This is a genomic window from Anoxybacillus sp. P3H1B, from assembly GCF_001560855.1.
Taxonomy (GTDB): Bacteria; Bacillota; Bacilli; order Bacillales; family Anoxybacillaceae; genus Anoxybacteroides; species Anoxybacteroides rupiense.
Window position 1 is genome coordinate 1 of record NZ_LPUG01000028.1, and the last position, 57,671, is coordinate 57,671.

The 57,671-nt window shown below is 44.6% G+C and carries 54 protein-coding genes; 13 read left to right on the forward strand and 41 right to left on the reverse strand.

What is annotated here, in order from left to right:
- From AT864_RS15305 to wecB, 7 genes are all read right to left on the reverse strand, one after another.
- Positions 1-106: transposase (locus tag AT864_RS15305; protein WP_156450490.1), on the reverse strand; the 106-nt coding region annotated here is incomplete at its 3' end.
- A 61-nt stretch (positions 107-167) separates the two neighbouring features.
- Positions 168-362, reverse strand: coding sequence for a hypothetical protein (locus AT864_RS15310; RefSeq protein WP_066150440.1), 195 nt, complete (start codon positions 360-362; stop codon positions 168-170).
- Between the two features lie 201 nt (positions 363-563).
- Positions 564-740, reverse strand: a complete 177-nt coding sequence (locus AT864_RS18020) for a hypothetical protein (protein ID WP_156450554.1) — start codon at positions 738-740, stop codon at positions 564-566.
- Between the two features lie 122 nt (positions 741-862).
- Positions 863-3,178: a hypothetical protein gene (locus AT864_RS15315; protein ID WP_066150443.1), complete on the reverse strand. Its 2,316-nt coding sequence runs from the start codon at positions 3,176-3,178 to the stop codon at positions 863-865.
- Positions 3,179-3,703: 525 nt separating this feature from the next.
- Positions 3,704-4,486: an SLAP domain-containing protein gene (locus AT864_RS15320; RefSeq protein WP_066150446.1), complete on the reverse strand. Its 783-nt coding sequence runs from the start codon at positions 4,484-4,486 to the stop codon at positions 3,704-3,706.
- A 475-nt stretch (positions 4,487-4,961) separates the two neighbouring features.
- Positions 4,962-6,290, reverse strand: a complete 1,329-nt coding sequence (locus AT864_RS15325; RefSeq protein WP_066150449.1) for a UDP-glucose/GDP-mannose dehydrogenase family protein — start codon at positions 6,288-6,290, stop codon at positions 4,962-4,964.
- A gap of 219 nt (positions 6,291-6,509) precedes the next feature.
- Positions 6,510-7,655 (reverse strand): non-hydrolyzing UDP-N-acetylglucosamine 2-epimerase, encoded by a 1,146-nt coding sequence (wecB, locus tag AT864_RS15330; protein ID WP_066150452.1) that lies wholly within the window; start codon positions 7,653-7,655, stop codon positions 6,510-6,512.
- 166 nt (positions 7,656-7,821) lie between these two features.
- Here wecB and AT864_RS15335 point away from each other — a divergent pair, with 166 nt between their 5' ends.
- Positions 7,822-8,754 (forward strand): LytR family transcriptional regulator, encoded by a 933-nt coding sequence (locus tag AT864_RS15335; protein ID WP_066150456.1) that lies wholly within the window; start codon positions 7,822-7,824, stop codon positions 8,752-8,754.
- 111 nt (positions 8,755-8,865) lie between these two features.
- Here the strand turns inward: AT864_RS15335 and AT864_RS15340 are convergent, their stop codons facing one another.
- Positions 8,866-10,467, reverse strand: a complete 1,602-nt coding sequence (locus AT864_RS15340) for a peptidoglycan-binding protein (RefSeq protein ID WP_369815667.1) — start codon at positions 10,465-10,467, stop codon at positions 8,866-8,868.
- Positions 10,468-10,695: 228 nt separating this feature from the next.
- On the opposite strand from AT864_RS15340, the gene AT864_RS15345 reads away from it, so the two are divergent.
- From AT864_RS15345 to AT864_RS18560, 3 genes are read left to right on the forward strand one after another with little or no spacing between them, the layout of a single operon-like run.
- A complete protein-coding gene (locus AT864_RS15345) occupies positions 10,696-12,276 on the forward strand; it encodes a hypothetical protein (protein WP_066150462.1) in 1,581 nt (526 codons plus the stop codon).
- Positions 12,269-15,037, forward strand: coding sequence for a DEAD/DEAH box helicase (locus AT864_RS15350; RefSeq protein WP_066150465.1), 2,769 nt, complete (start codon positions 12,269-12,271; stop codon positions 15,035-15,037). The genes AT864_RS15345 and AT864_RS15350 overlap by 8 nt, the downstream gene beginning before the upstream one ends.
- Entirely contained in the window at positions 15,034-15,168 is a 135-nt protein-coding gene (locus AT864_RS18560) for a hypothetical protein (RefSeq protein ID WP_255357517.1), read from the forward strand. Before AT864_RS15350 ends, AT864_RS18560 begins: the two co-directional genes overlap by 4 nt.
- 159 nt (positions 15,169-15,327) lie before the next feature.
- Here AT864_RS18560 and AT864_RS15355 read toward each other — a convergent pair whose 3' ends face one another.
- Together AT864_RS15355 and ssb are read right to left on the reverse strand one after the other, a co-directional pair.
- Positions 15,328-15,822 (reverse strand): hypothetical protein, encoded by a 495-nt coding sequence (locus AT864_RS15355; RefSeq protein ID WP_066150468.1) that lies wholly within the window; start codon positions 15,820-15,822, stop codon positions 15,328-15,330.
- A gap of 348 nt (positions 15,823-16,170) precedes the next feature.
- Positions 16,171-16,515: a single-stranded DNA-binding protein gene (gene ssb / locus AT864_RS15360; protein ID WP_044742425.1), complete on the reverse strand. Its 345-nt coding sequence runs from the start codon at positions 16,513-16,515 to the stop codon at positions 16,171-16,173.
- Between the two features lie 283 nt (positions 16,516-16,798).
- On the opposite strand from ssb, the gene AT864_RS15365 reads away from it, so the two are divergent.
- Positions 16,799-17,260 carry a YwpF-like family protein gene (locus AT864_RS15365; protein ID WP_044742424.1) on the forward strand — a complete coding sequence of 154 codons (462 nt, stop codon included), beginning with the start codon at positions 16,799-16,801 and terminating at the stop codon, positions 17,258-17,260.
- A 6-nt stretch (positions 17,261-17,266) separates the two neighbouring features.
- Here the strand turns inward: AT864_RS15365 and AT864_RS15370 are convergent, their stop codons facing one another.
- From AT864_RS15370 to AT864_RS18430, 5 genes are all read right to left on the reverse strand, one after another.
- Positions 17,267-17,887, reverse strand: a complete 621-nt coding sequence (locus tag AT864_RS15370; protein ID WP_156450555.1) for a class D sortase — start codon at positions 17,885-17,887, stop codon at positions 17,267-17,269.
- Between the two features lies 1 nt (position 17,888).
- A complete protein-coding gene (locus AT864_RS15375; protein WP_066150471.1) occupies positions 17,889-18,851 on the reverse strand; it encodes a processed acidic surface protein in 963 nt (320 codons plus the stop codon).
- Between the two features lie 380 nt (positions 18,852-19,231).
- On the reverse strand, positions 19,232-20,605 hold the full coding sequence (locus AT864_RS15380; RefSeq protein ID WP_066150474.1) for an aspartate kinase: 1,374 nt from the start codon (positions 20,603-20,605) through the stop codon (positions 19,232-19,234).
- 92 nt (positions 20,606-20,697) lie between these two features.
- Complete coding sequence (locus AT864_RS15385; RefSeq protein ID WP_066150477.1) at positions 20,698-21,132, reverse strand: DUF1284 domain-containing protein; 435 nt, start codon at positions 21,130-21,132, stop codon at positions 20,698-20,700.
- Positions 21,014-21,772 carry a competence protein ComK gene (locus tag AT864_RS18430; protein WP_231734677.1) on the reverse strand — a complete coding sequence of 253 codons (759 nt, stop codon included), beginning with the start codon at positions 21,770-21,772 and terminating at the stop codon, positions 21,014-21,016. The genes AT864_RS15385 and AT864_RS18430 overlap by 119 nt, the downstream gene beginning before the upstream one ends.
- A gap of 245 nt (positions 21,773-22,017) precedes the next feature.
- On the opposite strand from AT864_RS18430, the gene AT864_RS15395 reads away from it, so the two are divergent.
- The 5 genes from AT864_RS15395 (at position 22,018) to AT864_RS15415 (ending at position 27,568) form a co-directional block, all read left to right on the forward strand.
- Positions 22,018-22,584, forward strand: coding sequence for a hypothetical protein (locus tag AT864_RS15395; protein WP_066150481.1), 567 nt, complete (start codon positions 22,018-22,020; stop codon positions 22,582-22,584).
- 134 nt (positions 22,585-22,718) lie between these two features.
- The gene (locus AT864_RS15400) at positions 22,719-23,318 is read left to right on the forward strand and encodes a VanZ family protein (protein ID WP_066150484.1); all 600 of its coding nucleotides are present in this window, start codon (positions 22,719-22,721) and stop codon (positions 23,316-23,318) included.
- Between the two features lie 197 nt (positions 23,319-23,515).
- Positions 23,516-25,036, forward strand: a complete 1,521-nt coding sequence (adh, locus tag AT864_RS15405; RefSeq protein WP_044742419.1) for an aldehyde dehydrogenase — start codon at positions 23,516-23,518, stop codon at positions 25,034-25,036.
- Positions 25,037-25,129: 93 nt separating this feature from the next.
- Positions 25,130-25,465, forward strand: a complete 336-nt coding sequence (locus tag AT864_RS15410) for a DUF779 domain-containing protein (RefSeq protein WP_044742418.1) — start codon at positions 25,130-25,132, stop codon at positions 25,463-25,465.
- A 447-nt stretch (positions 25,466-25,912) separates the two neighbouring features.
- Positions 25,913-27,568: a hypothetical protein gene (locus AT864_RS15415; protein WP_066150487.1), complete on the forward strand. Its 1,656-nt coding sequence runs from the start codon at positions 25,913-25,915 to the stop codon at positions 27,566-27,568.
- A gap of 322 nt (positions 27,569-27,890) precedes the next feature.
- Here the strand turns inward: AT864_RS15415 and AT864_RS15425 are convergent, their stop codons facing one another.
- The 5 genes from AT864_RS15425 to AT864_RS15440 form a co-directional block, all read right to left on the reverse strand.
- Positions 27,891-28,487: a TetR/AcrR family transcriptional regulator gene (locus AT864_RS15425; protein WP_066150493.1), complete on the reverse strand. Its 597-nt coding sequence runs from the start codon at positions 28,485-28,487 to the stop codon at positions 27,891-27,893.
- Positions 28,488-28,614: 127 nt separating this feature from the next.
- On the reverse strand, positions 28,615-30,216 hold the full coding sequence (locus tag AT864_RS15430) for an MDR family MFS transporter (RefSeq protein ID WP_066150496.1): 1,602 nt from the start codon (positions 30,214-30,216) through the stop codon (positions 28,615-28,617).
- Between the two features lie 87 nt (positions 30,217-30,303).
- Positions 30,304-31,218, reverse strand: a complete 915-nt coding sequence (locus tag AT864_RS15435; RefSeq protein ID WP_066150499.1) for a TetR/AcrR family transcriptional regulator — start codon at positions 31,216-31,218, stop codon at positions 30,304-30,306.
- Positions 31,219-31,233: 15 nt separating this feature from the next.
- Positions 31,234-31,395: a hypothetical protein gene (locus AT864_RS18025; protein WP_156450556.1), complete on the reverse strand. Its 162-nt coding sequence runs from the start codon at positions 31,393-31,395 to the stop codon at positions 31,234-31,236.
- 219 nt (positions 31,396-31,614) lie between these two features.
- Entirely contained in the window at positions 31,615-32,490 is an 876-nt protein-coding gene (locus tag AT864_RS15440) for an ROK family protein (protein ID WP_066150501.1), read from the reverse strand.
- Positions 32,491-32,885: 395 nt separating this feature from the next.
- On the opposite strand from AT864_RS15440, the gene AT864_RS15445 reads away from it, so the two are divergent.
- A complete protein-coding gene (locus tag AT864_RS15445; protein ID WP_066150504.1) occupies positions 32,886-33,884 on the forward strand; it encodes a Gfo/Idh/MocA family protein in 999 nt (332 codons plus the stop codon).
- A gap of 16 nt (positions 33,885-33,900) precedes the next feature.
- Here the strand turns inward: AT864_RS15445 and AT864_RS15450 are convergent, their stop codons facing one another.
- From AT864_RS15450 to manA (AT864_RS15480), 7 genes are all read right to left on the reverse strand, one after another.
- The gene (locus AT864_RS15450; RefSeq protein WP_066150508.1) at positions 33,901-34,347 is read right to left on the reverse strand and encodes a VanZ family protein; all 447 of its coding nucleotides are present in this window, start codon (positions 34,345-34,347) and stop codon (positions 33,901-33,903) included.
- 210 nt (positions 34,348-34,557) lie between these two features.
- Positions 34,558-35,277 (reverse strand): GntR family transcriptional regulator, encoded by a 720-nt coding sequence (locus AT864_RS15455; RefSeq protein WP_044742410.1) that lies wholly within the window; start codon positions 35,275-35,277, stop codon positions 34,558-34,560.
- A 489-nt stretch (positions 35,278-35,766) separates the two neighbouring features.
- Positions 35,767-37,185: a glycoside hydrolase family 1 protein gene (locus AT864_RS15460; protein ID WP_066150840.1), complete on the reverse strand. Its 1,419-nt coding sequence runs from the start codon at positions 37,183-37,185 to the stop codon at positions 35,767-35,769.
- 22 nt (positions 37,186-37,207) lie between these two features.
- On the reverse strand, positions 37,208-38,530 hold the full coding sequence (celB, locus tag AT864_RS15465; protein WP_044742409.1) for a PTS cellobiose transporter subunit IIC: 1,323 nt from the start codon (positions 38,528-38,530) through the stop codon (positions 37,208-37,210).
- A gap of 20 nt (positions 38,531-38,550) precedes the next feature.
- Positions 38,551-38,883: a PTS lactose/cellobiose transporter subunit IIA gene (locus AT864_RS15470; protein WP_066150511.1), complete on the reverse strand. Its 333-nt coding sequence runs from the start codon at positions 38,881-38,883 to the stop codon at positions 38,551-38,553.
- The gene (locus AT864_RS15475) at positions 38,883-39,197 is read right to left on the reverse strand and encodes a PTS sugar transporter subunit IIB (RefSeq protein WP_066150514.1); all 315 of its coding nucleotides are present in this window, start codon (positions 39,195-39,197) and stop codon (positions 38,883-38,885) included. Before AT864_RS15475 ends, AT864_RS15470 begins: the two co-directional genes overlap by 1 nt.
- A gap of 168 nt (positions 39,198-39,365) precedes the next feature.
- Positions 39,366-40,334, reverse strand: coding sequence for a mannose-6-phosphate isomerase, class I (gene manA, locus AT864_RS15480; protein WP_066150516.1), 969 nt, complete (start codon positions 40,332-40,334; stop codon positions 39,366-39,368).
- Between the two features lie 180 nt (positions 40,335-40,514).
- Here manA (AT864_RS15480) and AT864_RS15485 point away from each other — a divergent pair, with 180 nt between their 5' ends.
- Together AT864_RS15485 and AT864_RS15490 are read left to right on the forward strand one after the other, a co-directional pair.
- The gene (locus AT864_RS15485; protein WP_066150519.1) at positions 40,515-40,742 is read left to right on the forward strand and encodes a hypothetical protein; all 228 of its coding nucleotides are present in this window, start codon (positions 40,515-40,517) and stop codon (positions 40,740-40,742) included.
- Positions 40,743-40,868: 126 nt separating this feature from the next.
- A complete protein-coding gene (locus AT864_RS15490; RefSeq protein WP_066150523.1) occupies positions 40,869-41,549 on the forward strand; it encodes a DNA alkylation repair protein in 681 nt (226 codons plus the stop codon).
- Between the two features lie 50 nt (positions 41,550-41,599).
- On the opposite strand, the gene AT864_RS15495 is transcribed toward AT864_RS15490, so the two are convergent.
- The 14 genes from AT864_RS15495 to AT864_RS15560 form a co-directional block, all read right to left on the reverse strand.
- Positions 41,600-42,907: an EAL domain-containing protein gene (locus AT864_RS15495; RefSeq protein WP_082741717.1), complete on the reverse strand. Its 1,308-nt coding sequence runs from the start codon at positions 42,905-42,907 to the stop codon at positions 41,600-41,602.
- Between the two features lie 353 nt (positions 42,908-43,260).
- Entirely contained in the window at positions 43,261-44,193 is a 933-nt protein-coding gene (gene rbsB, locus AT864_RS15500; protein ID WP_066150843.1) for a ribose ABC transporter substrate-binding protein RbsB, read from the reverse strand.
- Positions 44,194-44,234: 41 nt separating this feature from the next.
- Positions 44,235-45,200, reverse strand: coding sequence for a ribose ABC transporter permease (gene rbsC, locus AT864_RS15505; RefSeq protein WP_044741590.1), 966 nt, complete (start codon positions 45,198-45,200; stop codon positions 44,235-44,237).
- A complete protein-coding gene (locus tag AT864_RS15510; protein ID WP_066150845.1) occupies positions 45,200-46,675 on the reverse strand; it encodes a sugar ABC transporter ATP-binding protein in 1,476 nt (491 codons plus the stop codon). The genes rbsC and AT864_RS15510 overlap by 1 nt, the downstream gene beginning before the upstream one ends.
- A gap of 50 nt (positions 46,676-46,725) precedes the next feature.
- On the reverse strand, positions 46,726-47,121 hold the full coding sequence (gene rbsD, locus AT864_RS15515) for a D-ribose pyranase (protein WP_044741589.1): 396 nt from the start codon (positions 47,119-47,121) through the stop codon (positions 46,726-46,728).
- Positions 47,118-48,014: a ribokinase gene (gene rbsK / locus AT864_RS15520; protein ID WP_066150526.1), complete on the reverse strand. Its 897-nt coding sequence runs from the start codon at positions 48,012-48,014 to the stop codon at positions 47,118-47,120. The genes rbsD and rbsK overlap by 4 nt, the downstream gene beginning before the upstream one ends.
- Positions 48,011-49,000, reverse strand: coding sequence for a LacI family DNA-binding transcriptional regulator (locus AT864_RS15525; RefSeq protein WP_066150528.1), 990 nt, complete (start codon positions 48,998-49,000; stop codon positions 48,011-48,013). Before AT864_RS15525 ends, rbsK begins: the two co-directional genes overlap by 4 nt.
- A 256-nt stretch (positions 49,001-49,256) precedes the next feature.
- A complete protein-coding gene (manA, locus tag AT864_RS15530; RefSeq protein WP_044741586.1) occupies positions 49,257-50,204 on the reverse strand; it encodes a mannose-6-phosphate isomerase, class I in 948 nt (315 codons plus the stop codon).
- Positions 50,205-50,315: 111 nt separating this feature from the next.
- Complete coding sequence (locus tag AT864_RS15535; protein ID WP_066150534.1) at positions 50,316-51,449, reverse strand: MFS transporter; 1,134 nt, start codon at positions 51,447-51,449, stop codon at positions 50,316-50,318.
- Between the two features lie 72 nt (positions 51,450-51,521).
- A complete protein-coding gene (locus tag AT864_RS15540) occupies positions 51,522-52,469 on the reverse strand; it encodes a DUF1861 family protein (protein ID WP_066150541.1) in 948 nt (315 codons plus the stop codon).
- Positions 52,470-52,724: 255 nt separating this feature from the next.
- Positions 52,725-53,555 (reverse strand): carbohydrate ABC transporter permease, encoded by an 831-nt coding sequence (locus AT864_RS15545; protein WP_044741583.1) that lies wholly within the window; start codon positions 53,553-53,555, stop codon positions 52,725-52,727.
- The gene (locus tag AT864_RS15550) at positions 53,542-54,420 is read right to left on the reverse strand and encodes a carbohydrate ABC transporter permease (RefSeq protein WP_066150544.1); all 879 of its coding nucleotides are present in this window, start codon (positions 54,418-54,420) and stop codon (positions 53,542-53,544) included. The genes AT864_RS15545 and AT864_RS15550 overlap by 14 nt, the downstream gene beginning before the upstream one ends.
- Positions 54,421-55,749 (reverse strand): ABC transporter substrate-binding protein, encoded by a 1,329-nt coding sequence (locus AT864_RS15555; RefSeq protein WP_066150547.1) that lies wholly within the window; start codon positions 55,747-55,749, stop codon positions 54,421-54,423.
- Between the two features lie 99 nt (positions 55,750-55,848).
- Positions 55,849-56,916, reverse strand: a complete 1,068-nt coding sequence (locus tag AT864_RS15560) for a glycoside hydrolase family 130 protein (RefSeq protein ID WP_066150551.1) — start codon at positions 56,914-56,916, stop codon at positions 55,849-55,851.
- Positions 56,917-57,671 lie beyond the last annotated feature (755 nt).

The following is a 57,671-nucleotide window of genomic DNA, read 5'->3' on the forward strand; positions in this document are numbered from 1 at the left end:
TGTCGGATACGCCCAATTCTCGGGCGACCTGCGCCACCGGCTTCCCCTGTTCCTGAATCATTTTTACGGTTTGGATTTTGAACTCTTTGTCATATTTCTGACTCATCTTCGGACACCTCGATTTTGCCAGGTTTATTGTCGCATTCTCGATTCTCGGTGTCCACTATTTAGTCTAGCATCATCGACGATTTTTCCTTTTCTTCCACTGTCACAATTTTTTTCTTGTCATCCTTATCTTCGTCATCTCCGCCACCATCGCTGTCTCCAAATAAAGCTGTACAACTACCCAAGAGAATAATTAATATAAAAATCAAACAACCACAACCAAAACAACCGATTTTTTTCTCTTTTTCTTCAGACATCGTTCTACCTCCCTCTATATTTCTAACAAATAATCAATTTCATTTCCAGTCCGAAATCACGAGCGCTGCATTCATTTAATTTAAAAACTGTAGGTATCACATATACCAAAAACACACAAAAAAGCCCCGCAGAGATTTCTCTCCGCGAGACCTTTCGACAAGCTTTGGACGATGACAGGCACCTATCCCAATATATTCTAATTACTTAACAGCAACACCGTTAGCATCTTTTAATACTGTTTGACCAGCTTTAACTTTTACAACTGGAGTAGCAGCAGGAGCAGTAGCTAAACTAAATTTAACTTGCTTAGCATTTCCAGATACAGTTACAAGGTCACTAACATCATCAGCAGTTAATGCAGTACCATTTACAGTCACATCAAATGCATCAAGAGCATCAGTTGTAGCTGGAACTGTTAAATCTTCATTGAAAGTTACATATACATCAGTACCTAATACCTGTACATTTGTAATAGTTGCAGCAGTATTGTCCTTAACAACTACAACGTAGTTAGCTGGATTGATAACGTTTCCTGCTTTGTAGCAACACCAGAAACTGTTAGGATTGCATTTGCACCATTTGTTTGGTCACCGATGTTAATTGAGTTAGCTGGAAGTACAATATTTACTGTATTTTTAGAAGCACTTGTGAAGTAAATATCTGTACCTTCTGGTAAAGATTTACCATCTAATTTATAGTTTGCAAGATTCAATGCAGATGAAGTAACCTCTTCGCTATATGCTACTTCAAACACATTATTAGTACCAACGTTTCTTACTGTTGCAGTTGGTTTTGTAGTATCAGCATTTGATGGTGCACCAACTGTGAATGTTGAAGTTACAGCAGCTGATTGATTACCATATTTATCAGTGAAGAAACCAGCTGGGATAGTAACTGTATAAGTTCCTGCATCAAGAGCAACATCACCAGATTTTAAATCCACTTCATAAGTTTTAGCATCATCTGATTTCAATGTTGTTTCAGCGTCTACTACATCAACTTTTACTCCATCAGCATTCTTAACAACAATATTTGCATCAGAACCAACAACAGTTAGGTCTTCATCAAATTTAAATTGTAATTTTTTGTTATCAGAAGAAACTTGAGAAGAAACAAATGCAGGTGCTTTTACATCCTTATTAAATGTTAAGCTAGTGCTGAACAAATCATTAGAATTTGCAGGAGTTGCAGTATCAGTCATAGCACCAGCTGCAATATATAATGTAAATGTTTCACTTGTTGAAGTACCAGAGAAGATTCCATCTCCCGCTGTTGCACCATTTAAGTCAACTGTTAAAGTATATGTTTTTTCAGTTGTATCAGTTGTATCTTTTTCTAAAGTTACATCATATTGAGTAGCACCTTTTTGTAACTTAGCAGCTACTGATGATTGAGTAATTGCTTCGCTTAGTGTTACTTTTGCAGTGTTTTGTCCAGTTACTTGTACACCAACAACTTGTGGTTTACCAGTATCAGCAGCAGGAGCAATAACAGTGCCATTAAATAATGACATTTCATTTGCAGCAGTAGATGCATCTTTTGCACCTGCAACATATAAGTTAGCTGTTGAACCAGCAGCTAAAGTATAAGTTACATCCACTTTATTTGGAGCATCGCCAGCAGCAATAGCAGTTACAGGAACAGGAGTTCCGTTTACGCGAACAACTGTTGGCAATTGACCAATTGGTTCTGAAAATTCAAGAGTGATTTTACCATTTGCATAAGAAGTTCCTACAACTTCAGGTTTTACTTCATCAGTATAAGAGAATACTTGGCTGTATTTTTCAGTCTTAACTACATTTCCGTCCTTATCTTTCTTTGTAGTTACAACTGGGTTTACAACTAGAACTTGGTCTGTACCTTCAACATCTCCAGCAAATGTTAAAGTTACAGACTTTTTATCTTGAGAAAGAACAGCACTTGTAGGGTTAACACCATCTAAAGCATATAAAGTAGTTTCAGAAGCGTCGCCAGCTACAGTAGTATCAGATGATAATTCAGAATTGAATTTAACAACAATTTGTTTAGCGTTAATCGCACTTACACTCTCAACTTTAGGAGTTAGTTTTGCTTCATAAGCAGCTTTTACAGTTGCTTCTTTTGCAGTTAACTCAGCTTTGAATGCAGTTGCTTTTTCTAATGCTGCTTCAGCTGCTTTTAACGCTGTTTCAGCTGTAGCTAAGTCACCGCTGTTTGTTGCCTCCTCAGCTGCTTTTAATTTCATAGAAGCTGTCACATCGTATACTAAGCTGTCACGAAGCTGTTGAGCAGCTGCTTTGAATTGAGAACGAAGTAAATCGCGAGTTGTTTGTCCGTACACACGATCCAAGATTACTGTACGTTTGTTTAATTCATAAGAAATTTTGTGATAAAGCTCTTCTGCTTTCGAAAGGTCTTTTGCATCCACAGCAGCTTTTAATTCTAGACGCATTGCATCTAATTTCACTGCATAGTTGTATGCATCGATGTAAGTAACCACGCGTTTTGCCACGAACTCATTGTAAGTAGCATCCAAATCAGCAAGCAACGCGTCTTTGTTCGCACCGCCAGATTTCTTCACTAATGCTACCGCATCTGCATACAATTTTTTCGCTTTGTTGTACTCGTTGTACACTACTTTAATGTCTGGGAATTTACCAGTGTTTGTAACGGTGTGGCTGTAAGTATAGTAGGCATTTTTGAACTGAGCTTTCGCTTGGCTTACAACCGTTGGCACATTACTAGCCGCTTCAGAAGCATTCGGATTTGCAGCTACAAACGCACTCGCAGCAATTGCGCTTGCAGTTACAAGTTTAACAGCTTTCTTTTTATCCATAGAGTAGTACGTCTCCCTTCTTTCGTTTCATATATAAAACTTTAGAGCAATGAGTACTAAAAGATATTTAGCAGGGTCATTGCCTAAAAGATTTAACGGGTAAAACATTCCTATTTCTCTATTACTAGGCAATAGTAGGAAATAGCTTTTATATTGCTATTTCCTGATGTTTCTTCCCCATCGCTCCACGTTTACTATAATAATACATTTTTCTCTAAAATTCTAGTATTAAATACAAATTTTTTAATCAATTCTATGTTAAATATAACAAAAAAACAAATTATATAAAACACTCTTTTTCTTTATTATTTTCTGAAAAAAACAAGCAAAAAAATTACTTCTCAACCAGTATGATGCTCATATCACTATCATCCTATTAGGTGTGTTCTATAAAGTAATTATACAACAATATTTGCCATATGAAAGCATTTTTATGAAAAATTATGAAATCACTAGTTTGAAAATTTTTGTCGATTCATATGAAGCTGCAAATTTTCTAATTCAAAGCCAAAATTCCTGCCCCCTCTAATCCATTTTTTTCACTTTAATTGGAAATGGATCACCCAATTCTGTGTCAACCACGTCATATCGACCATTCAATAACAAGTTCACAAAACGAAACTGCCCATTAAAACTGTTGGGATCATTAGCAATTGTAAATTGCAGTTGCATATAGTAATCATCATTATTGACAAGTTGCAGTCCAATGTCCTCTAATTCATCTTTAGGAACTTTGTACTGCTCCAAGTACGAAATAGAATCCAGAATCTGATCATAGCGATCATCAAAATACGCACGCAATGTCACAACATTTCCTTCTATCGTCCCGTCCAACGGCAACGGATCATCTTCTGCGTAAAAATACCATCCGAAAAGATGATTTCCCTTTTGTGTTTCAATAAAAAACGTCACTTGCTGATTGCCGCTGACCAATTTATACTCTCCTTTTAGCGACTGCTTTACCAAAAGAGCGAATTGTTCGGCAGAAAGAGATACATACTGAATGTGATCGCTCTTTCGGACATAGGCATTGCCGCCCAAACTGTAAAAAAGCGTTCCTTGAATCTTTTTACTGCTATAAACACGGTATTGCTGCCCTTTTTTTAAAGTGCGGAGCATGGTCAGCCTGTCTTGTTTGTACTCATATAACGGTGTTTCTTTGACAACAATCACTTTTCCGATTGTTCCCTTTTTCAGTTCCAAACCGCCCCATAGTACCTTTGCTTCAGTATGCTGACCACTTAAGCTAAAAAAACAAATAATGACTGTGATCGCAGTCATCACGCATGTTAGCCCTTTTTTTACCATCACGGACGACCCCTTTTTTACATTTTATTCAATTTAATTCCGACAGATGCTTCCATCGATCAAGCTCAGAACAAACCTCAATGGATCAGGTGAAGATGAATACAGGTTATCGCAAGCCAAATGAATGATCTTTCGGAACCATTATACTACTGTAAGAGAGGTTCTTTGATCACCAAAAACTAAGTGATTCAGTCTCCTTGTAAAATCTCTTACCAAAACCTCCAAATGAAAAAATTCGTCGTGGAACTGAGAAATTCCTACTTCTATAACTGGTAAGTAGTTCTCACTAACTATATAAAAAATGCTTTTTACCGTTACCTGAATCTTTTCATTGTATTGATGGCTCTGTTTACCAATGGGATGTAATAAAACATATGCCTAGAACCCACCATACTTTGATATTTTTTAGACTTTTGCTGATAAGAGGATAATAAAAAAACAGCAGAAATTTAAATAGTAATCCCTCCTTTCTTTACTATTTTGTCTGTTGACACACATGCCCAAATATCGGCGCACGTCCAATTGAAATGTAGGTCACACCCGAATATCTAGCATTTTCGAGTGAGTAACAATTCCGTCCGTCGAAAATGAAAGGGGTGAGCATTTGTTCCTGGAACACATAAAGCGGTGTTTGCTTAATTTCCTCCCATTCTGTTACAATGAAAGCTACTTCTGCAGCATCAATCGCTTCGACAACTGTGGCGGCATACTGAACCGACTCTGGCAGTTGCTTTTTAGCATTCTCGACTGCAACAGGATCATAAGCAACGACATAGGCACCTTCATCCACTAGCTTTTTAGCCATGATAATTGCTGCCGATTCACGAACATCATCTGTATGAGGTTTAAATGAGAGTCCTAACAATGCTACTTTTTTCCCCTGCAAACTTCCTACATACTGTTTGGCTTTATCAAGCAATCCAAGCTGCTGCCTGTTGTTAACTCGAATGACTGACTCTAATAATTCAAATTGATGTTGTACGTTTCCCGCCAGCTGCACAAGCGCTTTTGTATCTTTTGGAAAACATGAGCCTCCGTAGCCGATGCCGGCTTTTAGAAAATGCGGCCCGATCCGGTGATCCTGCCCAATTCCATAAGCAACATCATCAATATTGGCGCCAACCTTTTCACAAATATTGGCAATTTCATTAATAAAGCTGATTTTCGTCGCCAAAAATGCGTTGGCGGCATATTTAATCATTTCCGCACTGCGAATATCGGTATGAATAATCGGGATGCCGAACGGTTTGTTAATATCCGCGATCACGGTTGCAGCTTCGGGATCATTGGCACCGATGACAATGCGGTCGCCGTGAAACATGTCGTAAATGGCGGAGCCTTCCCGCAAAAATTCCGGGTTGGAAACAACGGTAATATCCGCTTCCGCCGCTTTATGTTCATGAATCATCCTTTGAATACGATCATTTGTACCGACCGGAACGGTGCTTTTGATGACGACGATCACTCGTTTGCGAACATAACGACTAATGGCCAGCGCCGCTTCTTCCACATATGTTAAATCAGCCGATCCATCTTCTTTTTCCGGCGTCCCAACAGCAATATAAATGATATCGGCTTGTCCATACGCAACTTGTTCATCAGCTGTAAAAAAGAGCCGTCCTTGCTCCATGTTTTTTCGCATTAATTCGTCTAAACCTGGTTCATATATCGGCGAGATTCCTTGTTTCATCATTTGTACTTTTGGTTCATCTATATCATAGCAAATCACATTATGTCCAATTTCTGCAAGACAAACCCCCGTAACAAGACCTACGTACCCTGTACCTGTAATAGTGATTTGCACACTATGTTCCTCCTACGATGACATCATCTCATATCTCTCATTCTATAATAACCGTTATGGAAAAGAAAGCAAATATATTCCACAATAGAACCAAACGACAACGGTCTCGTTCAATCGTTTCCTTACAACAGATGACAAATTTTTTATTACCCTGTACATCAACAACAAAAATATCCCCGCACCATGGTCTCGCTCGACATGGATGCGGGAATGGCTGGCTTAACAGCTGAACGGCTGTGGAGGCTGATTCGTTCTTCCGAAATGATAAAGAATCGCTTGGACAATCCGTTCGGACGCTTTTCCATCTCCATAAGGATTGGCCGCTTTGGCCATCCGTTCATAGGCCGCTGGATCGTTCAGCAGCTCAAACGCCATTTGATAAATCGTTTCCTCGCTTGTGCCGGCCAGCTTTAACGTTCCAGCTGCGATTCCTTCCGGGCGCTCGGTCGTATCGCGAAGCACAAGCACAGGCACTCCAAGAGACGGCGCTTCCTCCTGCACCCCTCCGGAGTCTGTTAAAATCAAGAACGAGCGTGCCGCAAAATTATGAAAATCGACGACGCCTAAAGGTTCAATCAAATGAATGCGGTCATCTTGGCCGAGAATCTCGTTCGCCACTTCCCGGACGGCAGGATTTAAATGAACAGGATAGACGACTTGAATATCATCATGCTCTTGCACTAACCGTTTAATCGCGCGGAACATATTTCGCATCGGCTCTCCTAAGTTTTCCCGGCGGTGGGCCGTCAGCAAAATCATCCGGCTTCCATTCATCCGCTTCAGCACAGGGTGGTCGTAATCGTTGCTCACCGTTGTTTTCAGCGCATCAATGGCAGTGTTGCCTGTAATAAAAATGGAATCGCGTTTTTTATTTTCGCTCACTAAATTGTCATGCGCCTGTTGGGTCGGGGCAAAATGAAGATCAGCCATGACTCCTGTCAGCTGGCGGTTCATTTCTTCTGGAAACGGTGAATATTTGTTCCATGTCCGCAGTCCCGCCTCCACATGCCCTACGGCAATTTGATTATAAAACGCCGCAAGGCTTGCGACAAACGTAGTGGTTGTATCGCCATGCACAAGCACTAAATCCGGCCTCACTTCCTTCATAATTTGATCCAATCCAGAAAGAGCCCGGACGGTAATATCGGCGAGCGTCTGGCGATTCTTCATAATATTCAAATCGTGGTCTGGCGTAATTCGGAACACGTCCAGTACTTGATCAAGCATTTGACGATGTTGTGCCGTTACGGTCACAATTGATTGTATATGTTGGTCATGTTTTTCTAATTCTAATACAAGAGGCGCCATTTTGATCGCTTCTGGCCGCGTCCCAAAAATGGTCATTACTTTTAATTTTTGCTTCATATTTTCACCTACAATATTGATGGCTATAAAAAACCTATTTCTAATTCTAACAGGGGTATTCGGCAATGAAAAGCTGATTTTTACTCAATCTTTTCCAAGGGAAATCCGTCCATAAAAACTGTTTATTTCCAAAATAGAGACATGACGTCGAACAAAGGAGATACACATGAAAACGAAACAGCGAAAATGGCTATGGGTGATCGGAATAACAATGGTTCTCGCCCTCGCTGGTATTGGCGCATATGCTTATTCTATTTATTCCAACGTCAAACATACGGCACAACAAATTTATGAGCCCGTTACACCAATCGCGCCCAAAAAACGCACAAAGCCTGTGTCATTAAAAAGGCAAACCCCGATTTCTTTTTTATTGATTGGCGTAGATGAGCGCAAGGGCGACCGTGGTCGAGCGGATTCGCTTATCGTTTTGACCGTCAATCCAAATGAAAAATCCATTAAGCTGCTCAGCATCCCGCGCGATACGAGAGTCGAAATGGTCGGAAAAGGGAAAATGGATAAAATAAACCATTCTTACGCATTCGGCAGCGTCAATATGACCATCGCTACCGTTGAAAAGTTTCTTGATATTCCTATTGATTATTATATGAAAGTCAACATGGAAAGTTTTAAAGATATCGTGGATGCCGTCGGCGGAGTCACTGTAGATAATCCCTTTGCCTTTACATATGACGGCGTGACATTTCCAAAGGGAGAAGTGACTCTTAATGGAGATAAAGCGTTGAAGTATGCCCGCATGCGCTATGATGATCCTCGCGGCGATTTTGGTCGTGAGGATCGACAAAAACAAATCATTGAAGCAGTGATTCAAAAAGGAGCCACCCTTTCTTCCTTCGTCTATTACGACGATATGCTGGCGGCTATTGCCAAGCATGTCAAAACGAATTTAACACTCACACAAATGAGAGATATTCAAGAGAGGTACAAAGAGGCACGCCAGCATATGGAGCAGCTCCATTTACAAGGAACCGGAACAAAAATAAATGGCATTTTTTATGTGCTTATTTCTGAAAAAGAGCGGTTGGCCGTGTCGAATGCATTAAAAACCCATTTGGAAGTGAAGCAGCAAAGGAGCGGCTGATGTAATCAGCCGCTCTAAACGGTTGACAAAAGCTCTCGTCCCTCGCTCCACTGCCTTCCTTGTCTGCCAACCATTTTCAAGCCCGTCCATTACCAGCTTAAAATCGTCGGATTACCAATACCGCTTCGCTCCCACATAGCGAGAACTCCAATAAGAATTGCTAAATGAGCTGATCGTTACTCCGGTAGAGCTGCCGCTATGAAGAAATTGATTGTTGCCGATATAGATCCCCACATGGGAAACCGTATTACCTTCCGTTTTGAAAAAAACCATGTCGCCAACAGAAGGAGAGGAAACACTAGTGCCCGCGTTCCACATCGTAGCGACCGTTCGCGGCACCTTGACGCCTTGCTGCTGGAATAAGTAATAAATAAGCCCGCTGCAATCAAAGCCTTGCTCCGGGGTTTGTCCTCCCCATACATATGGCTTGCCCAACAATAAAGCGGCATCCGCTACCAGCTCAATCGGATCGACCTTCTGTACCGAATTTTGGGCCTTGAGCCTTTGATAAGTCGTATCATCAACAATCCCTGTCACTTTTAAGCCGGCATTTTGCTGAAATTGCCTCACTGCATCAGCTGTAATCGTTCCGTAATAGCCGGTAATTTGCGCAGAGGTGACAAGACCAAGCTGGTTTAGCTTCGTCTGCACCTCCTTCACCAAATCGCCGCTGGACCCAATCGTTATGTAGATGGTCGCCTGATTGCCGCCCGATGGCGCGGTCTCCTTCGGCTGCACCGCTTCCCTCAGCTTGGTGAGCGTCGCATTGTCCACCGTCCCTGTCGCAGAAAGGCCCGATTGCTTTTGGAATTTTTTCACCGCGCCAGCCGTGATCGTTCCATAATAGCTTGTAATTTCCGGATAAGTGAAGTGACCGAGCTGTTTCAGCTTCGTCTGCACCTCCTTCACCAAATCGCCGCTGGACCCAATTGTTAAGTAGGCAGTCGCCTGATTGCCGCCCGATGGCGCGGTCTCCTTCGGCTGCACCGCTTCCCTCAGCTTGGTAAGCGTCGTATTGTCCACCGTCCCTGTCGCAGAAAGGCCCGATTGCTTTTGGAATTTTTTCACCGCATCGGCTGTGATCGTTCCATAATAGCTTGTAATTTCCGGATAAGTGAAATGACCGAGCTGCTTCAGCTTCGTCTGCACTTCCTTCACCAAATCGCCTCTTGATCCAATCATTAAGTAGATCGTCGCCTTATTAACAGAGGACGTCGACATCTTTGTCTTTGCATTTGCCGCGTCCTTCAGCTTGGTAAGCGTCGCATTGTCCGCCGCTCCTGTCGCGGGAAGCCCTGCTTGCTTTTGGAATTTTTTCACCGCGTCGGCCGTGATCGTTCCGTAATATCCTGTAATTTCTGAGTAGGTAAACAAGCCGAGCGTTTTTAATTGCTGTTGCAGCGTTTTAACTGCTTCACCAGAAGCCCCTTGCTTTAATGCAGGCTGCGGGCTGGATGCGGTCTTTAATTTTGCATACGTTTGATCGTCGACCACCCCTGTGACTGGAAGCTTAACAGAGGATTGGAAATTTTTTACCGCCGTCTCCGTGATCGTTCCATAATAGCCAGTTGCCGTTGGATACGTGAAAAAACCCGCCGCTTTTAACAGCTGCTGCACTTCTTTGACTTTCGCGTCGCTCATGCCGATTTTCAACTGCGCCGCTTTACCTTCTGTAGGCAGCATAAACAGCGCTGAAGCAAATGCCGATGTCATGATAACGTGCCGCGCCTTCCATTGCATTCTGCTCTCCCTCCTTTAACCGTTCGCCATGTCGAAAAAAGGAATTCAGCACTTGAATTCTTTTTTTCGACTGGCGCTAGTTCTAGTATAACGAAACTTTCTTTTTTATTGAAGGAGACTTTTGTTATAATTCTTGTATAAATGACGAGAAAAGCAATTAGAATGAAAGAATAGAAACGATTCGGGAAAGGATGAGAACAGTTGCTGCAAACAAGTCTGTCGAAAGCGGCGCTGGAGGAAACGGCCCGCCAGCTCCAACGAGAAATAGCCTTTCCTTTGCACGAAGCCGATTTAAAAAAAGGATTGAAGCTTTATCGAGAAGGCTTCGTCTATAACGCTCATTTACTCGATTCTCAAACGGTGCACGCTCACGTATTAGACGAAAAGGTACACCAATTAACGCTTCATTTTACTGATCTTTCACAAGGCCGCTGCGAATGCGGAGCAGCTCCTATATGCTCGCACAGATTGGCGCTCTTTTTTTATTTATACGCAAATGTCGGCCCCGTCGGAGAACTGGTCCGAACGTGGACTCAAAGACAACCATCGATTAAGCTGGCCAAAGCCAGCCAAAGCGGAAAGCCGTCAGGTTCATCGAGCAGTTGGCGGGAACAATTTGAACAGGCTTATCACCGCTTTTTAACTCATTATCGCATGATTGACTATTGGTTCGCCCATCATTTATGCGACCGTTTTTTTCCATCACTGCTCGATAAAGCTCCTGATTTGTCCGTTGAAAAACAGCTTTATCATCTTCACGCTGCACTGTTTACCTTTGAGCAGCTGATCGAATATAGCGAACGGTTTCAGCGATATTCCTACCATCGCTCCTATTGGGAAGCAGCCACTTCTGACTTCGTAAGCGTCATTCACAATAAATGCGCATCTCTTGCCAGCATGTCCATACCAGCAGCCTATTCCACACTGCTGAAAGAAACTCAAGAATATGTGCATTCTCTCTTATTTACCGGTCCAAATTTGCCGGACTTGCGCATTCGCGTGTATCAAACCGTATGGAACATGCTCGTTCAAGGCGGATTATCTACGGAGCATGAGCAAGAGAAGCTGCAGCCGAAGCTAGAGCATCCCTCTTCAAAGAAGGAAAGCCTGATCGCTTTAGCCCATCTCGCCTTTTTGCGCCGTCATGATGGAGAAGCATTCGCGTTTCTCAAACAGTCTGATATGCCGGTTGTTTCGTATTTGCTGTTTTGGCTTCGGGAGCTTTCCCATACTCGACAGTGGACGCGGATGAAGGCGTGGTGGCCGCTGTGCCTAGATGCTGTCGCTTCGCTCGAGACCATCTCTCATCATAATAGAACGCAAATTATCAGAGAAGTGCTCCATCTATTGGAACACTATACAGAGACTACTGGAGATGGAACCTACTACGAGAGGATGCTGCAAAAGCTGCTTCCATATAGCGCCTATGATTACAGCCATTTTCTCATGGCAAGCGGCCAATATAAAAAATGGGTCGATTTGCATCTCATCGCCAATATGGAAATTGAAGATATCCACCGCTCGTTTTTGGCCGAGATCGAAAAGAGCGATCGTTCATTATTGCTGCCGCTTTACCATCACGGCGTACAAAAAATGATTCAAATGAAAAATCGCCAAGCTTATAAACGCGCCGTTAAATATTTAAAAAAGCTGCGCTCCTATTACCGGTCATTGGGCAAATATCATATATGGCTCGAATACCGTGAGCGATTGTTGGCCGAAACGAAGCGGATGCGAGCGTTTTATGAAGAAATGCAGAAAGGAAAGTTGCTGAATGATTAAGACCATTACACTTATGGGACGATGGCTTGATGAGGAAGAAGCTTTTTTCCTCTACAGCAACGTCCCTTTGAATCTTTGGCAAACGATCGCTTTTTCTTGGCATGAGGAAAGCTTTTACGGCACGCTTTTGTCGAGTGCCAAAATAGGCCATGAGGAAGGAGTTTTGCTTTCTCCATGGGAAGCGGCTACTTTTTTTGCACTTTCCCCTGAAAATGAGCTGGCTCCGCTTGAGTGGAGCGAAAGCTTGTCTACTTGGCGACAGTGGGCGCAAGAAATGATGGACGATATTTGCGAAATGCGCCTCATGCCCGATTTTTCCGCATGGAAAAAAGGCGGATTCGGTTGGAAACGGAAGGATGGAGCTGATGAAGATCGCTTTTTAATAAAATGGCGGGCGCTTGCGATCAATGAGTGGATCAGACGCGACCGCGAGCTAAACGAAACATGGGAGGAAATTGTTCGCACCTATCCGCTCACTACCAGCCATATCCCCTATTGGCTCACCAATGAAGACGACTGGCTGTATGAAATTGGCTGGAATGGCCAGCGTCCTCCTTTTATGGTAGCGCTGCGCCTTACCGAGCCGATGGAGGATTTCTCCCATTGGTCTCTAGAAACGGTGCTCGTTGCTCATGATGAAACGGAAGCGCTCGTCTGGCACAAGTCCATGGAGTGGCCAGATGGATGGCGGGAGCACGAACAAGCCATTCAGCGCGCCTATCGCCTCTGGATGAAAGTCGTACCTTGGCTTGCCGATGAAAACGGCGGGTTTTTGGTTGATTTGGATGATGAACAAGCATGGCGCTTTTTATCGGAGGCAAGCGAACAGCTCGTAGAAGCCGGCGTGCGCATTTTATTGCCTTCTTGGTGGGAAGCGGTCAAACAGACACGCCTCACGCTAAAAGCAAAAGTGAAGTCTTCTCCATCATCCAATCCGTCACTATTAGGACTGGATGCACTTGTCGATTTTGATTGGAAAATTGCCACAAACGGTGTGGAGCTTAGTGAAGAGGAGTTCGACCAGCTTGTCGCGCAAAAGCGTCGCCTCATGCAAGTGCACGGACGTTGGATTCAGCTTGATCCTAAGCTGATTCAGCACGTACAGTCTTTAATGAAAAAAGCGCGAGAAGAAGGAGTGGCCATTCGCGACATTCTACAGGAAGCCTTCGTACAACAAACACAAAGCGAAACATCCGAAGAGACCGGCGAGCTCCGTCGGTTTGCCATTGAGCTAAATCGCAGTTTTCAAACGCTTGTAAGCAAGCTGACAAACATTGACCGTATTCCATCGGTTTCCATTCCTCATTCATTTAAAGGAACACTGCGGCCATACCAGCAGCGTGGTGTCGACTGGCTGCTCTTTTTGCGTCGCTTTCGTCTTGGCGCTTGTCTGGCAGACGATATGGGGCTTGGTAAAACGGTGCAAATGCTCGCTTACTGGACATACGTGCAGAAGCATGAGGCCAATCAACAGCCGTCTCTGCTCATTTGCCCAACGAGCGTGATCGGTAATTGGCAAAAAGAATGCGAGCGGTTTGCCCCGTCTTTAAACATCTATATTCATCATGGCTCAAACCGCGCAAAGAAAGAAGCGTTCGTTGCCGCGGTCAAGCGGGCCGATCTCGTCCTCACCTCGTACAGCTTGGCTCATCTTGACAGCGACGAGCTAAAATCCATTGAATGGGACACCATCTGTTTAGATGAGGCCCAAAACATTAAGAACGCCGATACGAAACAAGCATGCGCAATTCGAACATTCATCGGCCGTCATAAAATCGCCCTTTCCGGCACGCCGATGGAAAACAGGCTAAGCGAGCTGTGGAGCGTTTTTCATTTTATCAATCCCGGTTATTTAGGCAGCCAAAGGCAATTTCAACGCCGCTTTGCCATCCCTATTGAAAAGGAACGGGATGCCCAAAAAGTGGCGGTGCTGCAAAATTTGATCCGCCCGTTTTTATTGCGGCGTACGAAAACCGATGAAGCGATCGCTCTTGACCTTCCTGATAAGCTTGAACAAAAAGAATATTGCCCGTTGACGGCCGAACAGGCGTCTCTTTATGAAGAGCTTGTTCAGCAGACGCTGGCCGACATCGAAAAAGCAGACCGATTTGAACGGCGCGGCCTTATTTTGCAAATGCTAAACCGTCTGAAACAGCTATGCAACCACCCGGCCCTGTATTTAAAAGAAGCCAATCCGGCCAACCTTTTAGCACGCTCCCGCAAATTGGAAAAATTACTGGAGCTTATCGAGCAAATCCGTGAGCGCGGAGAAAGCTGCTTAATTTTTACGCAATATATCGAAATGGGGCGGATGATTCAACAGTTGATCTCTTCCCATTTTCACGAACAAGCGCTCTTTTTAAACGGCAGCGTCCCGAAAGCGGAACGCGACCGCATGATTGAGCAATTTCAACAAGGTGCCTTTCATATGTTCATTTTATCCTTAAAGGCTGGAGGCATCGGATTAAACTTAACCGCGGCCAACCACGTGATCCACTTCGACCGTTGGTGGAATCCCGCTGTCGAAAATCAAGCGACAGACCGCGCTTACCGCATTGGCCAAAAGCGGTTTGTTCATGTTCACAAACTGATTACGGTTGGCACGCTAGAAGAAAAAATCGATGAAATGATTGAGCGCAAGCAAGCGCTGAATAACGAAATTATCCAAAGCGAAGCATGGATCACCGAGCTTTCTAATGAAGAACTACGGGAGCTATTGATTTTGCCAGCCATGGTTCATAAAGGAGCGGAACGATCATGAAAAACACACGGAGAAAGAAAACAAAGGAAGCAAGCAAGCAAACGGCTTGGGAAAAACTGCGTGAGCAAATGGCGAAAAAAATAGCCAGCCGCCAGCAACACAGCCAGCAAACAAACAGCAGCCTCAGATGATCGATTTCATTTTTGCGCCGCATGGATATCGTTCATTCATCCACACGAACAACGGGGGCATGAAATATGATATAGTATATGGATAAGATATGCAGCAAAAGAAAATAGAGAAGCAGCCAGCATGCCGGGCTCGTCTGATAGGATCAAAGGATAGCTCCATCATCCCGACGGCTGCCTCGGCTCCGGCCGGAACATCGCCAAATACGATATCTGCTGCTTTCGGTAAATATAAAAGGTTTGTAGAATCTGAAAAATTAGCTGGCGTTCGATCGCAAGAAGCTCATGAGCACAGAGACGGACATGCTTTCGCTGCACGTCGCTCCATTCGTAGGACACAACGGAAACCGTTCTTGTTTTTAAATGAAGGGCAACGGCGAACATATAGCGATGATCGACCGATTTGAACAGAAGATGCACACGCGCATTTTCTTGGCACTGAATCACGCGCAGCCATTGTCCGTGGCAAAGCTCCGCGGTCGTGTTCGTCTCCCTCTTTAACAGCGAGAGCGAATAAGAAAAACGATGGGCCGGCCTTGAATGAAACGGCAAAGACCAGGCGCTATTGATTTCTCGAATAAACACGCGGCACGAGGGCTCACAGCGCTTGCTTTGCTTTTTTTCATGCACGGCAATATCAGCTAGATAAAGATTCACAAACATCCTCCTTTCCTTAAAAATCTTTCAGTCAGCAGGTTTTTTTCGAAATCCCTTGTACAGCTTCATTCATAAAACGTAAACGGACCAAATATAATGGGACTATCTATCCTTCAGCTGAGTTTGATTGACAGGCCTCCATTTGCTTGCTGAAAGTTGAGATGGCCTCTATCGAACAAATTTTGTTTGAACGACAATCTCCTAATAAGAGGCAGCTCTCATGATGGAAAAAGGGCCAACCATATGCGGCTGGCCAATATGTGAGGGGACGAATCGAGGAAAACCGTTAGATGAGGACATCATCTTTCTGTTTATGGGGAAAATAAGAGGATCCATTTTTAGACGGGATTACTCTTGCGTGTTCCATACGGCGGCCTTGCCGCCCATAAAACGAACAGACTCGGCAATAATCTCGGTCACATATACACGTTTTCCCGCTTGATTTTCGTAATTTCGTGTTTGAATGCGGCCCATGACGCCAATAATCGAGCCTTTGCGGCAATAATGAGCCGTGTTCTCCGCTATTTTTCGCCATAGCTTGCAATGAATAAAATCTGTATCAATTTCACCGTCCGTATTGCGGAAGCTGCGGCTTACGGCCAGCGTCACATTCGCCATCGCTGCCCCATCTGCCGTATAGCGAAGTTCTGGATCTTTCGTCAAACGGCCGACTAACACGACCTGGTTAATCATTCCATTCCTCCCTTCTATCATTATATATTGGCCGCATTTCTAGCATAAATCATGGCAGTTTGATCCGTAAAATAGCGACTTTTGAATTTTTTTATTTACTTTTTCACAAAATATCGATAAGACTATTTTCTAATGATGCAAAAAACGACAAAAAAATTCAATTTTTTTCATTTTTTTATCTTTTTTCGTGTGAAGCTTGTTGATCAATCCCGTTTGTTCATTTTCTTTTTCCAATATGATTGTGTTATAATCTTGTTTGAGACAACATTGACGAGGTGATAAAATGAAAACCTTCAAGCTTGTGGGGGTTCAGGTCATTGACGATCATCTACATCGCCAGCAAATTCCACTCATTGACGGGCTCATCATCAATAAGGAAGATGGCAGAAACCGATGGCTCGTTGAAACATATATAGATAAACAATATGAACCACTATTCGCAAAACTCCAACGTTCTCAAGATGAAGTTCGCCTCGAAGTGACCATTTCCCACACCGGCAATGATCCAGCTTATATGCTTGCAACCATTCATTCTGTTACATCGATGAAGGAGCATATTAGTGTGCTCATGGAAGGACTTATGATCCGTAATCGAACAGATTTGGCAGAGATTGTGCTTGCCGGGCTTGTTGAAAAAGGATTGCAGGGTGAAGCGCTGCTGAAGGAATTTAAGCATGAGCTTCATGAGCGCCGCGGCATGAAGTGGCGCGAACCTGTAAAAGTGGATCAAGCAACAAAGGGCTAGATGATTCTAGCCCTTTTTTTGTTGCTCTTTTCGGCTGGCTGATGGCGAAATGAAATCCGCCACAAGAACATACCGCTGTTTGGCATTTCCGATAAAATCAAAGGGATAGCAAGTCGTTACCGTTAGCGTCGGCCGCGGCTTCTCCACAAGCACCGTACGGTCGTTTTCCGAAACAATGCGCACCTTTTTCACCCGATAAATAAACTCGCCAGCTTTCGTTTGGACAATCAGCTCGTCATTCTTTCCCACGCTTCCTAAGCGGCGAAATACCGTGTCGCGGTGGCCGGATAGCACGACATTGCCTTCTTCGCCAGGTAAAGCGCTTTTTGGATAATGCCCGACCCCTTTGCGAAGCTGCTGTTCTGTCGCTCCATGATAAATGGGGATCGAAATATGAAGCTTAGGAATAAACAAGGTCCCCATGTGCTCATCCAGCTTCGGCTCCGGCTGACCTGTCTTTGTCTCGACAGATGAGATGACGGGCTTAGAGATGGGTTTAGACTCTGTAGCGATGGGCTGAACGGCACGGTATCCTTCCCAATACGCATACCCATTCCATGCGGCCACCATGCTTCCCGCTATCATCCAGCCAATGGCTACATATTTCCTATACCTCGCTTTTCTCATCTTATTTCACCGTTCTCTCCCGCTTCCGCCAATACATCACGGCTCCAAGCAGAATCATCATCAGACCAAGCAGCATATTCTCCATATATGGCGAGGCCGTATTCGGCATTTTTTCGCCCTGCATTTTCGCTTTCATTTCACCGCCGATTTCCCCAGCGTGAATCAGATTTTCCCCGGCATGAAGGATATACCCTGATTTGAGCATTTCTTCAGACAGCTGCATATCCGCCAAGATCTCTCCTTGAGAGTTGCGAAGTTCAACAAGCAAATCGCGGCCTCCCAGCGTGTTCATATCCAGCAGTTTCTGATAGGATATTTCTTCCTTTTGACCATTCACTAAATAAAATACAGGATGGATTTCTAACGTTGCCAGCATGTCCTCCCAAATAGAGAGCAGCTCCTCTTTTTGTTGCTTCTTCAGCTTCGTCGGATCCTCTATATTGAGAAACCGCTCCATTCTCGCGTCCAGCTTTTTCATTTTCTCGGCCAGAGCTTTTTCATCAAGCGCCATGATATGGTCAAACAAGCGGTTCGCCTCTTGTTCAGTAAATCCGATCGCAGAGAGCATATCATTGATTTGCTGCATCGCCGCATCATGATGCAAATAAAAATGAACCGCCGCATCCAAATCCTCAATAAACGTATAATCCTGCAACGTCTCCCCGAATTGACCGAGCAATGCTTCTAGCTCCTCTTTTGTTAGTTTATGGCGCACAAGCAATTCATTTAATTGCTCCTCCGTAATCGGCGTTCCGAGCCATTGCTTCAGTTCATCCACCGTCGCAAAATCCGCCAGCGTCTTGTCATAATCACTTAAATACTGTTGTAAATCATTCATCGTCCATCCAAAGCTGCTTATGTACGGTTGTACTTCTTTCTCGTTCACTTGCGCTGCAGCTGGCTGTCCAAATCCGTCTATACCAATAAAAAAGCAGAAAACGATGACCCAAAGAAACTTTTTCAACGCTTGTTCCTCCCTTAAAAAAATTCATACGATAGTATTATTTTCCATTATGCATACTCTTATGTATTTACTATCTTTTATTTTTTCAAACATGAAAAAGCTTCTTTGTTTGTGAGAAGTGGATTTAGAAAAGGGGGGGCATTTACCAGCAGCACGTCTTCGCCGCTCCCTTATATGAACTCCTGATTGAATGGACATGTCAGCTACATAAGTCACAAGCGCAACAGCTAGAGGAAAGAGGAAGGCCATTTTGAAAATGCCCGGACAAAGCGGATGCCATGCTGGTTATGATTCTCGGCAGGGCTCTCGCATTCGTGAACCATAATAAAAACCATCCATCTTCAAAAAACTAGAAAGAGATGGATGGTTTTGTCTTTCGTCTATTCTTTTTGTGCATATACGGGCGCAAAATATGCGTCGTACAGGGCACGGACAGCTTTATTTACCGCTTCTTCCTTCACGCCAAACATCATGCTTACTTCAGAAGAGCCTTGGTTAATCATTTCAATATTAATCTGCGCTTGGGCAAACGCCGCTGTCGCTTTGGCCGCGACCCCGACAGCGCGCTCCATTCCCTCTCCGACCACCATAATGAGCGCCAAGCCATATTCAATATGAATCTCATCAACCTTTAGCTCCGTTTGAATCCGATCCATAATCCGCTGCTCTTTTTCTCCCTGCAGCTGATTGGCACGCAAAATGACCGACATGTTATCAATTCCAGATGGCGCGTGTTCGTACGAGATGCCTTCGTCCTCTAGAATTTGCAGCAGCTTCCGGCCAAATCCGATTTCGCGGTTCATTAAATATTTGCTTACGTTAACGCTGCAAAAACCTGTATCACTGGCGATGCCGGCAACTGGCACATTCCGGTGGTTCCGCTTGGCGACAATCCAAGTTCCGGGGGCCTCCGGGTTGTTGGTGTTTTTGACGCATACCGGAATTCCTGCTTTATATACTGGCTCGAGCGCTTCATCATGAAATACCGAAAATCCCGAATAAGATAGCTCTCGCATTTCACGATAGGTAATTTCCCGCAATTGCCGTGGATTTTCGACCATCGACGGATTGACACAATAAATGGAGTCCACATCTGTAAAGTTTTCATACACATCGGCGCCGGCTCCAGCGGCTACGATCGAACCAGTAATATCTGAACCGCCGCGCGGGAATGTGACAATATGTCCTGTTAATGAATAGCCGAAAAATCCGGGGATCACGACAATATTTGAGCATTGCTTCAGCTTGCTCAGCTTTTCATAGGAATCCTGCAGAATTTGGGCATTGCCGGGCTCATCCGTTACAAAAATGCCGGCTTCACGCGGACTTACATAACGCGCTTCCATGCCAAGGCTCCGCAAGTAAAAGGCCATTAATCGGGCATTATGGTCTTCGCCGCTCGCCTTGAGCGCATCAAGCAAACGGAGATGGTCATCATGATAGGCAGCGATTTTTTGCTGCAAGTCGGCTTTCATTTGCTCTATAACCTCCGATGCTTGCAGTTCCAAGCCCCTAGCGATATCCGCATATCTCTCGACAACGGCTTCAATCAAGCTGTCGTATTCGTTTCCTCTCATAACGGCTTCCGCCAAGCGAATCAGTAAGTCGGTCACCTTTGTATCGGCTTTATACCGCTTTCCTGGGGCTGATACAACGATGATGCGCCGTTGCTGATCGGATTGGATAATGCCTGCCACCTTGCGGAACTGCTCGGCGCTCGCCACAGAGCTTCCCCCGAATTTTGCTACTTTCATCTTCCATAACCCTCTCTGTTTAAAGATTATTTATATTTTGTTATCATACCACATTTTTTCCGAAGGAGAAGCATTAATTTCTGATAATTCATTCATTTTTGTTGAATATTTCCCGCGCGTACGTTGGCAATGCCCTCTTTGCATACGCCATACGGAAGCCATGAGCAATTGGCGCATAAGTGATCTAAATCGTCTGGACGCACTCGGGCAGCGGTCCGCTGCAAAAGCTCTGATTTCCAATAAATCTTATTTTCTTCAAGCCCTAAATGCTTGATCACTCTTCGATCCATCGCGACCACATGGTCATTGGAACGAGGAGAAGCTTGGCATGTCGACTCTCCATGATGCGGACAGGCGGAGCACGCTTCATCGAGCGCCACCACCACTTGAATCGGGAAATCTTTTTCTTCATTGCGGATTTCCTTCACAATCTCTTTCATTTTTTCCACAAACGACGGGCTGTATCCCATGCCGCGGAATCCATGGACGCATAATAAATGATGTCCTCTTAGCCGCAATGGCTTCATATTCGTCTTCCCCCTCCCCCATTTTCGATATCCCTTTCATTATACGCCGAAACTTGGACTTGATGTACGAGATCGTCAGAAGTCGCCCCGGTCTGCGCCGCACTTGGAAACCGAAGTCCTCTCGGCGGACGCCTAAAAAAAACCGCCACAATGGGAATTTTTGTTCGATGATTTTATAAATGCCGCAACGCGTCTCAAGCGTGAAAAACAGCAAAGTCGCTTTGGCCCGCCTCGCTTCAAGTGTATCGCGATGCACATCAAGAATCAGAGATGATCCTTTGGAGAGAATGACCTTTGCCTGCTTCTGCTTGTACCGCTCAATACCGTGAATATGGCGCAGAGCGAGCCAAAAGCATTTATCGCTTTCCGGGGAGCAAGTGGGGATCATATATAATCGCAAAGAAGTACAAACACAAATGGGAACCATTTGCTTGAGTCCTAAAATAAGCTTCGCTGCCTCCAATCGTCCTTCGTAGCCGCATCCATAGTAGGTGCAGCTATGCTCGACAATTTTTAACGGCGACTTTTCTACTATATACGTCGCATTGGTTTCATGGACAATGGTGCATAATTGGCCGTACTCATTGTAGAACGGCTCAAGTGCTTGCGTATCTTCCACGATTTCATAGTGCCTTTTCACTCCAAGTTCCCCCTATATTGATAATCATCCAAATTTAGTACGTATGTTCGATTTTCGAACAAAGAAATCTCATCGATTATGACCACCTCCATCTTTATTATACAAAAAATTACAAATTTAAAAATAATTTTTATCATTCCGGCAAAATTTTTCCTCCTCACCAGGCTCTCTATTGACTTTCCATTGCCAATAATGGCATGCTAGATGTACATCACTATATACAAGAACAAGGCAGGGACCCATGGATGGAAGTAACAAAAGAAGAACTATCACAAGTGTTATCTGCGTTGATGCAGCAGCTTATCGGCAGCTGGACGAAAGAAAAAATCCACTCCGATGTGCTTGAAGTGATTATGAAAATGAGAATTGACGCTGGACATGAAGAGGAATATATGCAACTGCTGCTTGGAAATGTGGCTTTTGCGACAGAATCGACCTATGCACTGCAAAATGTTTTGCAAACGATTTTAACCAATCAAGCGTTTCCGACGACGGCTGCTGTTGAAGCGATGATGGAAGAAGCGCAGGCCCGCATTCAAGACCAGCTTCCGACTCTTATTGACCGATATGCTTCCCATTTCTCACAGCTGGAGGAGCACGAGCGCAAAATGCAGCTTGAACGGTCATATTGCGCTATTTTATTGGCCAATCGCATCAAAACTGATTTTATTTTCAGCTTTATCCATGAGCAAAACCAAGAGATTATGAAAAACTTTTTCACCGTTGATCCAAAAGACATGCTGGAAGCCTTCCATCATTTGAGCGGCGCATATGCGACGCTTCTTTTGGAGGGGCTGGAACTGACCTATTAGAAAGGCTGACCGTGTGTCAGTCTTTTTTATATGTTGTATGCAAAGGTAGTGGAACAGTCTTCAATTAAACGATTAAACTGGGGATGTCTATTTTTTTAGACTCCCTAGTTCATTTTAGAGGGGAGCCATGAGCTATGTTAATTGATTTTGACGGATCGATTCTGATAGGAGCCGTCTTATTATGGGGATTTCTTATTGTATTACTTAAATGGAAATTTAAAAAAACGAATCTTTACCTTATTTTCTTTTCCCTATTCTACATTCACCTATGCAATGTATTAAACTATACTCAATTTCCGATTATTTTAGATCCTGAAATGAAAAAGGAAATCGGGCAAAATGTATGGAGAGATGCTAATTTTATACCGTTTAACCTCCATAAAGAAGATATGAAAACATCGCTTCTCAACATTTTATTAACGATCCCTTTTGGATTTGGTATTCCTTTTATTGCAAAGGTTAATTGCAAACGGATCGCGTTATTAGGAGTTTTATTAGGAATTTGTCTGGAATGCTTACAATTAATCATCGCATTAATCGTTGGATTTACTTTTAAATACGTCGATATGAACGATGTCCTATTCAATTTCTCTGGTGCCATTTTAGGATACGGCCTCTTTCAAGCGTTCATGATCCTTTTCAAAGCATGGATACATAAACTGAATATTAAATTAAACCCATTTTTGAAGTATATTTACGAAATAAATGAAAACGAAAGATTCCTGTCTCGTTAGCGAAGTGGGAGTCGTTCACATCTTTTATGTCATATTCTACAAAACCCGTGAGTATAATCGTTATCGGGTGTAGATTCATCGTTTTATTTTGACAACCTCCCCATATAATGCTATGATTTTCCTGGGGAGAAATTTCACTATATTTTGTATGCGCTTCCTTTGTAAGCGCATATAAGAGAAACAAAGGGGGAATTTGGATGATTTATACTCAGCCTGGACACCCTGGTTCTCTCATCACGTTTAAAAAACGCTATGAAAACTTTATTGGCGGCAAATGGGTGCCTCCGGTCGACGGGGAATATTTCGAAAACATTTCTCCAGTGACTGGACAGCCGTATTGCGAGGTGCCTCGTTCGAAAGCAGCTGATATCGAGTTGGCTTTAGACGCGGCCCATGAAGCAAAGGAAGCGTGGGGCCGCACATCGGTCACGGAACGGGCCCGCATCTTAAACAAAATTGCTGACCGCATGGAAGAAAATCTGGAAATGCTGGCGGTTGCCGAAACGTGGGAAAACGGCAAGCCCGTCCGCGAAACACTCGCGGCCGATATTCCGCTCGCCATTGACCATTTCCGCTATTTTGCTGGCTGCATTCGCGCTCAAGAAGGATCGCTTGCAGAAATCGACAACGATACAGTTGCTTATCACTTTAAAGAGCCGCTTGGGGTCGTCGGACAAATCATCCCTTGGAATTTCCCGATTTTAATGGCGGCATGGAAGCTGGCACCAGCACTGGCAGCAGGAAACTGCGTCGTATTAAAACCAGCAGAACAAACACCAACATCCATCCTCGTATTGATTGAACTCATCGAAGATCTTCTGCCAAAAGGAGTCGTCAACGTTGTCAACGGCTTTGGGCTCGAAGCAGGAAAACCGCTCGCCTCCAATCCTCGCATTGCCAAAGTGGCATTCACAGGCGAGACAACAACGGGCCGGCTCATTATGCAATACGCATCGCAAAACATCATCCCAGTTACACTTGAGCTTGGCGGCAAATCACCAAACATCTTCTTTGCCGATGTGGCTGAACAAGACGATGAATTTTTTGATAAAGCGCTTGAAGGCTTTACGATGTTTGCTCTCAATCAGGGCGAAGTGTGTACATGCCCATCTCGCGCCCTCATTCAAGAATCCATTTATGACACCTTTATGGAGCGGGCGTTAGAGCGAGTCAAACAAATTAAGCAAGGCAATCCGCTCGATACCGAAACAATGATCGGCGCTCAAGCGTCTTCCGAGCAACTAGAAAAAATCCTATCCTATATTGATATTGGAAAGCAGGAAGGAGCCGATCTGCTCATCGGGGGAGAGCGCAATTTCTTGGAAGGCGAATTACGCAATGGATATTATGTCAAACCAACCGTTTTCAAAGGCCACAATAAAATGCGCATTTTCCAAGAGGAAATTTTTGGACCAGTCGTATCTGTGACGACATTCAAAGACAAAGAGGAAGCGCTCGCCATCGCCAATGAAACATTGTATGGTCTTGGCGCTGGTGTTTGGACGCGCGACGTCAACACTGCTTACCGCTTTGGACGTGGCATTCAGGCTGGACGCGTCTGGACGAACTGCTACCACGCCTACCCAGCTCACGCTGCATTTGGCGGATACAAAATGTCCGGTATCGGACGCGAAACGCACAAAATGATGCTTGAGCATTATCAACAAACCAAAAATCTGCTTGTCAGCTATTCGCCTCAAAAACTTGGATTCTTTTAATAAAAAACGCCGTAAAGATCGACGGCTAAGCAAACATTTCAACAAGGCAGTGTGCAGCTTGCGCGCTGCCTTTTTTGAAAGGAGGGAAAAATGATGGGCGAACAGCCAAAAGTGATAGCGACGGAAGCGGCGCTAGAATTGATTGAAAAGCTAAAAGCGAAATATGGACCGCTGATGTTCCATCAATCTGGCGGCTGCTGCGATGGTAGCTCTCCAATGTGTTATCCGCAAGGCGAGTTGATCGTCGGCGATTCAGATGTGCTTCTTGGCGAAATCGGCGGCTGCCCGTTCTACATTTCGGCGGCGCAGTACGAATATTGGAAGCACACTCAGCTTATTATCGATGTTGTTCCCGGACGCGGCGGCATGTTTTCGCTTGAAGGCCCAGAAGGGGTGCGCTTCTTAACGCGCTCGCGGGTCTTCGGCTAAAAAACGCGCTAGACCCTGCCAAACTAAGAGGGCCGCATGGTCCTTCTTTTTTATGCCGCCAAACAAGCAGATCTCTTCATCTGCCTCGAGAATATCCAGCACTCCTTCCCCTCCTTAGAACCTCTTCTATATTTTCCTATTTCTTCCGATATAAAAGCGTGAGAAAAGCCCTCAGCAAAAAATATGGAATTTCCATTTGATGAGAAATGTTGTAAAATGGGAGTGGCTTTATTGACTCCATATTTCGACAATCCTGACATCTAGAATCAATGTTTATAGAAAATGATGAGCGCAAAGGCATAGCTCCTCGCTTAAGCTAATGAACAGGCAACCTATCCAACATGTTTTATCAAAAAAAGAAGCGCCAAAAAAATGGGCATACGTGGCATGGATCTAGTTTCTAAGTTCGACCATTTCATTTAGGCTGGCAAAAAAGGAGTGGAAAACGTGATCAACAAATTACGGTGGAAGCCTGTAATCGGGGCGGCAGTTTTATTTTTATTAGCTGCTAGTATACTGGCCTATTTCTTTTTTTTCAAAACTCTACATATACAAGTAAACGGGATGATCACAGATGGAAATATTGAGCTTCAGGCCAAAGACGTCCGTCTCAAAAAAATCAAAAGCGGCACGAAATCATCCATTAAATCCCAAGACTATTTTACGGTCTATCAGCTCTCATCCACGGCGCTTTCGCGTCATTATGGCACACTGACTGTTACCGTCCGAAAATTAGAGAACAACGATATGTTTGTATTTACCAAGTTTCAAAATGAAACGACGCGACCTAGTACGATTGACTTTTCCCTATCGTTCAAGAAGCCTTTTACAAACTATACAGTGACTCGTTTTCATTCTGAAAAAATTAAGCATGAGCATGATTCCACTTTAGGCGTGGACCCTACATCGACACCGCATGGACTCGTTGAGCTCAAAGGCGATGATGCTTATGCGAATATGGTCATTAGCAAAAATTACAATTCCGTGCCATTAGTCAAACAATACAGTGATACGCGAAAAAGCCAATTGCGCGAATTAATAAAAGAAACCGATGAAACGAAAATCACTGGACAAGGGCAGCGCATTGTCATTCATATGCCTCATGTTGCCAAAAAGCAAAGTTTATCGGAAAGCTGGTTCTTATACTCCTCCCAACCGCTTTTTCAAAACATGGAAAATTTTAAAGAATGGGAAAAGCACACCTTGAAAGAGTATAAGAAAATTAACAAATGGTATACCGCTGATGGGCCGTTTGGCAAGCTGCCGTGGTCGATCGAACCGTCTACTAAATTTGGATACGGACGATATTTTGCTCTTGTCCATGATCGACGCTATGCCGATCACTATGAAAAAACAAAAGAAAGATATTTTTACGACTTTATCCTGAACTCAGTGGCCAATTTATTAAATTATGGCGCTCAATTAGGCAAGCCAATTCCAACTGAAATTACGAGCACGTGGCTGAAAAACAATTATGGAATTACCGCTCCGTATTATGATACTCGCTTTAACGAGTATATCGCTATTTATTTAAAGCGGATCAGCAAGCTATTCAACATTCCTGAGTACCAAGATATCGCTCTGTTCTATGCTGATTACTTATTAGACCAGGTGGAAAAAAAGAACTACATCCAAACCGAGAACGGCTATATTATTTGTGATTTTTACGGAAACACGCAAAAGAAAAAGACTCACGCTTCCTTAAATCATTCATTGGGAGAAATGAATTTCCTGCTAGAAAGCTATTTGGAAACAAAAAAAGAAGCATATTTAACAGCAGCGTTACATATTAAAACGGGCATTGAAGACATCGGAGACAGATGGATTAAAGACAACAAAGACTTATGGTATCAGTTAAATCCTGACCTTACTTTTCATGGCACCGATTATCCGCTGTTAACATTAGAGGATTTATTGAAGGCCCAAAAGAATTTGGAAAAGGTAGGGGCAGGGAGAAGCCCTGTTTTCGATCGGTTCATCACTTCAAAAACCCAATACCTTGTCAATCACAACATCGAGATGACGAAAGCCGTGATCGCTTCTCTTGAAGAAGGAGGATTCGGCGATTTGGTGAAAGATTATAAAAACGTATCGGATTATTAAAAAATGATGGGGTGCTTTTCTGACGGCACATATAGCTCCCCTGCAAAAGCCAAATCTATTTTTGACGGTCAGAGGCAAGCCACAGACTGACCTTTGTCACGCCAAAGCAAGACCGAACAATAGGCCGCTTACAGAACAAATGAATGGCGGCCGTCCAACCGTCGAATGTTAAAAAGTCCAGTTGCATCGATCTATCAGACAAAAATACAAAAAGAAAAGTAGCGGCATTTTCATGTTGATCATTCCGCAGCGTGTTTAGCATAGCCCAAAAAAGGGAGGCTTGAACAGGCCTCCCTTTTTTCCTTCAACATGTTCCATATTCTTATGCTTCATAAAAAATGGAACGTAAATGATAGTCGATGACCGCCTCGATTTCTTGAGAAGATAACTGATGCGGCTGCATAATGCCATGCATGGCTAAGCCGTCAATAAGCGCATAAAGACGCTCTGTTTCCATTTCAATTGGCACATTAGGATTTACTGCTCCAAGACGAATCAATGCTTCAAGCAACGATCGAATTCCAGAACGAAGCTCCTCATACACTTGTTTGCTTAAAGGCTGGAGTTCCTTATCCCATAATGCCTTTTGAGTAAACGCCAACCACACCTCCATTTCCTTTCTTGTTTCATCAGTGAGCGGTAAAAGCTCGCATAGGAAACGTTTTACCACTTCAAGCGGCGGACCGGAAACAGGCAAGGCGCTCATTCTTTCTTTTACCCGTTCGGAGACAAGCTGCATAGAAAAGGCTAAAAGCTCTGACTGAGAGGCAAAGTAATGCCGCAATGAACCGACTGAAATCCCTGTCTCTTTTGCAATGTTGCGAACCGTTGCTTTTTCCAATCCATCTCTCATAATGACTCTCCAAGTCGCTTCGGCAATCATCTTTCTCTGTTTTTCATGATCCACGATTTTGGGCATACGTATATTATATCACGTTTTTTTAATACAAGTGTGTTATAATATTTTTAGCAAAAATGAAGGAATGTAAAAAGGCTGTAGTCAAAGCCCATGTTGACTTTGGCTACAACCCGCCTTTTCTGTGCGATTATGCACTCGTTTTTTCTTTTTGGCGCTGATCCGACAAGGTGATTTTTCGCAAGGCTAATGTCAAGGCAGCTCCACATACGATGAACACAAGACCAAATAGAAACACGGAATGGAGCGACTCGATGAGCGAATGCTTTAAAATAGGAATAAACGCATCTTTCATTTGCTGAGGCATGCCCGCCAGCATCTCTGGACTAAACAACATCGAATACAGCGACTGTGGATTATCATGAATCATATGGGAAAATTTATCCGCCATTTCCTTCGCCTGTGGCGGAAGCGCCGTTAAAGTTGGCATGAGGCGCTCTTCTAAAATCTGACTTGAACGATGATTCATAATCGCCCCTAAAATCGTCATTCCGAACGTTCCGCCAATGGAGCGGAAAAATTGGCTTGACGATGTAACGACTCCGATTTCCGATTTCGGGAAGGTTTCTTGCAGAGCCAACGTCAAAAGTGGCATCACTAGCCCGACACCTAATCCGAGCACAATCATATAAAATGTCGCTGTCCATTTTGTCGTTCCGATATCCATTGTACTAAGCAGACCAAAACCGGAAGCCATGATGAGCATACCAATGATGAGCTGCGGTTTCACTCCGATTTTATAAACAATTCGACCGCCAATAATGCTTCCGACAATCATTGTGATCATCATCGGAGTCATAATGGTACCAGATTGCGTCGCGCTCACGCCGACAACCCCTTGCATGAAGAACGGAACGAACATAATCGCGCCAAACATGCCGACACTCATTAAAAAGCCAAGGCCATTCAATATCGTAAATGTCCGGTTTTTAAAGAAATGCATCGGCAAAATCGGTTCTTCGGCTTTTCTCTCAACCAACACAAACGCTGTTAAAAAGACGATGGCTACAGCAAATAAACCAATAATTTGCCAAGATGTCCATTCATACTTATCGCCGCCAAACGTTAACGCCAACAGCAAGCTGACAACGCCGACAATCATCGTACACATACCGGCAATATCAAATTTGACAGGCCCTATTGCTTGATGCTTATTTAGCCCCATCGCAATGAAAATCGTCGCCAAAATCCCGACAGGAAGGTTGATATAAAACACCCATTCCCAGCTCATGTGGTCGACAATCCATCCGCCCACTTGCGGACCTAAAATGGAGGCAAGGCCATATAAACCGCCAAACACCCCTTGCCATTTGGCGCGCTCTTTTCCAGTAAACAAGTCCCCGATGATAATCATGGCCATCGGCATCATAATTCCGCCGCCGATCCCTTGCAGGCCTCGATAAATAATCAATTCGGTCATATGATGCGCCATCCCGCAAAGTGCCGAACCAACCATAAAAATGACCAATCCGGATACATAAACGACTCTTCGTCCTAATAAATCCGCCAATTTTCCGGCAATCGGCACGACCGCTGTCGATGTGAGCATATAAGCGGTCGTCAGCCATGTCATCAGGCCAATCCCTCCAAGCTCACCGACAATGCGCGGCATGGCCGTTCCAACAATGGTTCCATCAAGCGCACCGAATAACATCGCAATAATTAATCCTGTAATTAACAAATTGCGATGCTTAATCGCAGATGGCGCATTTAATATAGCTGTGTCTGACATCGTATCTCTCCTATTCTATCATGATGTTAGGTCATATCATATATTCATGAACAATGGTACTTGATGTTTATGAACAGAATATGAACTTTAATGATGTTGGGCCATATATTCATGAACGGCTTCTTTTAATGAATCAAGCGCTTCACATAACGGATGAATCTGCTGACTTTCAATATATAATAAAATCCCTTTCACCACATATTCCCGCGGCGCTGATTGCTCATTCATAAATTCCGCCTCAAGCGTATCCAGCGCGGAATGAAGCTGATGGTACGTTTTTTTATCAAGCGACAATGACGATAGCTTTTTCTTTAAGCTTTCCATTTGAGCCATCATTTGCATTTTTCGTTTACGCTTTTCCTGTTCAGCCATTTCCATAAAAGAGTGAACCATCTCTTGCTTTAACAGCGGCTCCTCGTGTTCAGAAAAGTGCATGACAATCGCATCAAGCCGACGGACAATAAACGCGGCAATTTCCTTTGCTTGAAACCTATTCGGATGAAACATCATATAAAAGGTGTATTCACGTAAAATGCCGCTTAACATGGCGGCTACGTCATACACATATCTTTCTACTTTTTGGCCATATACCTCAATCAACCGTTGACAATGCCAATTGAATATGCGGGAGCGCTGCATGCGTAAATAGCTATGAAGGTTCTCGTTAATTTTGGGAATTTGCTCCGCCACTACCATCTGAAAAAAATCTTTCTGTGAATGAATGCTTTCTAACTGTACTTCGAGTTGTTTGATCAACAATTCCCTTTCCGATTCCGCTTCTCCCTCGTGCTTCGCATGGATAAACTGTGAAAACAACTGATCTAAATAGTATTTGACAACCGAGAGCATCAACTCTTCCTTTGAGGAAAAATGATGATAAAATGCTCCCTTAGAGATGCCCCAAGCTTCGACAATATCTTGAATGGAAGTGGAATAATACCCCTTTTCAGCAAACAGCTTCATCGCGGTTTTAATAAATTCAACCTTGCGTTGCTTTGTCATTCCTATTCTCCACTCCTAAGTCCAAGACACCTTTTGGTTAGGCAGGCACCCTTTTACAAAGACCTTCGGATAAATGGACAGCTTCGTACGAGGCTTCACCAGCTCGGCATGAACGCCATGCTTCTGAAGCTTTTCCACAAGCTGCTTACAAGACAATTCTTCTTTATATTTTCCCATGAAAAAGGCACCTCAATTCGCTCATCGAATTTCGACCAAACAGTCATTCTCATTATAAATACTTTTTCATCATTTATCAAGAATAATATTCAAACAAAAATGACCTATTAGTCAAAATTTTATCGACAAAAAATGACCAAATAGTCAATCTATACATGATCCACAATAAAAATGACCGTTCTGATCTACGCTTTGAATGAACGGTCATCCATTTTGATGTTATTCATCTAATGCCTGTTTTGCCAATGCGAGGGCACCACAGATGCCTGCATTGTCACCAAGTCCCGGCCGCACCACATACTCATCGATATGCTGTAAAATCGCTTCATGCTGAATATAGCCATTCAAGAAGTCTATCACATAACGGCGAACAGCCGGCAAAAGCTGCGGTTGCTTCATCACCCCGCCGCCGACAATGATTTTTTCAGGAGAAAGAGCCAGGATATATTGAGCGATCGCCTGTCCTAAATAAAAGGCTTCAAGCTCCCACACTTCCGTATGGTTCGTCAATTCGGCTCCCTTCTTACCCCAGCGCTTTTCAATCGCAGGACCCGAGGCCATTCCTTCCAAGCAATCGTTATGAAATGGACAACAGCCGGCAAAACCATCCTCAGGATGACGTCGGACCAGAATATGGCCCATTTCCGGATGCAAGAGCCCATGCAACAGCCGGCCCTCCACGATAGCCCCCACACCGATTCCCGTTCCAACCGTCATATAAAGGCAACTATGGGTTCCTTTGGCCGCTCCCCATAATTGCTCCCCTAAAGCAGCAGCGTTGACATCGGTATCAAAGCCGATCGGAACAGGAAAATATTTGGACATCTCCCCTACAAAGTTAAAGTTTTCCCATTTCCGCTTTGGCGTACTGGTAATGTAACCATACGTATGACTGCTTTTATTTAAGTCAATCGGACCAAATGATCCAATACCGATCGCTTTTAGTTCAAACTGCTGAAAAAAACGGATGACGCTCCGCATCGTTTCCTCAGGTGTTGTTGTTGGAACCCTCTCTCTTTGATGAACGCGGCCATCATCATCTCCGACTGCGCAAACAAATTTTGTCCCACCCGCTTCAATCGCGCCAAGATACATGCTTTTTCCTCACTTTCTGTCCACTTTTTATGGTCACACCAATCCAACCCAGACTTCTCTATGGAAAAAACTAGTCACCCCATGTATAATAAACACCACCACCCTTTAACGGCATTGTTTAGCAGTGCTTCTAAGACTTTCTCGCTAGCATTTATTTCGCTCATCCATGCTTAAAAACCTTCGCTTTTTCGAAGTTTTTTCGCGCCGTAAGACTGAACTGCGATGGTCTTACATACACGCTGCCAGAAAGCTAAATGAAATCGATTCTAAGGCGGTGCGGCAGAGCGAAGGAGGCTCATGATGTCCAATAACAGCATGCCGCCTGAAATGATTGGCTTTTTTGTCCATCATACGCAAAATGAACGATACTAAATATGAATAAGGAGAGGATACTTTTGATTCGACTCGCAACAATCGGAACGAACTGGATTACTCAAGAATTTTTACAAGCTGCTCAGCCGATTTCCCAGTTGACATTGACCGCTGTCTATTCCCGGAACGAGGAAAAAGCAAAGCAGTTTGCCGCAAAAACCGGAGCGAAACGCACATTTACTCATTTAGAAGAAATGGCCAAAAGCGATGAGATCGACGCTGTCTACATCGCCAGCCCCAATTCGCTCCATGCCGAGCAAGCCATTTTGCTTATGAATCATGGCAAACATGTCTTATGCGAAAAGCCATTGGCCTCCAATACAAAAGAAGTCCAAGCGATGATAGAGGCGGCCAAAGCGAATGATGTCGTATTGATGGAAGCGATGAAAACAACGCTTCTACCCAATTTCCAAGCGATCCGCCGCCACCTTCATAAAATCGGAAAAATACGCCGCTATTTCGCTAATTACTGCCAATATTCCTCGCGCTATGACGCCTATAAGCAAGGGACGGTGTTAAATGCCTTTAATCCGGCTTTTTCAAACGGCGCATTGATGGACTTAGGCGTTTATTGCCTTTACCCGCTCGTTGTTTTATTTGGAAAACCGCAATCGTTAAAAGCCAGCAGTGTCATGCTGGAATCAGGCGTCGACGGCGAGGGAAGCATCGTCCTTCATTACGGCGATATGGATGCGGTTGTGATGTATTCAAAAATCACGAATTCCTATGTTCCTGCAGAAATTCAAGGAGAAGCAGGAAGCATCGTCATTGATGCCATCCATACTCCGACCAAAGTGGAAATTCGCTACCGCGATGGCCGAGTCGAGGATATTACAGAGCCGCAGACGCATCATCCGATGTATTATGAAGCGCTTGAATGGACGCAGCTTATCACGTGCGGCCAGCGCCAATCAGAAACAAATTCACACGCCCATTCGTTCATCACAGCTGAAATAATGGAGGAAGCGCGAAAACAAACCGGCATTCGATTCCCTGCCGACCAGTCGACCCTTTGCCAATAAAGCAAAGGGTCTCATTTTAAGAAATTTTTCGCTTGAGGCGCGCTGGCTTCCTCCGTTGTTGCCACATCCATACAAGGCATAAGGCGACGAGCGCGCCGCAGGCATCAATTACGACATCCGAAAATAGCGCCGTCCTCCCCGGTTCAAACGACTGATGCCACTCATCTGTCGCCCCATAAACGGCGGCAAAGCTCCACGCCCACACATAGGCCCACCGCTTCGGATACAGCGCTTGAAAAACCAGTACAGCCAAAATCCCAAAAGCAGACAAATGAGCAAACTTACGGATGACAAAATTCAAGGGAGAAGCGGCTCCCTCCCCTTCCTCCCATCCTTCGTGGCCGATCCATTTTTGAAGGATGCGCGCCGTATTTTCCCCTGTAAAATAGGAAGCCTCGCTAAAACCATAAATCACCAAACACCATATGCCAACTAAGCTCCACCAAACCCACTTGCGAACCATTGCTTTCTCCTCTATTTTTATAATTATTATAATTTGATATTGATTATCATAAAAATATTGTTATACTAAATGTATACGGCGATAAGCGAAAGGAGGAAAAAAATGAAACAAACGATTTGTCCGAAATGCCAGCAGCCGTCTCGCCGCCTCAAACATTCTCTTTTATGCGGATGCGGTTTTAAGCTCCTTCGTTCCAAAGGATAACGCTTGCTATTTATTGCGGCGGATATTGACCGTTGTGAACACGAACTTGTCATAGCGATGTCTGGAAAAAGAATATTCAAATGGAACACCATTATTTAGAAAACCAACCTGCTCGACCTCTAAAATCGGATCATCCGGCGCGCAGTGCAAATACGTTTGATCCAGCTCCGTTGGCTTTGACGCGCGAATTTTCCTATGACAGCCGGCGATCGTTAATCCGAGCCCATGCGTAATATGATTGTAAATGGAAGCGTGCAACACATCCTCGTTTAAACCACGGATGAGCGGAGTCGGCATATACGTTTTCTCAATCACATAAGGTTCGTTTTCCACGATGCGAAGACGAATCAGATGGTAGACAGGTGTTGTCAAATCAATCGATAATTGGGCCGCCACCTCTTTGGAAGGAAATCGCACTTCAAATTTTATGATTTGACTTGTAATTTTTTTTCCTTTCAATAAATTCGTCAGACCGAGATTCTCCTCGCTTGTGACATTGACTAAACCATTATGTGCCGCCGATTTCACGATAAACGTACCATGTCCCCGCTTCCGATACAAAAGGCCTTCCATAACCAAAATATCAAGCGCTTTCTTCATCGTCATCCGGCTACAAGAAAATTCTTGAGAGAGCGATAGCTCGTCTGGAATCGGTTCATCGAGCGAATAAAATCCTTCTTGAATTCTTTTGCGTATTTCGTTTGAAATCTGTTCATATTTAAACATCTTATCACCTGATTTTGTTATCAAAAATGCCGATCATTTTGGATCCATATCATTCATGCTGTATTAAAACACTTTTTTCTGTCAAAGACTTCGGTCGCTTGGAGCCACAAGCACTAGTTCATACATCGGTTTAAATCAGCCTCATATACATATAACCTTAAAGATTGAAGAATCCCGTCTATAAAACCCACGGTCAGAAGCCTCTTATGACAAAAACGACCGGCGAAAATAGCCCAACTCCATTATACAAATATTAATATATCAAGCTACATCTATATAATTCGTGTTCATTGTAAACTGTTCGTTCCCATTATGGCAATCATTTTCTGAATGCCAGCGGCCATTTCATCTTTGTTCTCCTTCTCCCTAAAATCTCACCTCGTGTTCGGCTCGAGTCATCAACAGTTTATTTCATCCCTTTCAATTCGATCGATGGAGCCTTATCGCGACAATAAAATAGAGAAAAAGATGGTCTGAGACCACCTTTTTTCAAAACCCATTGTTTTGTGATAAAGCTTTAAACCAATATCCGCTTTTTTTAATCGATCGCTTTTGATCATTGTTTAAATCGACCGATACAAGCCCGTAACGGTTTTTATAGGCATTGGTCCATGACCAGTTATCCATGAACGTCCACAGATGGTATCCTTTTACGTGAACGCCTTCTTGAATCGCACGGTGTACCCACTTTAAATGTTCTTTAATAAAATCAATACGATAATCATCACAAATCATGCCCGTCTCATCCCGAAATCGTTCTTCTCCTTCAACTCCCATACCATTTTCAGAAATAAAACATTCAATATTTTCATAGTTCTCCTTTATGTTGATTAAAATATCATAAATTCCTTTCGCGTAAATTTCCCAACCGCGGTAAGGATTCATTTTTCTCCCCGGCATCACATAATAGTCAAAAAATCGCTCCGGCATAAACGGCGCTTCCGGATTGGGCAAATAATCCTTCGCCTTGACTCGACGCGGCTGATAATAGTTAATGCCTAAAATATCAATTGTATTCTCTTTGATAAGTGGCAAATCTCCCCCTTCAATAATCGGGAGGTATCCATACTTCTTCAGCAATTCGACTAAATCCCGCGGATATTCCCCTTTCACTACCGGATCTAAAAAGCTGCGGTTAAAAAATAAATCAGCAATATGCGCCGCTTGGACATCAGCTGGATGCTGGCTGCGCGGGTACGAAGGGGTAAGGTTTAAAATAATCCCGATTTTCCCATCTTTCGCTTTACTGTTTCGAAACTCGCGAACCGCCTTCGCGTGTGCGAGAACAGTATGATAGGCTACTTGAACGGCACGGCGAAAATCTACTACATTCGGATAATGAAAATCATATAAATAACCCCCTTCCACTGGAACAATTGGTTCATTATGCGTAAACCATTTTTTTACGCGGTCACCAAACAACTCAAAGCATATTTTGGCATACCGCGCATATGCATCGACCACCTCTCGGCTTTCCCAGCCACCGATTTGCTGCATCGCTAACGGCATATCAAAATGATATAAAGTAACGAATGGCTCAATATCATGGTCAAGCAGTCCATCAATCACTTGCTGATAGAATTGAACGGCTTCCGCATTCACTGCCCCTTTTCCATCCGGAATCAACCGGGACCACGAGATCGAGAAACGAAATGAATTATGCCCTGTTTCTTTCAGCAGCTGGATGTCCTCCTTATAGCGATGATAAAAATCGGAAGTCGTTTCTGGTCCGACTCCATCAAAAAAACGATGAGGCTCTTGTTCGTACCAATAATCCCATATATTAGGCCCTTTTCCTCCCTCGCGGCTCGCTCCTTCTATTTGTGTAGCCGAAACGGCGCTTCCCCACCAAAAACCTTGCGGAAAGCGATACGGAAGCTGTTGTTTTGTTTCTTGTATAGCTTTCATTTCCTCAATCACCTTTCTTCTATTAAGATGCATTTTTTGTCGTTTCATCGCTTCCTTCTTCTTGCTCTTTTTGCAAATTCATTCGATCCATAAACTTCAAAAATGGAAACCAGATGAGCAAAACAATCGAAAAGTTCACTATCTGCAAAAGTCCTCCAGCTAATGAGTTGGTGGCCATGATTCCATTAATAAAGATCGGAACGGTCCAAGGAACAGCGACACCTGTCGGCGGCGGGACCATTCCTGTTGACATCGCTAAATAGGTAACAAGCGTAACGGCCATCGGAGCGATTATCCACGGGAATATAATCAATGGATTCATGACAATCGGCAAACCAAAAATAACAGGCTCATTCACATTAAAAAGACCCGGACCAATCGCTAGCTTACCAATTTGCTTCATTTGCTTACTTTTCATAAAAAACAGCATCGCGATGACAACAGCCAGAGTCATCCCTGTTCCGCCCATGCCCACAGTATAAATTTCCATAAATTGTTTGTTAATAATATGAGGGACCTCCCCTTTGTCCATATAGGAATTTAAATTTTCTAACGATAATGTATTCCAAATCGGATCCATGACGGAATTAATGATAATTTGGCCGTGCAAGCCAAAAAACCATAAAATCTGCGTAATGAAGATAGCGGCTAATGTCGGAACGATGCCGCTTCCTAGTCCGACTAAAGGAGATTGAATCGTACGGTAAATGACATCATGCATATTCGTTTGGAAGCCTTGCGTGACAATAATGTTAATGATAAGAAATACTGATAGTGTGATAAGTGCAGGAATAAGTGCTGAAAATGACCGAGAAACAGCCGGGGGAACACCAGCAGGCATTTTGATCGTAATATCTTTTTGAACAACCCAACGGTAAATCTCGCCGGCAAGGAAAGCAACGATCATTCCTAAAAACATCCCCTTTGCGCCAAGCCGATCAAGCGGGATTACGTTGGCCACGACTTCTTTGCCTTCTGTTTGCCAAACAAATGGTGTTAAAATTAAAAAGGACACTAAGGCAATAGCACCGCCGAAAACCGCTTCTACATCGTAGCTTTTGGCTAAATAATAGCCAATCCCGAATACGACAAATACAGACATGATTCCCATGGTCGCTTGTGGAGCCACACTGAGCGCTGCACTGAAGGTACTAAGCGTCCCTTTGCTCATGACTTTATCAAGAAATGGCAAATTGGCGAGCACTACGGCGATAGAACCAAAAATCGTTAATGGAAACGCCAGCATAAATGCATCCCGCAATACCTTTAAATAGCGGTTATTATTCAACTTGCCGGCGACCGGCACTAAAATGCGGCTAAATGTATCAAACCACGTTTGGCTCATTATTCTCTCCCCCTCAAAATTTAAACATTTCTCTCCTTAAACAGCTGGATAAGTTCTTTCACAAGCTCCTTCATTGTCAACGTAGACATGAGATGATCTTCTGCGTGCATCATCAATAAAGAAAAAGAGGCCGACTTTCCGTTCGCTTCTTCCTGAATCATTTGAAAATGAATGCTATGTGCCACACTTAAATCTTTTTCTGCTTCATTCACAAGCCGCTCTGCTTCTTCCGTATGTCCTTGCCGATATTGGCGAAGTGACTCAATGATTTTGCTCCGCGCATTTCCGCTGTGAAGAATAAGCTGAAAGTTAATTTGTTCTGCAGTTAAACCTTCGAGTAATGGTTGTTCCATTATGAACGCTCCTCTATTAGTTTTATAGCTTGCTCATACACCTTTTTACCATCCGCTAATCCATAGGCCACCATATCGATCACTTCTACGGGAATCCCGTATTTTTTCGCTTCTTTTTGTAATTCGCCTTTCAAAAAACTCATTTGTGGCCCAATTAAAACAACATCGGCTTTCTCCATTTCTTTTTTTGCCTGATCTTGCCCGACGGCCCAAATTTCCGTCTCTTCGCCAATTTCCTTCGCATAAGCCTGCATCTTTGTCATGAGCAGACTAGTAGACATACCGGAACTGCAAGCAAGTAAAATTTTTTTCATAACCATTGAACTCCTTTCTCTTTTTAAGCGCTTTCAATAATAATTATATATTTTTATATTTATTTGTCTATACATTTAATTAAATAAATATCGACAATTCAAAAAAAGATGACGAAAAAAATGGCCTTTTTAATAGGCAGCCTTTTCTTCCGTCACCCTCTGTCATTTTTATTTAACGTAAGGTACTGCCGGCGATGAAACAATTATTTGCAACCGGCCCTTCACAGTAAACGGGTCTAATGCGTAAGGAATCAGCAAATGATCTCCTTTGTTTAACAAATATGCTTTCCCTTTCGCCCACAGCTCCCCGCAGCCGTTTAGAACGCTCATTAACAAAAAGTAACGAATTTGCTTTACGGTCCATTCTGTTTGAATGTCCCATTTTTGCACAGTAAAATAAGCGTTTTCCACAAATGTCACAATGGTCGCTCCGTCTGCTTCTACTACTTTCGGAGGAAAGGAGTAATCCGTATGAGGTACTGTTATGACATCGATCGCTTTTTCCAAATGAAGCTCCCGTTTTTGCCCTTTTCCATCCACGCGATCATAATCATAGATCCGATACGTCGTATCTGAGTTTTGCTGCGTCTCTAAAACAAGCGTACCTTCACAAAGTGCGTGAATTGTGCCGCTTGGAACATAGAAAAAATCACCTGGCTTAATTTTCACTTTGCGGAGCAGCTGGTTCCACTTTCCCTCCTGCATCATATGAAGCAGCTCTGCTTTCGTTTGTGCATGGTGACCGTATATTAGCTTAGCGTCTTCTTTGCAATCAATAATATACCAACATTCCGTCTTACCTAATTCCCCATTCTCATGCTTTTTCGCATAGTCATCAGATGGATGCACCTGCACCGATAAATCTTGGTTAGCATCTAAAATTTTTGTTAACAGCGGAAAACGATCAGACGGAAAATGGCCAAATAATTCAGGATGCCGCTCCCACAGCTTCCCTAATGGCTGGCCTTGGAATTCTCCATTTTTCACGCCAGTCTGTCCGTTTGGATGAGCGGAAATCGCCCAGCATTCGCCCGTTCGATCAGAAGGAATGCGATAGCCGAACCGGTCAGCTAATGCCGTTCCTCCCCAAATCCGCTCTTGAAACATCGGCTCCAAGAACAATGGCTCTTGATTCATTCTGTCTCCCCCTTCGTTTTGTCTTATTGTTCCGTCTCCCCCTGCTTCGAGACGGCAGAACCTTCAATGAACATGTTAAAGCATAAACCATTACTTTACAAATCATTCGTCACCTTTTTCACATACTCCACCGAGAAGCCTCCCACCTCTTAATGGAGAGTAAATAAGGGAGGTTCATAAGTGTCGCGACATCCAAGTACGCAGCTGAAGAATTCAGCAAATCAACTGCGCTTGATTACGCTGCCCAAATACGGTTGCGCCAACAAGAATAGAAAGGCTGAACAAACGATCAACAGGCTTGCGGCGAAACATTCTCTAAAGCGAATCGGTACACTTGGGGCAATGCATCATCTGGCTCCGTTCAGACGAAGCTGCTTAGGCGACAGGGACAACACGCATGATCGATAGAGGAGATGTGCTATGGCCGTGGCGAACAATGTCAGCCCAGCGGCCGTTCGTGTCTAAGTCTCTTCCTTGTTCTCACTCGATCTGCTATTCTATTTTTACAAAACGAACGAAAGAGGGATTAAGCGAATGACACATCCATATGCTCACCGCCTCGCGCAATGGCTACGAGCCCATCGCCATGAAGCGAATGCTGGACCGATGAAACAATATATGCGCAACCAATTTGAATTTCTCGGAATCAAAACTCCAGAGCGCCGCGCGCTACTAAAAGAGTTTCTCGCGCAGCACGGCCTTCCGCCGCGCACTGAACTGGCAGATATCGTCAGCAAACTTTGGGAATGGCCGGAGCGTGAATTGCAATATTGCGCACTTGCTTTGCTGGAAAAAGAAAAGAGAAGTCTCTCAAAAATGGATTTAGAATTCATAGAGAAGCTCATTACAAACAAACCTTGGTGGGACACCGTTGATATGCTTGCGGCCAATATCGTCGGACCGCTTTTCAAAAACGAACCAGAGTGTATTCCCGTCTATACAGAACGATGGATGCAGTCCAATCATATGTGGCTGCAACGAACGGCCATTTTGTTTCAATTAAGATATAAAGAAGAGACCGATGAAGCTTTACTTTACCAGCTTATCCGCCAATGCCGGCAGTCATCGGAATTCTTTATTCAAAAAGCGATCGGCTGGGCGCTGCGCGAATATTCCAAGACCCATCCGGCAAGCGTCCAGCGGTTCGTGGAAAGCGAAACATTGGCGCCGTTAAGCAAACGAGAAGCATTAAAGGTGATTCAGCGCCGCCGCTAATACAGCCGGCAAATAAACGAGCGGATCACGATCAAAACGTGATCCGCTCGTTATGATGGGCATGTCTGCGGGTCATCCTCCGCCAAAGGTTGATCTACTAGCTTCCACGTTCGCAGCGTCTCATGAGCAATGGAACGCAAATGCGGATGCGGCCGTCCCAGCCAATAGCCTTGGCCAAACGGGATGCCGAGCTTGGTGACCACTTGGAGCTCTTCCTGCGTTTCAATTCCTTCGGCAATGAGATGACAGCCTATTTTCCGGGCAAATTCAGCAAGGGTTTCCAGTAAAATGGCCTTGACTGAATGGCCATCAACCTTATGAATAATCGAACGATCGATTTTAATATAGTCCGGACGCAACTCAGCAATCGCCTGAAGGGAAGAATAGCCCGCTCCCGCATCATCAATGGCGATGCGATATCCTTGCTTGCGGTAGTGGCTGAGCACTTTTTTAAAGGAGGCATAATCATCAATCGATTGACGTTCGGTAATCTCAAATACAACTTGCTGCGGCGTAAGCCCTCTTTTTTTCAGAAACGCCAGCGTCTGTCCAGGGGTGAACTGCGGATCATGAATGACATTGGCATTTAAATTAATAAAAAGCTTCCAATTCGGATCGCTCGCGGAAAATCCTTCAATCGCTTTTTGCCGTGCCAGTTTCTCCAGCGCATACAGTTGGTTCTCTTTTTCAGCAAATTCCCATAAACGATGGGGCGTTGCAAAATAGCTTGTCTGCGGTCCGCGCGCCAATGCCTCGTACCCATAAATCTTTTTGTCAAGCAGTGATACAATCGGCTGGTAGTGTGCCGTAAGATGCTGACCGGCCAAAATGTGGCGAAATTCCGTTTGCAGCTTTTGCTGCTCAGCATTTGTTGCCTTTTTTGCCTCGCTTACCGCTTTTTTAACCGCCTCGTACAGCAAATGCTCCAGCGCTTTTTCAACACCTGAATCAAGCAACGATACGCCCACATGAAAATCAACGGGCTCAGCCCATTTCGCTTGATGAGCCATGCTTATTTTGAATCGCTGATATATATCATGCGCCAAACAGCGTAAATGAGCCTCCCCTGCTCCGCTCTCCATACGAATCAATACCAGCAGATCATCCCCAAACATGCGGTGGGCGCATATGCCAAACGGTTCTTCGTTCTCTAAGTTTGTCATGATTTGTTTGACTGCCGCCAACAGCTTTTGGCACGCTTCCTTTCCATACTTCTGTTCCATTTGGCTGCAATTTTTTATATCTAAATAAATCAGTCCCAATGAATATTGAGAGATGAAATGCGCTGCCTTATCCACGATATTCTCGCGGTTTAAGCTGTCGGTAAGCAGCAGCACCGATGCAAGCTGGTCGTCCATGTTCGGGACTCCTTTCAACACACCAAACTATTCATGCGCAGAACAGTATAGCACACCCATATAACCGGAGCGTGAAGGCTTTGTAAAGGTTTCATGAATCTCATGTTTCAATCATGACGAAGACAGGAAAGATTTCTTAGTAAGTAACTCTTCTGAAAAATGGAAATTTCAATAGCCGGCTACATTTCTTGCCATTCCTCCACCATCTGTCAAAACAGACGATCGCTCTCCCATTCTATTGACAAAACTTTATTAGCTATTGCATAAAATCGCCAGCCTTCCCTTTTCCAATCATAATGAAAAAAGAGAGAGCGTTTCGATGGATCGCTCTCTCCCTATTGATTGCAACGTGATTATTCGCCTTTCACTAGTTCTAGCGGTACCGGAATAAAGGATTCTACTTTTTCGCCTTTCGATACTTTGAGGGCTGTTTGTACGGCTTGTTCGCCAATCATTTCCGGCTTTTGCGCTACCGTCGCCGCCATTTTTCCATCTTGGACGGCCTTCACAGCATCTTCTGTGGCGTCAAAGCCGACGACCCATACATCTTTCATGCCGTGCGCTTCCAATGCTTCTAATGCTCCAAGCGCCATTTCGTCATTATGGGCAAAGACGGCCTTGATATCTTTATGGCTTTGCAAAATGTTTTCCATTACGGATAATCCTTTGGCGCGATCAAAGTCAGCCGCTTGTTTCGCGATTACTTTGATATTGGCAGCGCCGTCAATGGCCTGATGGAAGCCTTCGCCGCGTTCACGAGCCGCTGATGAGCCAGGGATTCCTTCCAGTTCAACGATATTGCCGCCATCCTTTAATTTTTCAATTAAAAATTCTCCAGCCATTTTCCCGCCTGCTACGTTATCGGAAGCAATATGTGAGGCCACCTTGCCGCCTTCCGCGCTGCGGTCGACTGTGATGACCGGAATGTTCGCTTGATTCGCCGACTCAATAGCCGATGTTACCGCGCTGGAGTCGGTCGGATTGATTAAAAGGACATCGACACCTTGTTGAATTAAATCTTCAATATCGTTGATTTGCTTTGCCGAATCATTTTGTGCATCCGCAACCGTTAATTCGATATTGGCTTCTTTCGCCGCTTTTTCCGCGCCTTCCTTTAACGTCACGAAAAACGGGTTGTTTAAGGTAGAAATCGATAAACCAACTTTTAGCTTGCCTTCTTTCTTATCCTCGGATTTGCTGCCTGTATCGCCATTGTCTAAAGAGCAGCCCGCTGCTACCCCAACCGCTAAGAGGAGCACTAGCAACATACTGAAAAATTTCTTCATCATTTCCCCCACTCCTTTGTTTTTCTTTCATTTCATCTATATCAAACTTCTTTGCGGCGGTCTAAAATCACCGCAAGAAGAATGACCGCACCTTTAATTAATTGCTGATAAAACGACGAGACATTTAAGAGATTGAGACCGTTATTTAACACACCAATAATCAGCGCGCCAATGAGCGTTCCAAAAATCCAGCCGCGGCCGCCCGATAGGCTTGTACCGCCAAGCACCACCGCAGCAATCGCATCGAGCTCGTACGATGTTCCAGCGGTTGGCTGCGCCGAGTTGAGGCGCGAGGTTAAAATAAGTCCCGCAAGCGCTGATAAACCGCCCGTCAGCGAATAAATCCAAATTTTCAAGCGGTCGACGCGAATGCCTGATATGCGCGTCGCCTCCTCATTTCCACCAACGGCATACGTATGGCGGCCGAAGGTTGTTTTTTTCAACACAAAATATAGTGCCGCATAAATGACAAGCATCAAAATAATCGGAACCGGAATTCCTAGAAAATAACCGCGGCCAAGCATTTGGAACGACAGTTGATCCGAAAATCCGGTAATCGGGCGCCCTTCCGTATAAACGAGCGTCGCCCCGCGGAACACCGTCATGGTCGCCAATGTCGCAATAAATGGCGCGACACGCCCTTTTGTAATAATGATTCCATTCAGCGCCCCCATCACGAGACCAGCCGCAATCCCGACGGCAATGGCAACAGTCCCATTGACTCCATCTACCATCAAACCGGCAGCAAGCGCACTGGAAAGCGCCAGTACAGAACCAACTGATAAATCAATGCCGCCTGTTAAAATGACAAACGTCATTCCAAAAGCAATCAATGCATTAATGGATACTTGACGAAAAATATTCAGCCAATTGTCTACTGTTAAGAAATGATCGCTTAATAGCGACAACACGATACATAACAAGATAAAGCCGATGAGCGGTCCCAGCTTTTTCATTTCCAAGCGCCAAGCTGCTCCAGTCTGTGCGAGTTTATCCGGATGCTGCATTATTCATTCCCTCCCGTCGCCGCGCGCATAATCGTTTCTTGATCGATCTGTTCATTGTCGAAAATGGCACTGACCTTTCCTTCATGCACCACCATAATCCGGTCACTCATCCCTAGAATCTCTGGCAATTCAGAGGACACCATCACGATGGCCACACCTTGTGCCGTCAGCTCGTTCATAATCTCATAAATCTCCTTTTTGGCTCCTACATCCACACCGCGAGTCGGTTCATCTAAAATCAGAATGCGCGGATTCATCATGAGCCATTTCCCAAATACCACCTTTTGTTGATTTCCTCCGCTTAGCGCCTTCACTTCCAGTTCAGCAGAAGCGGTTTTAATGTTTAAGCGGGCAATCAGCGACCGGACAAGCTCCGCTTCTTGTTTTGCGCGAATGATTCCCGCCGATGCTAGCTTTTCCGATGTCGGCAGTGTTAAATTTTCGCGAACGCTCATACTGAGCACAAGCCCTTTCATTTTCCGGTCCTCGGTAATAAAAGCCATTCCGTGTTCAATCGCCTGCCGCGGCGAGCCAAGCTTGACGGGCTGGCGATCAATATAAACGGCTCCTTCATCGACTTTGCGGATGCCAAAAAGCGCCTCCATTATTTCCGTGCGGCCGGCTCCCATTAAACCGGCGACACCTAAAATTTCTCCCGATCTCACAGAGAAGGAAACGTTATGAAACACGCCTTTTTGCGTCAGATTTTCCACCCGAAGCACTTCGTCGCCGATTGGCGCTGTTCGCTTTGGAAAACGCTCTCCTATTTGCCTGCCGACCATCATATGGACGATGTCATCGAAGTTGGTTTCAGCGATGGATTTCGTTCCGATCATTCTTCCATCCCGCAACACGGAAATTCGTTCGCAAATGGTGAAAATTTCCTCCATCCGGTGAGAAATATAAATAATGGCCACACCTTGCTGTTTCAGCGTTCGAATCACAGTAAACAAGGTTTGAATTTCCCGATCTGTCAGGGCGGCGGTCGGTTCGTCCATAATCAGACATTTGGCATCGGTCGACAGCGCTCGAGCAATCTCAATAATTTGTTGTTTCCCCACCGACAGCTTTCCAGCGATTTCATTCGGAGCGATGTCAACGCCGAGCTTCTGCAAATAAACAGAGGCCTGGTTTTCCATTTCCTTGCGCCGAATAATGCCTGTCCGGCCAACCGTATGCTCCCGTCCTAAAAAAATATTTTCCGCTACCGTTAACGTAGGAATGACGCTCAATTCTTGATGAATAAACACAATCCCGTCGCGTTCGGCCTCTTTCGGATGGCGATAATGCACGTCTGTTCCATTGACGGCAATGGTCCCACCATCCTTTTCATACATCCCTGTTAAAATTTTCATTAACGTCGATTTCCCCGCTCCGTTCTCCCCCATCAAGGCATGCACTTCTCCAGAGCGAATCTCCAAATCGATTCCGTCTAAAACAAGATGATGATGAAACGATTTCCTAATTCCTTTCATTTGAATCAACGGTGCTGTCACGGTTCCTCTCCCCCTTTCCCAAACCGCCTTTAAAAATTCACTCCTGAATGAAGAATCATATTGGCATAAGGAGTCGCTTCTCCCGTACGGATGACCGCCTTGGCCGCATGAAGCATTTCTTTGAATTGTTCATGGGAAACAAAATGCTGCTCAACTCCTGAAAAGCGCTGCTGAATCGCCTCATACATATTCGGATTATGCGTTTTCATTTCTTCCGCTACGGTGATTGCTTCAATTTCCAATTCCGCTAAGAGCGGATCCAATACAGCTAAAAAGGATGGAACTCCCTTGACAATGGATAAATCAATGCGAATCACTTCATCCGGAATCGGCAGACCGCAATCGGCTATGACAATTGTATCCGTATGGCCAAGTGAAGCTAAAACCGTGCTCAGTTCTTTATTTAAAATACCGTCCTTTTTCATGATCCTTCTCCTTTCGCAGCCTCAAGCAATTGGATGACTTCTTTCTCTGTCGGCATTCCGCCCTGCGCCCCAAGCTTGGTGACGGATAAAGCAGCGGCAGCATTGCCAAAGCGGCACGCCTCCTCTAGTTCCATTCCTTTGCTCAAGGCGACTGCGAGCGCGCCATTAAACGTATCGCCAGCGCCCGTTGTATCGACGACTGGTACCCGGAAGCCCGGAACGATCATTTGCTTTCCGTTTTTAGTGATGGAAACACCGCGCGCGCCTTCTGTGACGACAAGCTTAGCGGCCCATTTCTCGCGGTCCTGTTCAGGAAAAATGATGCCGCATTCATGTTCATTCGGTGTCACTAGATCTATTTGCTCCAACAGCGCCGGCGGCAGGAGCTGTGCCGGCGCCGGATTTAAGATAACAAAAACGCCATGCTTTTTGGCCAAGGCAACGGCCCGCTCCACGACAGCAAGCGGAATCTCCAGCTGCAATAAACAAATATCGCTCTTGGCAATGACAGCTTCATGCTGCTCCAAGTCTTCGGGCTGCAGCGCATAATTCGCCCCGGGAACGACAATGATGCGATTGTCGCCATCCGACACCGTAATCATCGCCGTGCCTGTTTCCACATCTGTAACCGGTTTCACACCGTCGATAAAAATCCCCTCATTGTCAAGCTGGCGCTTTAGCACCTCGCCAAACGTGTCGCTGCCTACCGCGCCAATCATATGGACCTCCGCTCCAAGACGAGCAGCCGCCACCGCTTGATTGGCGCCTTTGCCGCCGGGGATGAGGTGAAACTTTTCTCCTAATACGGTTTCACCTTGCTCCGGAACACGTTTTGTCACCGTGACCAAATCCATATTTAAGCTCCCAATGACGGTAATCACTGGTTTTTTCATCTCGTTCCTCTCCTTTGCGTCGATTGCCTTTCCACCAGCTTCACAGGCAGCACATAATGAAGCTGTTCAAGCGGTTTAGCTTCAATTTTTTTCACTAAAATCCGAGCAGCGATCGCTCCCATCTCATAAATAGGCTGTGAGATCGTCGATAATTCGGGAGTCGTCATTTCCGTCAGCGGAATGCCGTCATACCCGATAATGGCCACATCCTCCGGCACCCGCAAACCGAGCTGTTGCACCGCCTTCAGTGCTCCCACTGCCATCGCGTCGTTTCCAGCAAAAATGCCGTCCATTTTATGTTCTTGCAGCGCTCGCAGCGTCGCCTCTTTTGCTTGTTTTAATTGATAGTTTCCTTGAATAATCAACTGTTCATTCCAAAGACCCAGCTCCTGCATTTCATCACGGTATCCGCGAAAGCGCTCCATCGCATTCACCACGTGGGTCGGCCCTTGAATGTGGGCGATTTTCCGGCAGCCGATGTCGTACAAATGCCTTGTTGCTAAACGCGCGCCACCGTAATTGTCAGCGATAACAGACGGAAATGAATGCATCGATGGCCGGTCGAGGACAACAACCGGAACCCCCAGCTCCAGCACCTCATCGCTTTCTAGCTGATTGGTCGTCAAAATAATGCCGTCCACATATTTTTGCTTTAAAATCCCGATGTATTGCTTTTCTTTTTCGCTTTTTTCATCAGAGTTGCACAAAATCACCGTGTAATCATAAATATTCATGACATCTTCAACGGCCCGAACAAGCTCTGGAAAAAACGGGTTAGAAATATCGGGAACGATGAGCCCAATCGTTTTCGATGTTTTTTTAAATAAGGTTCGTGCTACTTCGTTCGGTTTATAATTCAGTTGTTCAATCGCTTTTTTCACTCGTTTTTCAGTATCTTCGTTGACGTAACCGTTTTGATTCAGCACACGCGAAACGGTCGCCACCGATACACCTGCTAATTTAGCAACATCACGAATCGTTGCCATCCTGATTCTCTCCACCTTTATCTCTGTAACCGGTTACATACACTATAACAGAATTCGATTAAAAGAGGCAAGAGATTTTTTATATAAATATTACTCGTGTCGCCAGCTCCAATCGATTCACTTATGATTCCTGTACTGAACGGTATCTGTCATGTCAAAGCTCACATTCGATGAGCGGTCATACCAAAACGTAACCGCTCACCGAAGACGGAAGGAAAGTCCACCTTCCCTATTCACCTATTTAAGCATCTATATATTACGGTTGCGACGCAATGAGTTGGACATGTCCCGTGATTCGAAATGGGCCAAATTGATACGGTAACAGCAAGTGGTCGCCCTTTTGCAACGGCCATTCTCCTTCTTCCGTGGCTATCGCTCCCGTCCCGGCCATTACGCTCAGCAGCAGAAACGGTTGAATTCGTTCCATTTCAAGCCGTGGATGCACCTCCCATTTTGAAACCGTAAAGTAGTCGCTCCGCACCCATGTCGTCACCGTCGCCCCCGCCATTTTGACCACGGTTGGCTCGATTGACTGCTGTACATGGGGCACCGTGATCACATCAAGCGCTTTTTCAACATGTAGCTCGCGCGGCTTGCCATCGCGATCACGACGTCCATAATCATACACGCGGTAGGTTGTATCCGAGTTTTGCTGCGTCTCTAAAATAAGCAAACCGGAGCATAGAGCGTGAACCGTGCCGCTTGGAACATAAAAAAAGTCCCCCGCCTTTACCTGTACACGCTGCAACAGCTGATCCCACTGTTCCCTTTTCATCATATCGGCCAGCTCTTCCTTTGTTTTCGCTCGATGTCCGAAAACAATCTCGGCACCTTCTTCGCAATCGATGACATACCAGCATTCCGTTTTTCCCCATTCGCCCTTTTCATAGTTGGATGCATATTCATCATCAGGATGCACTTGCACAGATAAATCGTCATTGGCATCAATGATTTTGGTTAGTAAAGGGAAACGGTCACTGTCATAGTAGCCGAATAATTCGCGATGCTCCTGCCATAGCTGCCCGAGCAGCATTCCTGCCCATTCACCAGAACGTACCACGCTTTGCCCGTTTGGATGAGCCGAAATGGCCCAACACTCGCCTGTTCGTTCAGAAGGAATATCATATCCGTATACATCGCGCAATTTGGTTCCGCCCCAAATTCTTTCTTGGAAAACCGGGCGGAAAAAGATCGGCTGTTTCATTCCTGCATCCTCCCTTTATTTTAAGTTAATGTCCTGCCCGCCTCTTTTTGATTTTTATGCCAAATCAAGTACAGCACAGGGATCATCGCCACATAAATCAATGGAAACAAGCTAAAGGATACCGGCAGCAGCTGGTCGAAATCGAGGTAATTCCGCATCATGAAAAAAATAAAGACTCCCGCCATTCTTCCGAGACCGAGCGGAATTTCCCTGACAGTAAATATAGTCGAGCTGCATCTGCTTATAGCAAGGATCTTTTTCAACCGCTGCATAAATCAGCGCGTTCATCGTTGTATTCATCATGTTCAAGGCGATCGGTTTCATAAGCACGAACAACATCAGACTTAGCATCGTTGGCTGATAGGCCAAAAAGAGCGAACTGAGCCAAATGCCCAGCGTTCCGATTGTGTACACAAGCATCCGTTGATCTGGACGCGATCGGCGTGCGAGGATCACCAAAGAAACAATCGAAACAAGCTCTGACATCATTTGAAAAACCCCAAGCTTCCACTCTCCACCAGCCACCTGATACATCATCATGGAAATCAAAAATGTGACATATACTCCAGAAGCAATCCCGTCTCCCAGCATCACGAGATACATGCGCTTCCATTCCTTTGGGGCATGGAGCAGCACAGCCAGCAAACGGCTCTGCAGCTCGACAGGCCGCTCTGGAATACGCAGCGAGACGATGGCCGCCAAACCAAAAAAGACACAAGCCATAAAAAAGACAAGATAGTAACCGAGCATCTGATCAAACCAACTAATCACCGCACCTGAAACGAGAGGGCCGGCCACTCCGCCAATCGCCGCCACCAAGCCTTGCATGTATAAAAATCGGTCTCTTCCGCGATTTGTCGCCATATCCAAGTTGGCCATATGCATGCCAACAGAGAATAGACTGATCGCCAATCCCTGCAGCAACCCCAATAAAAGAAGGTGATGAATCAGCGCATCGCGAAGGACGAGCGCCAGCAAGTAAGAAAGAAAATAACCGGCAATGCCCCAGCGCATCGTTGCCATCGGGCTTGTTTTCCGCGCCAGCCATGCACAGAAATAAAAGCTGCATAAAATAAAGAGCGACGTATAGAAGCTATATTGGGCCAGCAGCGTAAAGGTGCGGTCCAGCCGCCATATAAAAATTTGCAGGAACATCCCTGACAGCGCATTACCGAATGAAAATAATCCAGTCATCGCTAAATAATACGTTGCCTCTGGCGATACATCACGCAGAAAACCCTTCATGGTTCATGACCTCTATTATTTTTTGTCAATATGAATCTACTCTTCTCAGCCCCCTGTATGCACAAGCCCTTTTTACTTGATCGTTTCATATTTGATAAATGGATCGGGGATCGTAATCTTTTGCGCCTCCGCGTCGCTGATGCCCGCGTATAAATCAGCGGTGCCATCCCCTTTACGGATCAAGCCGCCGCTGAACACGACGTCCTCCAGATCAGGCCGCTTAGCAGCTCCGGCCAAAAAGTGCGATCTTGCCGCAATCAATTCGATATCTGAATATTCCCCTGTCTCAGGATCAAGAGCAAATACCATCGGATAATAATGGCGGTTTCCTTCTTCATCAAAACAAGCGATATGGCCTAAAATACCCACCAGCCCATTCTCCAGCAAATGCGGCTCGTTCGCTCCGCCCCATTCTTCTTCTGCAAACTGTCCCTCTAAAAGCGGAGCTTCATGGATGACGTCGATGGTAAAATCATCAAGCGATGAAATGCGGGTAAATCCAATCTTGCCGCGGCCTCCCTTTGCTCCTTGCGGCCGCGTAATTACACCAATGGATCCGTCTTGCAGTTCGATTAATCGCAAATCCTTCATTCCATCTGGACCTTTCGCAAACTCCCGAAGCTCGCGAATCGTCTTTCCCCTGTAAAATACCGTTCTCCATCCTAGCGCTCCTTCGATGACCGGATGCGAGAAAGTTTGCACTCCGCCAAAAATCAATTCACCGCCAATTTTCGTAAAGAAAGGATCTTGCAGCTGGAAAATCGGGGCTCCTTCCCGCGGCACCCACTCCCCATGGCGATTCACAAAAAAATACACTTCCGAGCGCTCGCTGTCACGAGGCTCCACCCGTCCGGCAATGACTTGCTCGCCATCCTCTTCAAATGGCGCGGAAATATTGTACACGTCGCGATCGCCGACACCTTTAAATATTAATTTTTCAGGATGAACGGGCTGCGGGCGATATTGAAATTCCTCCAATAGCATCGCGCAAGTTTTGACCGCTGTTTTTTTTAATTGCATAAAAATCCTCCTACACTTTTACTATCCATATCCAATAGGAAAAGCCTGCAACGGGAAGAACCCTGCGGCTTTCCTTTTCGTCACGCATCCACGTATCAAAGGTTGAAGCCACGCCGCATCCCGCCCCATGGACGGTTCGATAAAGCGGCGTCGTTCGGCCACCCGACCGATGAAGAAAACAGCTCAAACTCTGGATTCATTTCTGCAACAGCCGCCGTTTTCCCTTGTGACGTTCCTTCATATCGGTAGCTGCTTTTATTTCAGCACAAACTGCATTCCCTCTTTGAAATTCCTGCTAAAGATGATAAACAAAATTAAAATTGGCAGCGTCAGCAGCACAGAGGCCGCATACATTGGGCCAGGATATCCTCCATACGGGCCGAACATTTGCGCCAACAGCACATTGAGCGTCAGCATTTTTTCACTGTTCACCACTAACATATCCCATAATAGTTCAACCCATCTTTCCATAAAGAGAAACAGAAAAATAATCGTCGTAATCGACTTGGACATCGGCAAAATAATCCTGGTGATGATCTTCAGCTGTCCCGCCCCATCCATTTTAGCCGCTTCTATCAGCTCATCTGGTATGCTGCGGAAAAAGTTTGTATACATAAAAATCGCCCACAAATTGACAGCCTTCGGTAAAATCATCGCCCAATACGTATCGTACAATCCAAAATAACGAATAATTAAAAACAGAGGAATTAATAGAATAATCGCAGGATAAAACATTTGAAACAGAATCATATTATTAATCAAACGGTTGCCTTTAAATTTCAGTTTGGCTAGAGAATACCCAACCAAAATGGCTGTGGTCAGCATAAGCAACGTAGAGGACACCGTCACAAGCAAACTATTAAAGAACGCACGCAGCCATGGCCGCGGTATGACGTTCTCTCCTCCCGTCAACAACCATTCATACGAACGCAGCGTCAGCTTCGTTGGAATGATTTTACGATCCACCTGTTCCCAAGGGGCTAGCGAGCTCAATATCATATACAAGTAGGGAAAGACCATGATGATAAGCACTATGAACGCCAATGTATAAAGCAGCGCTGTCTTGAATCGCTTATTCCCAACCATGCTTGGCACCCCACTTCTCTAAGATTTTGCGAAAGACAAGAATAGAAGCAAAGGTCACAATGGAGTTGATAATGGCTACCGCTGTTCCATATCCGGCATTTAATTTTTCAAATGCCTGATTATAAATTTCTAGCTGCCACGTATGTGTTGAATAATCAGGGCCTCCGCCCGTTAATACATACGGTTCTGTAAAAATGCCAAACATAAGACCTACCGCTAAAATCGTCACTGTATAGAAGGAAGGATACAGCATCGGGATCGTAACATACCAGAACCGCTTCCAGCCAACCGCCCCATCCATTTCGGCTGCTTCATAAATTTCTTTTGGTATGCTCTCTAATCCAGATAAAAATAATAACGCATAATAGCCGACGAATTTCCAAGCCATCATGAGCGCAATCATAAGCGGAGCTAAAATGGGGGAGTCGAGCCAATTAATATCCATCCCTAAATGATTTCGGAAAAAAATATTCAATGGGCTGTTATAAGAAAGAACCCCTTTTACTACAATCGCTGAAGCTACCCCCGACGCTAAATAAGGAAGGAAATATCCCACCGAAAACAGCCCCTTCAATCGAGGCAACGAGTGGATAATCAAAGCCAAAAAAAGCGCGCCGGCAACTACAATAGGAACAAACATGAGCATAAATTTATATGTCGTCCAAAAAGCGGCTCTGACGCTTTGGCTAAAAAAAGCTTCGATAAAATTTTGAAACCCCACCGTTTCATAATCTGGAGCAATTAAGTTCCAATTTGTAAAAGCTAAATAAAGCGCCCATATCAACGGAAACAAAAAGAAAATGAATGAATAGATAAGGTAGGGGCTGGCTAAAAGCCAACCCAGCCTTGCTGTCGTTTTGTTCATTTATTTTAACACCCCATCAATTGCCTTTTTCATATCCTCCCATGCTTTCTCAGGAGTTTTTTGTCCTTTGATCACAGGTGTTAACGCTTCTTTTCCAATAAGTTCTTGGATTTCGACCGTTTTCTCATTATCAACTGGCGGAATCGCGTTCGGAATGTTTTCTGCATATTGCTTTAATTGCGGATTTTCCTCCAAATAAGAGACAAAGGCCTCATTTGTGGACAAATCGTCGCGCGCAGGCGGTAAATTCGTTTGCTTGAACCAATCCAAATCATGCTTCACATCGGAATAAACCCAGCGAATAAAATCGAACGCCGCTTGCTGCTGTTCTTTCGTAGCCGAAGCATAAATCACAAGACCTTTTGTATCGGCAAATGTTTTCGCGTTGTTTGGATCAACATCATCAGGCACCGGAGGTAAGGACAAGGCATAATTTTGCTGGAATTTCATCTCTGGAAACTTTTCTGCCCAGTACGGGAATGTCCACGGCCCAAGGTCTACCATAATGGATGTCGCATTTTCAAATGGATCGGTTGCTTCCCGCGTTAACAGTAAATCATTTTTCTGAAGCTCCTTAAAAAATTGCAGCGTTTTCACTCCTGCCTGATCGTCTACAACGAGTTGATTTCCCTTCATGAAGTTATTGCCATCAGAAGCGGCATTATATAACATAAAGAAGTCAAACCATCTCGCCCACCATGTTGGCTTCACTAAATCGGCCCGCGCCCACAAAAATTTATCAGGATATTTCTCTTTAAGTTTTTGGCCAACCTCCATTACCTCACTATACGTTTTCGGCGGCTCTTGATACCCAAGCTCCTTTAAAATATCCATTCTCCAGCCAAATAGCATGGCGTTCGAGTAAATCGGCAACACATATTGATGCTGATCGGCGAACTCCCAGCTCGAAATCGTCGTTTTCATATTCCGTTGTTCAATCAGCTCATCAAATCCCTTTAATTCATCCAGCGGCACAATGGCCCGGCTCGCGGCCAGCTGGGCGGCAAATCCCCTTGAAATATTTTCAGAAACCGCCGGAGCATGCCCAGAGGCGATCGCTGATTGAATTCCCGCTTCAGATGAAGGGCTTTCCGGCATCGGCGACACTTTGATTTTCACATTCGGATGATCCTTCATATATTCATCCGCCATACTTTTCCAAAAAGCCTGCTGTGTCGGATTAGGGGCAGCCCAAAAATCAAATGTCACGGTTTGGCTCGATTTCCCTTCTTTCGCACCCGTGTCTTTGTCGGCATTTTGGCATCCGGCGCTGATCAGAGCGACCGTAAGCAATGCCGCTGCCATTTGGACAAAACCTTTCTTTTTCATGCGTATTCCCCCTTCAAAACTAAAATTTTATAATGGAAAAGACAACAAAAAGAGTTGCCTTTTTCACCATGGATCCATTCGCGAGAATGAGAGACTTGATTACATGTAAACTAACTTTTCCATCATTTCGTTCAAGCTGAGCTCGGCCCCCGCAATCGCTTCATCAGCCGCGCCATAATAAATGATCACTTTATCTCCTTCCAACAATGCCCCGCAAGTGAAGACCACATTGCCAAAAAACCCGTTTTTTTCGTAATCGGCTTGCGGTTCTAAAATCGGCTCCTCTGTTTTTGCAAGAATTTTAGTCGGATCATTCAGATCAAGAAGCAATGCCCCCAAACAATAGCGGTCATGCCGATCCGCAGCATGATAGATTTCCAACCATCCCTTATCCGTCTTAAACGGAACGGCCCCTCCGCCAATCCGGCCATTATCCCAGCCGTTCTCGCTCAACCCCAACAAATACTGATGGTTTCCCCAGTACAGCAAATTATCCGATTCCGCAATCCAAATTTCCGGCCTGCCAATCCCTTTTGGTACTGGACGATGCAAGGCGTAATACTTTCCGTTAATTTTTTCAGGAAAAATCGCGACATCTTTATTTTCTGGATGAAGCATCAATCCTAATCGTTCATAAGTGACAAAGTCCTTTGTGGAGACGAGCCCGACGCCAATTCCTTCTGCCGATACCGCGCTATATTGAATGTAATACGTATCGCCAATTTGCGTGACGCGCGGGTCTTCTACTCCCCATGCTTCCCGTTTTGTTTCCGGATAAATAAACGGCTTGTCATCAATCGTAAAATGACGCCCATCTTTGCTGCGGGCAATGCGAATATACGATATCGATGTTAAATAAGCGACTCCGCGCGCAGAATCTTTATAGGCAATGACACGAGGATCAGAAAAATCAAATCGGGCATCCTGCTTATGCAGTTCAATCACCTTTAACTTCCCTTCGCCGTTTGAAAAATCAATGACGGGTGCTTTGACAAGCTGAGTGTCTTGGCTGATTGGTCGTTCGGCCACCCGAAGCAGCAGCAAAAATTCCCCATTGTATTTAGCGACTCCTGCATTAAATACCCCTATCACCTCATGATGATCGTGAAAAGGTTTCACACCTTTTGGGGTGATAAGCGGGTTTTCCGGAAAGCGATAAACATTCATACATCCATTCCTCCAAACTGATGATCTTTGATACACGGTCATAACAGCTTTTTCCTCTACCAAAGGCGACCAGGAAACACATTCATAACCCAAGAAAATGAAAGCGCTTAACAAACGGTAAAGAAATTATTTGTAACGTTACAAAATGATTTGTAATTAATTACTTTATTTTTGTAATCTTTCAATAAATTATTTCACCTTTTATTTTGCTCGTCAATACTTTTTTATGAATTTTACGAATGAACTTTTATTTTATATAATAGACTTTCTTACCATTACAAATAATATTGTAACGTTATTAATAATTATTGTAATGTTAGGTCATTTATGTTATTTTTTTATTTACAAACGACTCCTTTCCTTACTAGAGGACGATGACAAATTGCAGGATAGCTGTCAGCCGCTTTCCGGCTTATAATAATGAATGACAACCATCCCAGCCGTTTTCAATACATGTTGGTGAGCGATTATTTGATGAAAAACGTAGAATGACCTGAGGGAACACCAGCTTTTCCGCCTCTTCCCTCGAACAAGAGCGAGGGGGCCAAACCATCTGTCCGCAAAGCATTCATTGTTCGAGAAGAGCATGATGGATCAACATGTCCAGCGGATGGAACAGCTAAAAATCAAGCGACTTGAATGGAATCATTAATAGGCTCCTACACTCGGCGCTTGGTTTAAGTGAACAGGTCATGATTGATGCCCTCCCATCTCAGCAAGGTGAATGGCCCGCGTGTGTATCGCTAAACTGCAGA

Excerpts from the sequence above, each read along its gene's own strand:
- AT864_RS15335 (WP_066150456.1), top strand. The coding sequence starts at position 7,822 with ATGAAAACGAAACAGCGAAAATGGCTATGGGTGATCGGAATAACAATG.
- AT864_RS15535 (WP_066150534.1), bottom strand. The coding sequence starts at position 51,449 with ATGAAGGGTTTTCTGCGTGATGTATCGCCAGAGGCAACGTATTATTTA.
- AT864_RS15450 (WP_066150508.1), bottom strand. The coding sequence starts at position 34,347 with ATGGTTCGCAAGTGGGTTTGGTGGAGCTTAGTTGGCATATGGTGTTTG.
- AT864_RS15425 (WP_066150493.1), bottom strand. The coding sequence starts at position 28,487 with ATGCCCAAAATCGTGGATCATGAAAAACAGAGAAAGATGATTGCCGAA.
- AT864_RS15550 (WP_066150544.1), bottom strand. The coding sequence starts at position 54,420 with ATGAACAAAACGACAGCAAGGCTGGGTTGGCTTTTAGCCAGCCCCTAC.
- AT864_RS15545 (WP_044741583.1), bottom strand. The coding sequence starts at position 53,555 with ATGGTTGGGAATAAGCGATTCAAGACAGCGCTGCTTTATACATTGGCG.
- AT864_RS15315 (WP_066150443.1), bottom strand. The coding sequence starts at position 3,178 with ATGGATAAAAAGAAAGCTGTTAAACTTGTAACTGCAAGCGCAATTGCT.
- AT864_RS15525 (WP_066150528.1), bottom strand. The coding sequence starts at position 49,000 with ATGGCAACGATTCGTGATGTTGCTAAATTAGCAGGTGTATCGGTGGCG.
- AT864_RS15340 (WP_369815667.1), bottom strand. The coding sequence starts at position 10,467 with ATGACATCGGCATTTGCTTCAGCGCTGTTTATGCTGCCTACAGAAGGT.
- manA (WP_066150516.1), bottom strand. The coding sequence starts at position 40,334 with ATGAATCAAGAGCCATTGTTCTTGGAGCCGATGTTTCAAGAGCGGATT.
- AT864_RS15365 (WP_044742424.1), top strand. The coding sequence starts at position 16,799 with ATGAAAACCTTCAAGCTTGTGGGGGTTCAGGTCATTGACGATCATCTA.
- AT864_RS15310 (WP_066150440.1), bottom strand. The coding sequence starts at position 362 with ATGTCTGAAGAAAAAGAGAAAAAAATCGGTTGTTTTGGTTGTGGTTGT.
- rbsC (WP_044741590.1), bottom strand. The coding sequence starts at position 45,200 with ATGCAGCATCCGGATAAACTCGCACAGACTGGAGCAGCTTGGCGCTTG.
- AT864_RS15435 (WP_066150499.1), bottom strand. The coding sequence starts at position 31,218 with ATGACAAAGCAACGCAAGGTTGAATTTATTAAAACCGCGATGAAGCTG.
- AT864_RS15540 (WP_066150541.1), bottom strand. The coding sequence starts at position 52,469 with ATGCAATTAAAAAAAACAGCGGTCAAAACTTGCGCGATGCTATTGGAG.
- rbsK (WP_066150526.1), bottom strand. The coding sequence starts at position 48,014 with ATGAAAAAACCAGTGATTACCGTCATTGGGAGCTTAAATATGGATTTG.
- AT864_RS15455 (WP_044742410.1), bottom strand. The coding sequence starts at position 35,277 with ATGTTTAAATATGAACAGATTTCAAACGAAATACGCAAAAGAATTCAA.
- wecB (WP_066150452.1), bottom strand. The coding sequence starts at position 7,655 with ATGAAGCAAAAATTAAAAGTAATGACCATTTTTGGGACGCGGCCAGAA.
- AT864_RS15370 (WP_156450555.1), bottom strand. The coding sequence starts at position 17,887 with ATGAGAAAAGCGAGGTATAGGAAATATGTAGCCATTGGCTGGATGATA.
- AT864_RS15470 (WP_066150511.1), bottom strand. The coding sequence starts at position 38,883 with ATGGAACAACCATTACTCGAAGGTTTAACTGCAGAACAAATTAACTTT.
- AT864_RS15385 (WP_066150477.1), bottom strand. The coding sequence starts at position 21,132 with ATGAAGCCATTGCGGCTAAGAGGACATCATTTATTATGCGTCCATGGA.
- manA (WP_044741586.1), bottom strand. The coding sequence starts at position 50,204 with ATGAAACAGCCGATCTTTTTCCGCCCGGTTTTCCAAGAAAGAATTTGG.
- AT864_RS15560 (WP_066150551.1), bottom strand. The coding sequence starts at position 56,916 with ATGAATGTTTATCGCTTTCCGGAAAACCCGCTTATCACCCCAAAAGGT.
- AT864_RS18560 (WP_255357517.1), top strand. The coding sequence starts at position 15,034 with ATGAAAAACACACGGAGAAAGAAAACAAAGGAAGCAAGCAAGCAAACG.
- AT864_RS15380 (WP_066150474.1), bottom strand. The coding sequence starts at position 20,605 with ATGAAAGTAGCAAAATTCGGGGGAAGCTCTGTGGCGAGCGCCGAGCAG.
- AT864_RS15410 (WP_044742418.1), top strand. The coding sequence starts at position 25,130 with ATGGGCGAACAGCCAAAAGTGATAGCGACGGAAGCGGCGCTAGAATTG.
- AT864_RS15475 (WP_066150514.1), bottom strand. The coding sequence starts at position 39,197 with ATGAAAAAAATTTTACTTGCTTGCAGTTCCGGTATGTCTACTAGTCTG.
- ssb (WP_044742425.1), bottom strand. The coding sequence starts at position 16,515 with ATGATTAACCAGGTCGTGTTAGTCGGCCGTTTGACGAAAGATCCAGAA.
- AT864_RS15320 (WP_066150446.1), bottom strand. The coding sequence starts at position 4,486 with ATGGTAAAAAAAGGGCTAACATGCGTGATGACTGCGATCACAGTCATT.
- AT864_RS15395 (WP_066150481.1), top strand. The coding sequence starts at position 22,018 with ATGGAAGTAACAAAAGAAGAACTATCACAAGTGTTATCTGCGTTGATG.
- AT864_RS15495 (WP_082741717.1), bottom strand. The coding sequence starts at position 42,907 with ATGGACGACCAGCTTGCATCGGTGCTGCTGCTTACCGACAGCTTAAAC.
- AT864_RS15400 (WP_066150484.1), top strand. The coding sequence starts at position 22,719 with ATGTTAATTGATTTTGACGGATCGATTCTGATAGGAGCCGTCTTATTA.
- AT864_RS15510 (WP_066150845.1), bottom strand. The coding sequence starts at position 46,675 with ATGAAAGGAATTAGGAAATCGTTTCATCATCATCTTGTTTTAGACGGA.
- AT864_RS15490 (WP_066150523.1), top strand. The coding sequence starts at position 40,869 with ATGACACATCCATATGCTCACCGCCTCGCGCAATGGCTACGAGCCCAT.
- AT864_RS15430 (WP_066150496.1), bottom strand. The coding sequence starts at position 30,216 with ATGTCAGACACAGCTATATTAAATGCGCCATCTGCGATTAAGCATCGC.
- rbsB (WP_066150843.1), bottom strand. The coding sequence starts at position 44,193 with ATGAAGAAATTTTTCAGTATGTTGCTAGTGCTCCTCTTAGCGGTTGGG.
- rbsD (WP_044741589.1), bottom strand. The coding sequence starts at position 47,121 with ATGAAAAAGGACGGTATTTTAAATAAAGAACTGAGCACGGTTTTAGCT.
- AT864_RS15350 (WP_066150465.1), top strand. The coding sequence starts at position 12,269 with ATGATTAAGACCATTACACTTATGGGACGATGGCTTGATGAGGAAGAA.
- celB (WP_044742409.1), bottom strand. The coding sequence starts at position 38,530 with ATGAGCCAAACGTGGTTTGATACATTTAGCCGCATTTTAGTGCCGGTC.
- AT864_RS15440 (WP_066150501.1), bottom strand. The coding sequence starts at position 32,490 with ATGTATCTTGGCGCGATTGAAGCGGGTGGGACAAAATTTGTTTGCGCA.
- AT864_RS15555 (WP_066150547.1), bottom strand. The coding sequence starts at position 55,749 with ATGAAAAAGAAAGGTTTTGTCCAAATGGCAGCGGCATTGCTTACGGTC.
- AT864_RS15460 (WP_066150840.1), bottom strand. The coding sequence starts at position 37,185 with ATGAAAGCTATACAAGAAACAAAACAACAGCTTCCGTATCGCTTTCCG.
- AT864_RS18025 (WP_156450556.1), bottom strand. The coding sequence starts at position 31,395 with ATGGGAAAATATAAAGAAGAATTGTCTTGTAAGCAGCTTGTGGAAAAG.
- adh (WP_044742419.1), top strand. The coding sequence starts at position 23,516 with ATGATTTATACTCAGCCTGGACACCCTGGTTCTCTCATCACGTTTAAA.